Below are 55,589 nucleotides of genomic sequence, written 5' to 3' on the forward strand. Positions count from 1 at the left end.
AGTGGGGTGTCAACTATCTCTCTTGGAGATATGCCATCAAATGCGCGAAAACAGCCTAAAATTCGACCTCTCGTAGAGTGTGGCCACTCACGATAAGCGACCTGAGTCGGCGTTAAGCGTTAATCTGGCGGAATCAGTGCTGAACAGACCAACTCGACACACTCGCCAGCCGTCAGAATCGGGGCGTAGTCCATCTTCCCACCGACACCCGCCTTCAACAGGAAATCAGTGAGCCGCCAGATGTTGTGCAGCAACACTGCGAACACGAAATAGAACAGCCGTACGCGGTAATCCTTGGACGAGGTCTTCGCCAAAAAGTCGTTCTTGATGCTCTTGTATTCGTTCTCGATCTGCCAGCGGCGGCTGTAGTGGCGGCAGAACGTTTCAGCTTCCTTGGGGTCGACTGAGAGGTTCGTCGCAAAGACCGCTGTTCCCTCTCCTTTTGTTGAGGGAACGACAGAAACTGCATCGCGTGCGAGCCCTGCTCGACGTGGACAGATGCCGATTCAACAGCTACCTCCTGCCCATTTTCATCCATCGTCTCGATAGCCTCTCGCTCATCACCGTGGATGCGTTTGGGGATTAGATAGTTCACACCGAGGTTCGAGAGCGTTTGATACACCGCTTTCGAGTCAAACTCTCGGTCACACAGCACCATCTCAATCGGGACGTGCTCCTGTGCGCGTCGAACGAGTCGTCGGACTACGCGATGAATCCGATTCGGCGGATTCTGGTCCCACGAGGAACTCTCACGAACGGGTTCGATGGCGAGAATCAACGGAATATTCCAGCCGACAATTGAGAGTGTGGCGAATTTAAACGCTCTTCCATCGCCGTCCTTCGTCCCGCTGACCATCGGCATTCCTTCCACGTCACCAAAGTAGCGAACAGTCGTGATGTCAATCGCTACGGTAACTGGACGGCGAAACGAGGACTCCGATTGAATCACCGAGAGGAGTCGTTCTGTCGCCTGCTGAAATCCTTCAAGTAATCTCTCCGGGTCAAATTGTTTGACTGCGCGGAGGTGCGTGTCTCCGTGGGGACCGTATTCTTTTCCTCGACGGAATTTGAACCGAGCCGCGCCTTGCGGAGTGCCGCAACCGACCATTCCAATGAACGTCTGAAGCTCGAAGAATCGCGTATCTTCGTACGTCGCGTTGTGAGCTCTCTCAGAGTCGAACGGACCGAAGCCGTGCTCACGAGCGAGACGGGTTGTACGGCAGATTTCTTCGTTAGAAAATTCGGTAGTGTTCTCAGCCGGGTCAGTAGCCTCTTCTGATGATTGCTTGACTTCCTCTAGTGGCCGGACTTCGGGAACTGAGAGGTTCTCGTTGTGGATCTCCTTGACTAAGCAGTGTGCACTGGCAGTGACATACCCACGAACATCGTCGTCGAAGCGATTGCGCCACGTTCGAGAGATGACTGACTCATTGGGGACTCGGTCGAGACCGAATACGTCGGCAAGTTCTGGATGGTGCGTGAGAGATCGGTAGCTGTCTCCAGTGACTTCCAAATAGATGAAGAGCTTGAGCATTCCGTGGAATGAGTACGGGGCGGGATGCCACTCTGGGTAGTCGTCTTCGAGCGTTTCGATCTGGAGCTTAAGATTGGTAAGCGCATCGCAGAACGCTGTCCCCTCACGGAGGTGTTTGCGGAGTTCGAGAGCAGCGACAAATGCGTCGGTTAGTCGGCGGCCACGCTGTTCCATCAGATAGTCTTGTCAGCGGATACTCAACAACGTTGATGACTTTTTCTCCTTGGTAGTGACTCGCCACATTCAAAATTGGAGTCAAACAACTCAGCTATCGAGACACTGGAGCGTCAGGGACCGTCTGTAGATATTGGTCAGGATTTTCGTGGAAGCAATCTCCAACGACTACGGCATCGGCACCAGCGTCAAGAATTTCCTCGGTCTGTTGCTGGCTCTTGATACCTCCACCGTAGAGAAGAATTGTGTCATCAAGATATTTTGCCGCTGCTTTCACGTCTTCGGGGCCACCATACGTTCCGGAGTACTCGATGTAGAATATCGGAAATCCATAGAAGGATTCAGTTGCTAGTGCGGCACCTGCGACCTGATCAGGTGTGTATAGTGTCTCAACACCAGACTCATCGGCTGCTTTTGAGTCGAGATTTTGAACGACGTACCCCTCACCCAATATCTTATCTGAGATTTTGGCAATAGCATCGCGACCTCTAGACGCAATCAAGTCGCCTACAAGTGGAAGCCCAGCACCGAATACTTCTTGAGGCTTACTCCCGACCTCTGTGAAGAAATCCACGTGTTTTGCAACGAAGTTGTCGCGGTCTCCGTTGTAGACTGCTGGTACGGAAAGAACGTCTACAGCATCTATCGTCTCAGTAGAAACATGACTTGAGTGGCACTGTCTAGTTAAGCCAGTTTGAGGAACGAGCAGGTCGTTGAGTTAGTTTGGGATGAAGCTTTCGGCATAGGCATCAACGGCTTCCCGCTCCATCTCCCAAGTTCTAGCGGTCGAAACCGAAACTGTCTAGTGATTCACCAGAGCCGAACATACTTAGATATCGACTTCACAGTTCTTGACGATGTAAGAACAATTTCCAGAGACAGCTACTAACGCGGCTTCCGGAGCACAAATCGCTAGCAATGCAACTGCACACCCAGGTGCAACTGGTCCCGTGATAGAACATGTAAGGAGCCCTGGTGTACATCCCAAGAAACCCCCCATTATATCGGCAACACAAAACCCAGCCCTTTTCTCACATTTGGTGGCTAAAATCGAGAAGCCACCATTATTGCCAATTGTACCTTCTTCCGTGATCGCTGTTCGAGAACCGTTAATGCGGGAATAGCGGCGATCATGAACGACTATATATCTTCGTTCTGGACTTCCCGTTGACTCGTCTGGAAGTGAGTGGTCGACGTCAATACTCAGTTTACTACTCTTGGCTTTCATCAATTCTCGGATGTCTTGCTTTTCGGAGTCTGTAGGCTTCCGAGAGAATTTAACGCCAGATGTTTTCTGGGAAGTCGTGAGGTGCCCATTTGTGCCAGTCGGCCATTGACCAGCAGTTTCGATTTTAGCAATGGTAGATCGATGGAGAGCGTCTCGATTAAGTCTAATAACGGCCCTGATTATCTCATTTTTATAACGAATGATCTTGAGTTCGCCTACGCCACTTGGGACGGTAATATATTCTCCAAATTTAGTCCCATCAATAAGCTGAATGAATTTCTTCGCGTTATCTTTTTTGACGGTTGTGTTTTTCAGATATCCAAGAATGTTGGATGGGAGTTCACTAGTCAAAACAACCTCCAGTTCCTGAGTCGTGAGCTCTACCCTTTTAGTTTGTAGTTGTGACTGCGTCTCAGGTTGGCCCTTTGCAGCCGCAGTACCACTAAGACCAATCGCACTCGAAAGTGCGGCTGTGGTAGTATGTTTTAATATGTCTCTCCGATTGAACTTCGATGAGTTGGTACTCTGCGATTCTAGATCTAACCAGACGTGTCATCGGTGCGAACTTTATCCACACATCACATAACTAATGTCTATTTGATAACTGTTTTGGATCCATTTAATCTCTGTACCAAATCGGAACTTATTAATGATTTCGCATTTAATTACTGTCATCAAATGACACTCAATGAATACCTGAAAGAACGGCCGTTATTAGGTGGTATCCCTGTTGTGTTCATGATTGGGGTAGGTATGTTGGTTTGGATGAAAATCCTCCAACCTGGGAAACCGTTACTAAATATATTATTCGGGTTGGATTTTTTACTAATATTCTCAATATTTGGCACTCTCAGTTACTGTGGATACGTGGCGGCATCTGGGGCACTGTCTAGTTAGTGACCTCCTCAACCGGCGTTTGTTCAAGCGCTTGATGCGGTCGGTGAAAGTTACTAACTAGACAGTGTCACTTGAGCTATATGGCTCTTGAAACAGACACAAGTCCGGAAATTGAGCTCGGATTTGTGTGATCACATCAAGAGAATTCTCTTGTGTTACACCATCGGATCCACCGATGATGACTAAATCCGTGTGTGCAAGGATGTCCAATTTTTCGGGTAAATCCTCCGCTGGATCAACCTTCGTGATATGAGTGATTTCGTTCCAATCGATAGACATTATATTCGAGCATCAGTCTAATCCACTATGATTCCTACGATAGGCCAAGATCACCTTTTGGTTAGCTAATTCTCTCCCAACTTCCTTGGAAATAAGCCACGCAACACGTCCATCCTCCGAAGTTGTGGGCTACTGAACAGCGTTTGTGAGCGAACCCGGTAAGAAAACAGTGCGAGCGGGAACGTCCTGCGAGTGGCTGAAAGCTTGCTCACAGGGACGAATGGGCCGACGACCGAACGAGAGGCGAGATGTGGAGTGTCAGCCGGTGCGGCGGGCGGGCGCGTACCATCTCTCGTTTCGTTAGGACCGATACGCGGAAAGGTTCGACTGTGTCGTCTCGCGGTCACATTCGTGTTCGAGGAGCGCGCGCTTCAGGTCAATCCCGCCAGCGGCCGAAAAGCCACCGAGAGACTCGGAACCGACGACCCGATGGCACGGAACGACGATCGGAAGTGGATTTCGGCCGCACGCTTGCCCGACAGCAACCGCGTGGCTGTCGAGTTCAGTTGCAACGTCGCCGTAGGTTCGCGTCGCACCGTATGGAATGTCGAGTAGCACGCGCATCACGTCTCCAGTGAACGAGTCCGGGAACCGAAGGGCAACGTCGAACGCCCGTCTGTCGCCGCGTTCGTACTCGGCGAGTTGCGCACGGAGGTCGGCCCCCGGGTTCTCGACCAGTCGCGCGTCCAGTTCGACGTCGAACCCTCGCATCGTCACGTGCATTAGCCACCGTTCGCACTCGGGGACTATCTATGTATGGCGTCAAGGCGGGCGTGCTGTGGCGTCCGCGAAGTGGAACGAAAAGAAAACAGCGCGTTACGCTTCGAGACCGAGACCAGCGCGTTCGAGCGCAGAATCCACGTCGGCGTCGTCGTGGATGACGGCGCTGACGGCGCGGGTGATGGATTCGGGGTCGTCGTGCTGGAAGATAGACCGACCCATCGAGACACCGGCGGCACCGGCGTCCATCGTCCCGCGAACCATCTCGACCGTCTCACGGTCCGTGCCGCGACTGCCGCCGGCGATGACGACTGGCAGGCGTGTGGCCTCGACGACGCGACTGAACGTGTCGGCGTCGCCAGTGTAGGCCGTCTTCACCACGTCGGCACCGACCTCCTCGGCGAGTCGGACGGCGTGAGCGAGTGCTTCGGGGTCCTGTTCGTCGATGTCGGGACCGCGGGCGTAGGACATTGCGAGAACGGGAACGCCGAAATCGGCGGCGCGAGAACAGAGGGTTGCGAGTTGCGTCATCTGGTCGGGTTCGTATTCCGACCCGACGTTGATGTGGAACGAAACGGCATCGGCACCGACGCGCAGTGCATCTTCGACGGTTCCGGTGAGTCGTTTATCGCTTTCGTCGGGACCGATGACGGTCGAACCGTTTACGTGGACGATGTAGCCTTTGCCGTTTTTATTCGGGTGGACGCGGGGTGCCGTCCCCTTGTGTGTGAGGACGGCGTCCGCGCCGCCGCGTGTGATGCCGTCGATTGTCGATTCGATGTCCACGAGACCTGTGACCGGGCCGAGGGTGATTCCGTGGTCCATTGGGACGACGAGGTATCGTCCGTCTGTAGAGATGCGTTCGAGTCGTGCAGAGATGCCAACGTCAGTGTTCATGTATGAGAAAGGGTGACAGAGCAGTTATGTGCGTTCCGGATGCGGTGGGCGTTGCGACGCACCCGCACGTGCGCCTTCGTCGAGTTCGCGGGCGAGCGTTTCGATACGGTCGGCGACCGTCTCCGCGTCGTCGCCGTGCTCGTAGCCCGTAGCCACGATATCGACGAGCGCGCTCCCGACGATGATACCGTCAGCACCGCTTCGGACGATTCGTTCGGCATGGTCACCGCTACTGATTCCGAATCCGACTGCCTTGGGTACGTCGTATTCGCCGAGGCGGTCGAGCGACGAACTAGTCTGGTCGGAGACACTCGTCTGCGCGCCCGTCGTGCCGAGTCGCGCTTGGACGTAGACGTAGCCCGAGACTTGTTCCATGATGCGGTCGAGGCGCTCACCGCGGGTCGTCGGCGCGACGATGAACACGAGGTCGAGACCGAACTCGTCGCAGGCCTCGCGGAGCGGGTCGGCCTCCTCGGCGGGCAGGTCGGGGACGACGAATCCTTCGATGCCGACGGCGGCCGCTTTCTCGACGAACGGCCGGGGACCGGGGTCATCGCCGTAGCGGTAGATGAGGTTGTAGTAGGTCATACAGACCAGCGGCACCGACACGTCGAGGTCCTCGACGAACTCGAAGAACCGAGGCGGCGTCATGCCGTTTTCGAGCGAGCGAACGACGGCGTTCTGGATGGTCGGCCCTTCGGCGACGGGTTCGGAAAACGGCAGGCCGAGTTCGATGATGTCCGCGCCGCCGCGTTCGAGCGCTTCGACGTACGCCAGCGAAGACTCGTACCCCGGGTCGCCGGCGGCGAGATATGGGATGAACGCCGGGCCGTCGGCGAAGGCGTCTTCGAGCGACATTATAGTCCCCCCGTGAACTCGTCCATGTTCGGCGCGATGTCGATGTCGCGCTCGTAGGTCTCTTCGATGGCCGATTCGAGGTCCTTGTCGCCGCGGCCGGAGACGTTGACGACGACGAGCTCGCCGAGGTCGGCGTCGGCTGATTCGGTCGCGTCCGGGCCAGCAACCTGTTCGAGATAGCCGAACGCGTGAGCCGTCTCCAACGCGGGAATGATTCCCTCCAACTGTGAGAGCCGATGGAACGCGGTCAGTGCTTCGTCGTCGCCGACGTTGACAGCCGTCGCGCGGCCGGTATCGACGAGGTGTGCGAGTTCCGGGCCGACACCGGCGTAGTCGAGACCGGACGAGACCGAGTGCGACTCCATAATCTGGCCGTCGTCGTCCTGTAGGAGACGCGTTCGAGCGCCGTGGAGGATTCCCTCGCTCCCGGTCGTGAGCGACGCAGAGTTGGGGGCGACGCCGGCCTCAGAATCGACTTCGAGCGTCGAGCCACCGGCTTCGACGGCGTAGAGTCTGGTTTCGTCGTCGGGGACGAACGCGGCGAACGCGCCCATCGTGTTCGACCCGCCGCCGGCGCAGGCGATAACGGCGTCCGGAAGCCGCCCGACCTGTTCGCGGACCTGCGTCCGTGCTTCTTCGGAGATGACCGACTGGAAGTCTCGGACCATGCTCGGGAACGGGTGCGGGCCGACCACGGAACCGATGACGTAGTGAGTGTCTTCGACGTTCGTCGCCCAGTCGCGCATCGTCTCGGAGATGGCCTCTTTGAGCGTCCCGCGGCCGACGGTGACGGGGTTCACTTCCGACCCGTTGAGTTTCATTCGGAAGACGTTGGGGCGCTGTCGGTTGATGTCGCGTTCGCCCATGTAAATCTCGCAGGGCATATCGAGGTGCGCACAGGCCATCGCAGTCGCGGTGCCGTGTTGGCCCGCGCCGGTCTCGGCGACGATGCGCTCTTTGCCCATGTACTTCGCCAGGAGAACCTGTCCGAGAGCGTTGTTGAGTTTGTGTGCACCGCCGTGAACGAGGTCTTCGCGCTTGAGGTAGACCTCGCAGTCGTAGCGCTCGGAGAGCCGGCCCGCGCGCTGGAGCGGCGTCGGCCGCCCACCGAAGTCCCGCAGGCGCTCGCGGAAGTCGTCCATAAAGCCGCCTTCGTTGTTAAGGACGTACCGCTCGTACGCGTCGTTCAGTTCCTCGATAGCCGGCATGAGGGCTTCGGGAACGTACTGTCCGCCGTAATCTCCGAATGTACCGTCTACACTCATTGTGGTGTCGTCAGTGTCGCAGTGTTCTGTCGCACGTCGCCGTCCATGATGGCGGTCCCGACGAGGAGCGCATCTGCCCCAGCCTCGCGCATCCGCCGAACGTCGTCGGTCGTCTTCACGCCACTCTCTGCGACGAGAAGCACGTCATCGGGGACCTCGGGCGCGAGCGCTTCGAACGTCCCGAGGTCAACATCGAGCCGTCCGAGGTCGCGGTTGTTGACGCCGATGATGTCCGCACCTGCGGCGAGCGCCGCGGTGAGTTCGTCGCGCGTGTGTACTTCGACGAGCGGTCGAAAGCCGCGGTCGCGGGCGGCCGCAACGAGGTCCGGAAGGTCGTCGCCGACGAACCGGGCGATGAGGAGTACGAGGTCCGATTCGACCGCGTCGAGTTGTGCCTCGCGCAGGATGAAATCTTTCCGGAGCACGGGGACATCGACGGCCTCGCGGATGCGACGGAGCGATTCCACGGAGCCACCGAAATGCTTGGGTTCAGTGAGGACGGACAGCGCTGTCGCACCGCCGGCGACCATCTCACGGGCTAATTCGACCGGGTCGTCGTCGCGGACGCCGCCGGTCGTCGGACTCGTGGGCTTTACTTCGGCGATAATCGGAACCCGACCGGCGTCGGCTGTCGCGGCCACAGCCGCTGGAAACGACCGCGAATCGACCGAGAGATGTGTCTCGCCTCCCGGTCGGTCCCGTGCGGCGTCAAGAATCGCGCGCACTTCGGGCGCTAATTTGCCTCCACTAGCGTTCATTAATGTACACTGACGCACGCATTTGTACATAAGGCTTGCGTCGGCGGGGACACTCACCGTCTCTCGCGTCCGCGCGTGTGAGTCGGCGATTCGAGAGTCAGAAGCCGATAGAATGGAAGCCGGAGAGACGGAAGTCGGTGGGGCCGCGGCGAAAACCGGCCGCCGGAAAGGTCAAGCGTCCGGCGCGGTGACGCGGACGTATGGACATCTCCGGAATCTACGCCCGCGAATCTGCGACGCTCGGCCGCCCGGTGCAAATCGGCGTGGTCAGCGGGAAAGTCATCAGCGTCTCGTTTCCGGACGCGCTTCCGGCGGACGCCGAGTCGGAACACGAACACCTCGATACGATTCTCGACGCCATCGACGGCGCGGACGTAAATCTCACCGAGATACCAATCGGGTTGACCATCCCGACCGACCAGCGGAGCGTGTTGGAGGCGCTCCGAAACGTTCCGCGAGGCGACAGCATCGATACGTCGCTTCTGGTTCGGATGGCGGGATTAGACCCGGATGCAGACGATTCAGAGCGCGTCGTTCGGGAGGCGCTCGCGTCGAATCCCGTCCCCATCGTCGTGCCCGACCACCGCGTCCGAGACGGTCCGAGCGCCGCACCCGACGAGGTTGCCGCGGCGCTCCGGCAGGCAGAGGGACTCTAAGAACACGAGGTCGGGACGAGCGCTCGGTACGAGGACGAACAGTTCAAAACGGCATCGAGTCTGTCTTCTGTCGAAGCGCGAGGTAGCCGACGAGTCCGGCCAAGAGAAACAGGGTGCTCGCCAGTTGCACCGCCTGCGTCCCCGTCACGAGTTCGACGAACTGGGCAATCCCGGCCAAGAGAAAGCCGCCGCCTGCGATGTATCGCAACTGGCTCTTGACCGGGATGCGGAGCGTCACGATGCCGAGAAGCATCGCCGTGATGCCAAACGCGGCGTCGGCGGCGAGGCGGAGCGTCGGGTCTCCGGTGGCGAACGACGCGACGACGAGCGCGATGTACCCGACCAACCCCGCCTGCGTCAGTCGCTTTGTGTCGATGTCCATACTGGTTACGCGGGACGCCGACACTTGAACGCATCCCTCCACCAAGGTTCACGCGTCGTCCGAGACTGAGACCGTCAGCGACTCAAACGACGGATTTCGTTTCGTCGGTCGTCAACAAGTCCTGTGTAGCCGGTTGCGACCAATCCGGGCGGTCGTCACCAGCCGAGCAGTTCGTGGCCGACGAACTCCAGCGCATTCACGAGGTAGTGGGCGACGACGACGACGAGCAGGCTTTCGGTGAGGACGAACGCCGCCGCGAGTACGAAGCCGAGGAGTCCGGTCACGACGATGCCGAGGCGGCCCTGCGCACCGTGGCCGAGACCGAACGCCACCGACGACAGGGACGCCATGAGCCACGGCGAAACGTCGAAGCCAGCGGCGACAGCGCCGACGAGTGCGCCGCGAAAGAGGAGTTCCTCGAAGCCCGCGATGAGCGGGAGAGCGACGACGAACAACAGCACCCACCCCATCGTCGATTGCGGCGTCAGCGACGCGCGTAGCTCCTCGTCGGGAGCGAAGCCGAACTGCTTGCTGACGGACGAACCGAGACGGTTCACCGCGTAGAGGGAGACACCGAGTGCGACGCCGAGTGCGAGCTTCGTCGGAACGTCGGCGAAAGATAGCCCGAGCGCGGCAGGCGGAATCTGGGCGTACCACGCACCGAGACCGAGCAGGCCGCCCAAGAGCGCCTGCGAGATGGCGACGTTTGCGAGGAGGAGATGCGGTGGGAGGTCCGCAGACGACGCCCCGAGGTCCGGCATCGTCGGCTCGGTGGCCGACGAGTCGGCTGACTCGGTGTTGTCTGTCGGTTCCAGCGGTTCGAGTGATTGTGATTCTGCCAGTGCCGCCGACTCGTGGCGCTCCACGCTCTCCTGTGAGTTGGTGCTGTTCTGTGGAGTGCTATTGGACGTGCTGTCCCCCGGGATGCTATCGGAGCGACCTGCGTCGGTCCGAGTTTGATTCGTCCGTCTCGAATCCCCCCGCGTCGCTTCCCCGTGGTTCGGTTCGGTCTGCACCGCGTCCGTCCGGGGCGAGTCGGGCCGAGAGCCATTTTCAACGCGGTCGTCGTTTCGTTCCCGCGGACGCGGCTCCGGGGTGCTCTCTGCGTCGTTCGAGAGCGCATCAGAAGCGAGGGAATCTGAGCGCCGGGTCGGGGGCGCTCGCTCGTCGGCGTTGTCGTCGAGAGAAAGAGAGTCCACACCGTCTCTGTGGGGGATTCCACGCGAGAGGTGTGCGAGAGAAAGCAGGACGGCGAGTACGAGGCCGGTAAAGCCGGTAAACGCCGCCCAGTCAGTCATCCGGCGTTACTGCGGGCTGGGGCTGGACGGCCCGACGCCCTTGCTCTTGTTGAGCGCGGAGCCGGTGATGCTCTTGAGACGGTCCACGAGCGAATCCTTCTCGGGTTCGCCTTCGAGTGCGACGTCGAGCACCTCGCTGATGTGCGAGACGGGGATGATATCGACCATCTCCTTGTACTCGTCTTCGATCATCACGTCCTGCTCGTTGGCGGCAGGGATGATGACCGTCTCACAGCCGGCCTTCGCGGCGGCTTCGATCTTGTGGGTGACACCGCCGACGGGAAGCACGTCACCGCGCACCGACAGCGAACCGGTCATGGCGACCGACTGGTCGATGGGGATGTCCTCCAGCGCGGAGATGACGGCAGTTGCGACCGTGATAGACGCGGAGTCACCGTCAACGCCCTGCTGTCCGGTCTGGACGAACTGCACGTGCACGTCCATCTCCGAGAGGTCCTGATTGGAGAACTTCTTGATGATGGCCGAGACGTTCTGGACGGACTCCTCTGCCATCTCCTTGAGCTGGCCCGTGGCGATAACCCGTCCGGGACCCTGCGATGGCGTGACTTCGGCCATCACGGGGAGCATGATACCGGAGTCTTCGCCCATGACGGCGAGGCCGTTGACGCGGCCGGTGACGAAGCCGTCGTTGACGGAGAGTTCGTAGTCCTTGCGGCGCTGGATGTACTGGTCCGCGATCTGCTGTTCGATGGAGCGCGCGCGGCGCTTTGCTTGGAGAACGTGGTCGCGGGTCGTGAGTTCCGCGTTCTCGCCGCGGGCGATGTCGCCTGCGACGCGAACGAGACCACCGAGGTCACGGAATTCGAGGGTGAGGTGACCCTTCCGGCCGGCGCGACGGCGGGCTTCGAGGATGACTTCCTCGACTGCCTCTTCGGTGAACGCCGGCAGACGACCGTCGTTTGCCACTTCCTGCGCGACGAAACGCGCGTACTTGCGGCGCATCTCGGGAGTGTCCTCGATGGTGTCGTCCATGTACACCTCGTACCCGTACCCCTTGATACGGGAGCGGAGTGCGGGGTGCATGTTCTCCATCGCGTCGAGGTTACCCGCCGCGATCATGATGAAGTCCGTCGGGACGGGTTCGGTCTGAACCATCGCGCCAGAAGAGCGCTCGGACTGGCCTGTAATACCGAATTCGCCCTCCTGAATGGCCGTCATTAGGTGCTGTTGACTGCGAACGTCGAGCGTGTTGATTTCGTCAACGAACAGCACGCCCTTGTTGGCCTTGTGGATGGCACCCGGTTCGACGCGGTCGTGACTCGGCGTCTCCATGCCGCCGGACTGGAACGGGTCGTGGCGGACGTCGCCGAGGAGTGCACCAGCGTGGGCACCCGTAGCGTCCTGGAACGGTGCGGCCTTCTGGTCGGCGTTGTTCACGATGAGGTTTGGAATCATCGCGTCGCTTCCGCGAGAGCCGTAGCGGAACGCGAGATAGATGATACCGGCCGCGAGAATGCCGAGGAGGACTGCCCCTTCAATAAGCAGGGCGTAGCCCAACACGACCGCGATGATGATCCACATGAGGAACGAGCGCATCTGGTTGCGCTTGCGCGCCTCTTCTTTGTGGGCCTCGACAATCTGGTCGCCCTTGCCCGAGGGGACCGTGCGGACCTTCGGTTGGTTTCCGTCGTCGGGATTGTGATAGACGAGAACGTCCTGTAGCTCCTCGCGGGGGAGGAGTTCGGACATCGCTTTTGCGAGCATCGACTTCCCCGTCCCGGGGGAGCCGATCATCATGACGTGGCGGCGCTGTTTGGCCGCCTTCATGATGACGTCGCGTGCGTGCTCCTGTCCGATGACTTGGTCAACGAGCCGGTCCGGGACGGAAATCTCGTCGGTCGTGTCGATCCGGAGACCGCCGAGGAGATCGTCTTCGTCCACGTTCTCGGCCACGTCGGCGTCGATCTCGACGTCGCTCCCGAGGTCGTCGATAGTCTTCTTATCGACCTCTTCGGCCTCCTCGCGCTGGAAGTCCTGCTCGCCGTTGGTGCCCTCTGAGGGGGGCATCTCGTCGAGGGGTTCCTCCCGCTCGTGGAGGCTGTCGTCGGTGTTCGTATCGTTACTCATAGAACTGTCGTCGCTACCTCTAACGTAGGCCCTGCAACTAATATACTTTCTCCCCGTCTGCACGCGGCGTACCGTGCCGAATAATCGCGTTTCGAACGCCCTACCGCTCGAATACCGGAATTCGTGTAACTCGGCGTATTTATAAGTAATCCGGACTAACGGCCGACAAATGCGGGGGTTCTACATCGGCCGTTTCCAGCCCTACCACAACGGTCACCACCAGATGGTCGAAGAGATTGCCGCCGAGGTTGACGAACTCGTTCTCGGTATCGGGTCCGCCGGCGACTCGCACTCGCCGCGAAACCCCTTCACCGCGGGCGAACGAATCATGATGGTCAACAAAGCCGTCTCGAATTTCGACATCACGACGTACGCGGTCCCCATCGAGGACCTCGACCGGAACTCGGTGTGGGTCAGCCACGTCCAGTCGATGTCGCCGGCGTTCGAGGTGGCGTACTCGAACAACCCGCTTGTCATCCAACTGTTTACGGAGGCGGGCGTCGAGGTTCGCCAATCGCCGATGTTCAACCGCGAGGTGCTGGAGGGAACCGAAGTCCGCCAGCGCATGATCGAAGACCGCGACTGGGAGTCGCTCGTTCCCGACGAAGTGGCCGACGTGGTCCGAGAAATCGGCGGCATCGAACGACTCCAACAGGTCACCTCGTCCGACCGCTCCGAGTGCGTCGCGGGCGACGACGACGTCAACCCCTGTTGAGATGATTACGCTCGCGTCCGACTTCGGGATAGCGTACCCCGCGGCGATGAAAGGTGTCGTTCTCTCGCGGAGCGACGCCCGTCTCGTCGATGTTGCCCACGACCTCCCGCGGCAGGACGTTCGTGCCGCGGCGTTTTGGCTCCGCGAGACGCTTCCGTACTTCCCGCCGGCGGTCCACCTCGTCGTCGTTGACCCCGGTGTCGGAACCGACCGTCGAGCAATTGCGCTCCGCGTCGGCGACCATGTCTTCGTCGGTCCCGACAACGGCGTAGTACGACCCCCGGCGCGACGGATTGCGGAGAGAACGGACGGAGACGTCCGCGTCGAAGCCTACGAGATACGCGTCTCTGACCCCGCGTCTACGACGTTCCACGGCAGAGACGTGTTTGCTCCCGCGGCGGCCGACGCTCACGAAGCGGATGTAGACGCCCTCGCCGCTCTCGACCGGTTCGAACCCGTCGGGACCGACTCCCTCGCTGACCTCGTGTTCCCGACGCCGGACGTTACCGAAGACGGAAGCCAGACGACCGGCGAGGTACTCGTCGTTGACGACTTCGGCAACTGCATCACGAACGTCCCCGGCGAGTTCGTCGAGGGCCGGGAGTCGGTCGCAGTCAACGGCGAATCCGTTCCCGTCGGACACACGTTCGAGACCGTCTCGCGCGGCGAGAGACTCGTCACCGTCGGGAGTCACGGCAACGTCGAGTGCGACGTGAACCACGGCCGCGGCGACGAGGCGTTCGGTCTCTCGCCCGGCGAGACCGTCACTCTGCATATCGACTGATGGTCGCCGCTGGAATCGACCCCTTTGCGGTCATGAACGTCGTGGGGTTGCTCGCGTTCGCGGTCGCCGGGTCGCTCAAGGCGGCCGACGCCGGTCTGGACGTGTTCGGCGTCTCCGTTCTCGGCATCGTGACGGCGCTCGGCGGCGGGACGACGCGCGACCTGCTCGTCGATAAACTGCCCGCGTCGCTCGCCGGCACGTGGGACATGAGCGTCGCGCTCGTCGGCGTCGGTCTCGCCATCGTTCTCATCCGGTCGATGGCCGGCCGCGTCCGCGACCACCCGGCGTTTCTGACCTCGGACGCAATCGGGCTGTCGGCGTTCGCGGCGACCGGCGCGCTCGTCGGCGTTGACGCTGGTGTCACGCCGTTCGGCATCGTTATCCTCGCAACCATAACCGCCGTCGGCGGTGGCTCTATCGCCGACATACTCATCGGCCGCGTGCCGGTCGTCCTCCGTGACGACTTCTATGCGACGCCGGCCGTCGTCGGCGGCATCGCGTTTCTCGTCGCCCGCGGAGTGGGTGCGCCGACCGGTGTTCCGTCGGGCCTCTGTGCGACGCTCGTGTTCGCGGTTCGGATGCTGGCGCTCAGATACGAGTGGCGACTCCCGCAGGTCTGAAAACCTGAAAAACGAGGTGCAGGCTTATTCTGCGGCGATGACGTCGTCGATGCGGACGATCATCGTCGCGGCCTCGGTCGCAGACTCGATGGCTTCGCGTTTGACGGCCGCGGGGTCGAGAACGCCGTGTTCGACTGGGTCGCCGACTTCGCCCGCGCGGCCGGTAGAGATGATACCGGCGATACCTTCGTTCTCGTAGCGAGAGCGCAGGTCAACGAGCGCGTCGATGGGGTCCAGGCCAGTGTTTTCGGCGAGGGTTCGCGGAAGGGCCTCGACCGCGTCGGCGTAGGCCTCGACGGCGAGTTGCTTGCGACCCTCGATACCGGCGGCTTCGGAGCGGATGCGGTCGGCGATGGCGATTTCGGTCGCGCCCGCGCCGGGGACGACGCCGCCTTTGTCGATAGCGGCGGCGACCACGTCCACGGCGTCTTCGATAGCGCGTTCGAGTTCGTTGACGACGTGTTCGGTGCCGCCGCGGAGGAACAGCGTCACGGCCTTGGCCGCGGCACCGCCTTCGACGAACGCGAGGTCGTCGTCGCCGAAGGTTCGGATGCTGACGGATTCGACGTGTCCGAGGTCGTCGGCTTCGATATCGGCAAGAGAGCCGAGACGCTTCGCGCCGGTCGCACGGGCCAGCGCGCGGGCGTCGGTGTTCTTGACGCTCTCGAACGCGGTGATGCCCGCGTCGGCGAGGAAGCCGGCCACGCGGTCGTCGATAGATTTCGTACAGAACACGACATCGACGCCGGCGTCTTTGAGGGCCGTCGCGTAGCCGCGGAGTTCCTTGTCCTCGGCGTCGATAGCCGCGGTGAGTTGGTCAACCGACGTGATGTTGTACTCGGTGTCGGTCTCGCCCTTGCGCACGTCGAGTTTCACGTCGAGGACCGCGACGGTCGCGTCATCGACGGAACGCGGCATGTTCTCGTTGACGAGTTCCTTGTCGAGAACGACGCCTTCGACGAGTTCGGTCGCCGAGGAGGATGCCCCCGTGCGGGTGAGGACGCGGACGTTGTCGCGGTCGAACACGCCGTCGCCGTCCTCGTGAACCATCCGAACCGCCTTGACGACGTGTTTTGCGAGCACATCGGCGGTCACGTCGCCCGTCCCCTTGCCAGTCATAGAAGACTCGGCGACCTTACGGAGCAGGTCGCTGTCGAGTGCCTCGTCGAGAACCATGTCGTCGATGGCGGCCTGTGCGATGCGGGCGGCCTCGGTGTACCCCTCCACGATGACGGTCGGGTGGAGGTCGTCATCGAGGAGGTCTTCGGCGTGAGCGAGGAGCTCGCCGGTCAGGACGGCGGCGGTGGTCGTCCCGTCGCCGACTTCCTCCTCTTGGGTCTCGGCGACTTCGACGATCATCTGGGCGGCGGGGTGTTCGATGTCCATCTTTTCGAGGATGGTCGCCCCGTCGTTCGTGATGACGACCTCGCCCGAGGAATCGACGAGCATCTTGTCCATCCCGCGCGGGCCGAGTGTGGTCCGTACGGCTTCAGCGACGGCCTTCCCGGCACGGATGTTCGAGTCCTGTGCGGACCGGCCGCGGGTTCGGTTCGTTCCCTCTGCGAGGATGTATAGTGGTTGTTGCATTCGTGAAGCCATGTTGAAACCTCAAGCGATATCAACGATTGCAGTTCTATAAATAGTTTTCGGCGATGGTGAGACACCAAATCGCACGACAGAGCGACAGAGAGTAGCAATAAATGGAAAATTAGAAGTTATTGTATCCCCAACAATAATGAGGCAATTAGCGTGGTTCTCGTCGCGGCGCTCGTCGACACGGTTCGGTATCGCAGAGTCCGTCGGTTGTGGGGTCGGACTGCGGGCCGACGGCATTCGTCTGTGAGTAGTAGCATCCGTCTAGGTGGTGTTGCGACTGTTCGTGCGCGAGGGAACTGCTCCGAGACGGTGCTACTCGTCTATGTGGTCAACTGCGAGTGTGCCGTCGCCGAAAAGCGAGACGAGATACCCTGCATAGTGAAATCTGAGACTGTGAGACTTGTCACCGGAGGGGCTGAAAAGTGAATCGAGTGCCTCGGGGTTCACGCCCACGTCTGCCAGTGGCGGCAGGTCGAGTGGGCTGTGTTCAGTAGCCGTCGCAACGGCCGACGTGACCGCGACAGCAACCTCTTCGTATCGATCGACAGAGGTGGTGACTACGGACCCGGCACCCGTGTCGAGCTGGTCGTCCATACAGTTCGCAACGGCAGTGTACTATCTATGGGTGTGGGTTGACTATGTAATCCGTTCATTATAGGACGACTCGTCGCGGACGCGCTCTGCGAGGGTTCGATACGCCCGGCGCAACCGGGCCGCGACAGCCTGCCGCGAGATGTCGAGTTCGTCGCCGAGTTCGTCTAACGACGTCCGCCGGTGCTCGTCAAAATACCCTCGTTCGAGCGCGAGAAGCAACGCCTCGCGTTGGTGGCTCGTCAACTGCTCGCTCGCCGGTGTCTCGGCGCTTCCGAGCGATGAGATTCGGGCGAACTCGGTTTCGAGACCACGGTCCGTCCAGTCGCTTCTGAGGTCAGTCAGCGCGCCGTGAGACGGCACGCGAAGCCGAAGCCACCACGAATCAGCGGTTGCGAGACATTCCAGTAGGACGATGCGGGGGTCCACCAACCCCGCAAAGAGGGGACTCCGGTCGAACACCCACTCGACCGCGTAGAGAACGCCGTCGGGGACTGCCTCGATAAGCCGGAGGTCGTCGATGGACGGTACGGAATCAGCCGCTGTTTCGAACGTTCGGGCGTCTGGCCCGCGGACCCAAAGAAAAGACGCGACGGACGCAGACGTAGAAATCGATCGCTCTAGCTCGATTTCGATGTCGTACTGTTCGACGACGCGACCGAGTGGGAACCCAGACAGCGGCGTGACGACCTCGACGATGAGGCACACGGAAATATGTTGGGACGGAAGGGACAAAAGAATGCGTCTCAGGGTCCGGCCGGACGCTCTTGAAGAAATGAACGTTTGGATTTGAAATGTTTCCAAACATATTATTTTATATACAATATTTGTATAAAATTTGTTTCAAAACGGCGAACGAGTCTACAACCTATTTGATGGACACTACTGAGAGACACCACAATGCTGGAGTTGGAACACGGGTTCAGGGTTGTCGATGTGAACGCTCGTCTCGACCCCGACGAACAGTCGGTTGCGGCCCGCGGTCGAGACATTAGCCCGGAACGGTTAGAACGCGAACTACACCAAGCGGGCGTCGTGCGCGCGGTCGTCTCGCCGGGGGCACAGCCCGTCGAGCAGAGTTATCTGCGGCCGAACAACGCGGTTGCGCGGATGAGCGTTGACCGGCCGTTTCTCGCGTTCGCCCGCATCAACGGCCCACGTGACCCGAGCGCGAGCGCGTCCGCTCGCCTTCGAAATCTCACCACGTCGCGGGGTGACCACCACGCCGACCCGGACGACATCGAACAGTACGCCTACGACGACCGGTTTCACGGCTTTTGTCTCGCGCCGGCGGTCGATGGACTCCCCGACGAGGAGACACTCGACATGCTGGAGAACGTGGGACTGCCGGTGTTCGTCCACAGCGGTCAGTCGTTCGAGCCGAGCGCCGTCGCCGAGACGCTCATGGGCCGGTTCCCGGTTGTGCTGTCGAGTTTCGGCGGCTTCCCGCTCGACCGAGAGCTGATGCACGAGTCTATCGACCTGCTCGACGACCACGACAACCTCTATCTCGACACGAGTTTCGTCCGCTACCGGAGCGTCCTGGAACGGGCACTTCTCGAACATCCAGACCGCGTCCTGTTCGGCAGTGGTGCTCCGGAGACCCACCCGAACGTGGGCGTCATGGAGATACTGACGCTCGACGTGTCCGAGGACGCGCTGGCGAAAGCGTTCTCGAAGAATGCGACGCGCGTCATCTCGGCGCTCGCGCCCGGAGAACAGTAGCGCAAAAGACGCGTTGTAGCTACTCAAAGACGCGTTGTAGCGCGCAGAAGGCCGGTTACCGGACCGTTCGGCGAATACTCAACGCCAGTCGTATCGAGCGACTGCGCGGTCTGCACGCTTGGAACAACCGTGTGGGTTGCGCGCCCGAGACCGGTCTCGGGCGCGGGCGACCATCCCGTCCGATGTGCCGGTCGCAATACCGAGAATAACGTCGCGGCCGGTTCCGACCCAGCCGGAGGGCGTCACGTCGCCTTTGACGACGCCGAGTGCGGCGTCGAACCCGTCGGCGATAGCGTGTTTCGCCGTTCGTTTGACCGTCCCCGGTCTGACGCCGTAGTTCTTTACGAGCCGGTACGTCAAGGCTCGATACTTCCAGCCCCAGTCGCGCTCCGAGATACCGCCGTCGGCTTCGAACTCGCGTCGGACACACATCTCCGGTGCCCACGCGACAGTTCGGCCGAAGCCCGCGAGTCGGTGTGCGGCGTCGCGGGCACCGCCGGTTTCGAGGTACTCGTCGAACCCGTCGAGCGAATCGAGCACGTCGCGTCGGAAGGCAACGTTGCTCCCGTTGAAGTAGGTCACGTCGCGCCCCGAAACCGAGTTCTGTTCGAGCGATTCGGTCGTCATCCCGTTTCGGAGCGTCTGATGGAGCGGACCGGTGACGACATCCGCCGACTCGATTTCGTCTTCGAGCGCCGACAGCCACGACGGTTCGACAGAGAGGTCGTATCTGAGAAGGGCGACTACGTCGCCGCTCGCAACCTCGATACCGGCGTTGCGAGCGACGTTGAGGTTTCGGTCGGAGAGTTCGATGAGGGCGTCAACGTCGGCTCGTTCGCGTACCATCCCGGTCGTCCCATCGGCTGACGGACCGTTGACGACGATGATTTCGGCGTCGGGGACGTGCTCGGCCAGCGCGTCGAGGCTGGTTGCGAGCTGGTCCCGACCGTTGAGGGTCGGGAGCACTACCGAGAGGTCCATACGGGACACTTGCGATGGATGCACTTAAATATGAATCGAGGACCCTGAGAAAATCACCCGTGAGACGGCTTCACTCGGCGTCGCTCGCCCGAGTCGCCGCACGAGATGACTCGTCGGTGTCGGTGGTAACGCGTGCGTTCCAATACGACACCGAAGCGAAATCGTCGCCGAGCGGCGTTCCGCCGACCGCAAGGTCGAGCGAGCGGAAGGGCTGTGCGATTCCGTTCGGAATCTTCCGGTAGAAACCGAACGGGATGACGAAGTCGTGTTTCGCGTCCGCGAGTGCGAGACCTGCGTCGGCGAGCAGACGATTGACGCCGTCGTTCGAGTAGAGTCGGGACCCCATCGGGAGGAGCCAGTTGTAGGTGACCCGGAAGCTCTTGTCGTTGAACGTATCGAAAAAGACCTGCTCTTTCGAAACGCGTGCCATCTCAGCTAAGAACTTCGCCGGGGTGTCCGCAAGGTGGAAAAACCGCATTGCGAACACCGCGTCGAAGTGGTTGTCGGGGAAGGGAAGTCGTGCCGCGTCGCCGCGAAGGAACTCGATACGGTCGGCAACGCCTGCGCTACGAGCCTTCTCCCGCCCTTGTACCATCATCGCCCGTGAGATGTCCAGTCCAACGACGTTCGCTCCCTCCTGAGCGAGCATCACGGTGAATCGACCGGTTCCGCAGGCGATTTCGAGGATATTCTTGTCCTCAACGGGACCGAGCGCCGCGAGGACAGCCTCTTTCTCTCGCCGGTCGATGAGCCGACCGCCCTTGGAGAACCGCTTCGAGTCGTACTCCTGGGCGACCTCGTCGGCCTGGTACCACTCCTTTCCTTTCACGCTACGCATACTCGCAGGGGGGACGGTAAAACGGTACTGGATACGCCGTGCGGGAGGGGGATACGTTTTCCTCGCCCGAGCGCCAAGCGTGTCATATGCCAACGTGTCAAAATTGTGGGTCAGAGTACGAGGCGAGCGAGCTGACGCGCCACGTTGTCGAGGAGTGGCTCATCGTCCACTGCCCCGACTGTCACGCGCCGATGGGGCGATATCGCTCCAGCCAACCCGCCGTCGATACGATGCAAGAGTCGGAATGAACGGCGTGCAGTCGGGCGGTCTTCGTGCCACGCGAGTGTATTTATATGTATATAAGGTGTCTGGATTGTTTTGTCACACTTCAGGCTAACTCTTAACACATAGTAACCGACTGTCATGGGTATGAGCACCACTACTGCAGAGCCAGATACTGAAAACTTGCTCTCGGAAGCCGAGTTCCGTGAGCGCCTCCGCGAACTCCCCCCGAGTGCGAAGCTCGTCGCAAAAGTTCTCGAAAGCGATGCACCGCTTTCGCAGGGGCAACTCGCCGAGGAGTCGCTGTTGCCGGACCGCACCGTCCGCTACGCGCTCAACCGTCTCGAAGAGTCCGACCTCGTCGGCTCGCGGTACTCCTTCAAGGACGCGCGCAAGCAGGTGTACTTCCTCAACACCTAACCGCGCGGAAGCGCCGAGATGAACGCGCCGACGACCAATCGCCCGCGGGGGCGTACCCCGCAGACCAAGCCACCACTTCTGCCGAACCCGATAAACCAGTAGCGAGCGTAGCCGTCGGTATGCACGTCACGCGCGTCTCGGTTCCCGTCTCGACCCGCGCGCCGACCGGCGCGACGAACGCGTATCTCGTCTCAGTTGCTGCTCGACGAGACGGCGGTCTCCTCATCGACCCCGCCGCTCGAACCGCCGAACTCGACGCACTGGTCGAATCCGGCGTTGCACACATCGCCGTCACGCACACGCACCGCGACCACGTCGGCGCAGTCGCCGACTACGCCCGCGAGACGGGTGCGACCGTCTGGTGTCGTCGCGGCCGCGAACGTGTCTTCGCCGACGCGACCGGCGTCTCGCCTGACAGGACCTTCGTCGAGGGGACGACCATCCCAGTCGGGTCGGGCGTCGAAGTCCTCGATACGCCGGGGCACGCCCGCGACCACGCGAGTTTCGTCGTCGGCGACGACTGCATCTGCGGGGACCTCGCAGTCGCTGAGGGAAGCGTAGTCGTCGGCGCACCCGACGGAGACATGCGGGCGTATCTCGTCGCGCTCAGGCGGCTTCACGCTCGAAATCCGAATCGCCTGCTTCCCGGTCACGGTCCCGAGATAACGGACTCGCGGGCGACGCTCGCCAGGCTCGTCGCACACCGAAACGACCGCGAGGCGAGCGTCCTCGACGCCATACGCGCGGGCAACGAGACGCCTGACGCCGTGGCCGACGCCGCGTACGACAAGGATATCACGGGCGTCTACGACCTCGCCCGCGCCACAGTCGTCGCACATATCGAGAAACTCGCCGCCGAGCGGCGGGTCTGTTGGGACCCCGAAACCGAACGCGTCGTCGCGGTGTAGAACCGCGTCGCTCTTGCCGCTCGCGCCCGCACCACGAGTATGAACATCGAAGCCGAACTCGACCGCGCCCGCGACCTCGACGTGTCGGAACTGGCCGACGCCATCGAGTCCATCGGCTTCGAATGCACGCGGTGTGGGGCCTGTTGTAAGGGCTACGAGACAGACGACGGACCCGAACCGCACACCGCGACGGTCTTTCCCGACGAGGTGCGAAACCTGCAGGAAGCGACCGAGTACGAGTGGCGGGACGTCGCCAGACCGATGCCCTACGGTCTCGCCGAAGGCGACGACGGTCTCGAAGGCGAGACGTTCGAGTGGGCGCTTCAGGCAGGTTCCTGCGGCGACTGTCGGTTCTACGAGGAAGACGACGGCGGACAGGGTGCCTGTCAGGTCCACGAGGACCGACCACTCATCTGTGAGACGTACCCGTTCAGCGTCGAACTCGGCGGGACGACACAGCCGATGGGCGAGGCCGTCGATTCGGAGGGAATCGTCCGCGCACACGAGTGCGAGGGCCTCGGCCGAGATATCTCGCGGGAGGACGCAACAGAACTCGCACGGGCACTCAAGGAACGAGCGGTTCGTGAGTTAGAAGAAGCGCGCGCTGTCACCGACGCCTACGAGCCGGTCGAAGCGGATTCGGGAACTGTAGTCGTCCACGATTCAGAGGGTGCGAAACGCCCCGACGGGACGCCGATTTCGGAGTAAAATGTCACTGACGGCGGTACATCTTTAACACTCCGGCCTGACCACATATTGGAGGTCTTACGGTGGAAATTTCAGATAAACTCCTGTGTCTGTTCAATGCTGACGTTCGCACTGAGGACGACCGATACGTCGTCGAAATCCCTCGCCGCGAAGTCGAGACCGGTGCCATTGACGCCGGTGAAACGTATCGCGTCGCGCTCATCTCCCGCGAGACGGACGAGACGGTAGCGTCTGAATCGAACGGCGGAGCGACTCCATCCGCCGAACCACAACCCCCGGTCGAAGCCGGAGAGCTTCGCTACGTCGAAATCGAGGACATCGGCAAGCAAGGAGACGGTATCGCCCGCGTCGAGCGTGGCTACGTCATTATCGTCCCCGGAACCGACGTCGGTGAGCGCGTCAAAGTCGAAATCACCGAAGTCAAGTCCAACTTCGCCGTCGGCGAAGTCGTCGAAGACGACTTCTAACGCGACGCTTCTTTCGAAATCGACGCGTCTCTTTCGTCGATTTCTCCGTTTCGACCGTTCTTCTGCGCACTCTCTCATCAAATAATTTACAAAATTGGATTACTGGGAACAATCTTTTTAACCCCTGTCGAATATTCACATGATGACAACCGCACGGTCGGTTATCTGGCGCTACTACGCCTACCGGGTGACGGGTGCAACCGGATTCTACCTTCCTGTCAGCATCCTGTATCTTCGTCACGAGGGCTTCGGGTTGGCGTTCATCGGCGCGGCGCAGGCGGCGTTTCTCTTCGGGATGGTTATCGCGGAGATTCCGTCGGGGTATCTCGGTGATAGAATCGGTCGGCGGGCGAGTCTCGCGGTCGGCAACGGTCTCCGGGCGTCGGCCATGGTCGGTCTCGTTCTCGCTACGTCGCCGGTCGCCTACCTCGTCGTGAAAGTCGTCTGGGCGTTCGGCTGGGCGTTCAGGTCGGGAACGCAAAACGCGTGGCTCTACGAACTACTCAAGCAGTATTTCGACGAGTCGGAGTACGCCCGCATCGAGGGGCGCGGCAAGACAGGGTTGTTGATAACGTCCGCGGCGACCGCAATCGCGGGCGGGTATCTCTACAGCATCGACGCCGCGCTTCCCTTCGTGGTCAACGCCGCACTCGCCGCGTTCGGGATTCCGATGCTGTACACGCTTCCAGCGGTCGGCGACGGTGCAACTGACTCGGACGACTCCGTTTTCACCGTCCGCGAGGCGGTTCACATGCTTCGCGTCCAAGCGAAACGACCGGCGGTTCGATGGCTCGTCGCCTACGCCGCACTGTTCAACGGTCTCTTCGGGATGACCCGAACGTTCGAACAACCCGCACTCGACAGCCTCGGGGTCTCGGTCGTCGGGTTGGGCGTGCTGTACGCCGGGTTCAAACTGGTCTCGGCCGGTGCCGCCTCGACCGTCGGCGTACTCGAAGCGCGACTCGGTATCCGCGGGACGTTCGCGCTACTCGCCCCCGTCTTCGGTATCGTCTACGCGAGCATCGCGCTCAGCCCGGTGTTTCTCGTTCCGATGCTCGTGTGTTACCGGAGCACCCGCGTCGTCATCGCGCCGCTCCGCAACCAGTATCTCAACGACCGACTCGGCGACGTCGGGCGGGCGACCGTCCTCTCGGGCGCATCGATGGTACTCTCGACGGCGAGTGGGACCGCAAATCTCGTCGGCGGGGCAATCGCGGATTCGCTCGGGCCGGTCGCGTTCCTCCCGTGGGCAGGACTGGCCGTCGCCGGTGCCGCGGCGGTTCTCTGGATTGCAACGTCACCAGTTCGGGAACGAGACGGGTCAGTGACGGCCACCACGACACGAACCACCAGCACGGACTGACGACCTGTTCGACGCGGAACAGACCGTTCGTGCAAGTGAACGACGCACCACAGTTACGAGTGAACGAGAGAGCACGATTGCAAGTAAAGAATGGATTGAGAAGCGTTCAGAAGCTCACTGAACGTACTTCGAGATGTCGGCATCGACGCCGACGTTGCCGACTTCGCCCGCGTCCGCATAGGGGCGATTGACGACGATATCGCCCGCGGTGGACCGGCCGATACCGGGGATAGCCGTCAGTTCGTCCATCGACGCGTCGTTGAAATCGAGCGGGTACGGAACGCCGGTGACGGAGCGATAACCGTGGTCAACGACGGCGATATCGATGTTTTTCCCGAGTTCACGCTCGCCCGGAATCCCGACCAAAAGCGGGTAGGTTCCGAGTTGGCGACCGAAGGTCCGGCCGTCTTGGTGGTACTCCAAGTGGACGTTGGGGAGGACGGTTCCCGGCGGTGCGACCCGGCGGAGCATCGGGCGGTCGATCTCCTCGCGGACCTCCTGTTTGTACTGTTTGAACAGTTGCTTGTGGTCGCGGGCGATGTCCGCGCCGGTGTCCGACATGTCCGTTCCGTCGAAGGCCATGACCTGCCGGATGTTGATACGGCGGACCATCAGGCCCTCGTCGTAGACGCGCTGGAGAAACCGTTTGTTGTGCTCGAACGTCTCCTCGCGTTCACCCTTCAGGCCGTGGAGGAGGTTGATTCCGGGCAGTAGCTTTGGTAGGCGGTTCGCGGCGTCGGGACCGTGGGTCGGCGCGTCTGTCGGGTCGTCACCGGGTCGCCAGCCGGCCACCTCGTTGACGATTTTGACCGCCTCGAAACACTCGTCTGCGGAGACGTTGAGGTTGTTTTCCTCCTGTACGAGGGGGTCGGCCGATTCGAGACCGAACGCCGCGGTGTCACCCGCCGTGTTGTGTTCGGCGATGATGCGAAGCGCCTCGCGGGACTTCTCGGGCCACCCGACGATGGTAATCGGGTTCACGTTGTCGAGGTGGAGCGTGCCGAGGTCGGGCGCGACCTCGCGGATACCGCCGTAGAGTCGGCGGAGCGCGTCTGGATTCGGGGCTTCGCCGTCGCCGCCGAACGCGAGGATGTCCGCTTGCCGTCCGAGCCTGAAGTGCCGCGCACCACGGTTGTAGAGGTTCTCGACCTCTTTTACGACTGAGTCGGCGGTGCGGAACGCGGGATTCCCGTACAGTGGTTCGGTACAGAACGAACACCGGTACGCACAGCCCCGAGAGGTCTCCATCTCGCAGATGAGGTACTCCGGATGGTTGGGGTGCTGTTCGACGACGAACGCACCCTTTGCGGCCCAGCGGTCGAGTTCCTCGTTGTCGCGCATCCGGTTGCCGAAGCCTTCGAGACCGGACTCGACGAGGTCGAAGGCGGCCGCCTCGATGTCGCCTTTGGCGACGAAGTCGTAGTCGAGGTCCTTGCGCTCCATGTCCTGCCCGCCGGCGTTTTCGTCGCCGACGCCGAAGCGAATCGGCCCGCCCATGAGCGCCGTTCCCTCGGCGACCCACGCGAGTTCGCGGACCTCGTCGGGTTCGGCGGGTGTGCCACCCACGTACTTTCCGGGGACGGTCATGCCGCCGATGTAAATCATGAGGTCCGCGTCGGCCACATCACGCCACTTCTGTCGGTCCTCGCGGAGTTCGTCGATGGTGTGGTAGACGACGTTGGACTCGGGGACGCCCGCGTCAACCACCGCACCCGCGGTGAATCTGGGATACGTCGAGATGTACGGCGGCACGCCGAAGTGCGCCGGTTCGTCGACGTATCCATCGACGATAGTCACGGTGAGGTCGGCGGGGTCTGTCATCGGAGGCGGTTCGCGTTCGACGCTGAAAACCCAACCGGTCGAAGTCGCTCGCTGGTCGCTCCGAAGCAGACAGCACCGACGGCGACGCGTGCGAGCGAATCACCGGCTACCGACTCCCGCGCGTTTATGAGCGTGGGAGCGCAACGAATTGACATGCCCGCGACCCTCGAAGTCAAGTGCACCAACGAGGACTGCGAGCTCGATATGTTCGAGCTGCACTACACCTACGACATGCCCGACGACGTGACGGTGGCGGACTTCTCCTGTCCGTACTGTGAACACGCGCGGTTCCTAGAGGAGATTCAACTATGAGCGACCTCCGAAGATTCGGCGAGTCAGCCGCCAACGCCGTCCTCGAACGGGTCGGCCGCGGCGTCAGCCAGATACAAGAACGAAAGCCGCTCGCGTACGACCTCCTCGAATCCGAGGACGCCTATCTCGTCGTCTTCGACGCACCCGGTGCCCGCGCCGAAGACGTACAGGTCCGATTCCTCGACGGTGAGGTCGAGATCCGAATCGACCGCTTCCGCGACTTCCACGAAGGCTTCGAGATGCGCTTCCCCGGCCGTGGACTCACGCTCTCCGGACGCGCCACGCTCCCGTCAGACGCGGCGGTCGAAGCCGCGGATGGAACCGCGACGGTCAACAAAAACGGGACGCTCGAAGTTCGAATCCCTAAAGACGGACGCGCGAGCGACATCGCCGTCACAGAACAGAAAGACGACGAACACGAAGGCGGTCCCGCCCCGTCCGACCCGGCGTCCGAAGACGACTTCGGCGACGTGGACGACCAAGACGCCTGAGCAGTCGCGCGGTTAGCTATTTTCGTCCTCGTCGAGCGTCAGCCCATCGACCACGGAAAACGATTCGTCGCCGTCGAATCGGCACGGGTCGAACGCCGTCGGAATCGACCCGTCTCCCTCGCCGAGGACGTCCTGTGCGAGCAGGTCACCGATAGCCGGTGCCCACATGAATCCGTGGCCGTGCCAGCCGGTAGCGACGTAAACGCCGTCCGCAACGTCGCCGACGAGCGGGTTTCTGTCGGGTGTCGCGCCGCAGAGTCCGGCCCACGCCCGCCGAAGTTCAGGAGCGGTTTCGGTTCGGTGGTGGACGGTTTCGAGCGAGTCGCCGACGAACCAGTCGTCTGCGGTCGCGTCCCAACTGCTCGCGTCGGCTTCGACCACTTCGACGCCGTCGCCCGCGAGGACGCCCGTGGGGTGCGGTCGGAGATACGATTCGTCGGTCGCGTCGTAGACGATTGGACCGCGGTAGTCGCAGTCGCCGACGAGCGCCTGTACGCGGTACGGCTTGAGCGCGATTGGAACCCCGTCGTCGGCGAGGAGACGCCGCGAGGAGACGCCGGCGGCGACGACCACCGCGTCGAATTCGGTCGTCTCACCGCCGGTTGTGACGACGGTCGGCGGGTCGTGCCGGACCGCAACTTCGGTTCCGGTGCGGAACTCGACGCCCGCGGACGCACACTGTTCGACGAACAGGCCCACGTAGGCTGACGGGTCGGCCCACCCAGCGTTCTCGGCAACGCCCGCGAGCGCAACGTCGTCGGTTCGGATGGGAAACTCGGTCAGTTCGTCGTCGGAGACAAGAGAAACAGCCCGGTCGTGGATTCGCATCCGTTCGACCGACTCCGTGAGCGCGGTCGCCGCCGCGTCGTCGCCTTCGCGTGCGAGAAACACGTAGGGCGTCTCGTGAAACACGAAGTCGCCGTCGCCCGAAAGCGACCTGAATCGCGTCATCGCCCGGTCTGCGACCGCCACGTCGATGTCTTCAGCGTAGGCGTCGTAGCAGATGCCCGCGGCGCGGCCCGTCATCCCCGACCCGGGTTCGTCGCGCTCGAATAGGGTGACGTGCGTCCCGCGCGAGGCGAGGTCGAAGGCGGTCGTCACGCCGACCGCGCCCGCGCCGACGACGGCGACCCGCTCCGGTGTGTCCATGCTCGCACTGCGTCGGCGACGAACTTGAATGGCAGTTGCTCTCCAATCGGGTGAAAGACGGACCGAGTCAGCGCACATCGCAGTTGCTCAGCGTATTAGAGAGACGGAGTAGGTCGGCCGGCAGTAACCCGCGTGGAAACCACGTGGGTCGAAAGGAGCCACCCAACCGTGCCGTCACTTGTCTTCCCCACCGCCGTCATAAAACACCTCCGGTACTCGGACTGGTCGGCCGCAGTGCTCGGGGCGCGATACGGAAGCAGGAACTGAGCGTGAAAAATCGACTGGGAGCGAAGCGCTCGCAGTTACTCGGTGAACTCGGCGACACCGCGGGCGGGGTAGCCGGCGACGAGATTGACACCGACCTCACGGAGGTCGTCCACGCGGTTGCGAACGTCGGCGACCGACCCGATGAGTGCGTAGTCGCGGGCGGCTTTCAGAAGCACGTCGCGTGCGCGGCCCTCGGCGGACGAATCGGTTGGCGAATCGTCGGGAAGCGCCCGAGAGACGGGTCGTCGCCGAGAAACGTACGCGCCGACGGCGTCGAGAATCTCGTCTTCGTCGTCGGTCAGAACGGTCGGCGCGTACAGCGCGAGTTCGCCGTCGAATCCGGCGGCCCTAAGCGCGCGAACGTCCCGCCGGGTCGTCCGGGAGAGTAGTTCGTACTGCGTGCCGCCCGCCGCGAGCGCGATTCGCTCGATTCCTTCGGTGCCGACCCACGAGTCGGGCGCGCGCTCTCGTGCGGCCCGGAGTCGAGGCGCGACCGCCCGACGCGTTTCGTCGTCGGTGAGGTAGGCGGGGTGACCGGCGACGAGCACTTGCCGAACACCGGCCGGGAGCCAGTCGTACAGTGAGTCGTCGCCGAGCGGGTCGAACCCGTCGGCTCTGACCGGCGTCGTTAGCCTGACCTCTTTTTCGGCCGCGAGCGCGTCGAGAACGTCGCTGTCGGGCATCTCCTCGCGGCCTTCGTAGTCGATGGCCACGATGTCTAAGGGAACGTCCAGCGCCCGATGCACGTCGCACTCGGCGGGTTTGAGTGCTACGGCGTCCAATCCGGCGTTCGAGACCGCACGCTCGGCGGTCAGCATGCTATCACCACAAAAATTTCAGTACCGTCGCGGAACGCGATCCATCGTCTGTGCGACCATGTGACAGCGGATAGCGCGGACGAGACCAAAACCCTGTCGGTGACGGCGATGCTGACACACCGTGCGACCCTTTATATGCTACTCCGAGGGTTACATCTCTTCGACATAAATCGGCGTGGCACGACCAGTCGTGCTCGATTTCGACGGGATAGAGCCGCAGAACACCGGACTGTCTGTGTACGAAATTACGGAATCAAATTAGTTATCGAAAGCCGACCGTAACGCGCTCTGTGGGTTGTTTTCGGTCGTTCCCAATTCTCTGGATTCGAAAACGACGACCCCGATATATGGAGTCAGCGGGCGTTGGTTCAGTTGTAAGGTGAGATTACGATGACCGCAACCGGACAAATTAAGATGCTGGGGAACCGCATGAATTTCGACTACTCGCAGGGCATGACGGGCTACGTGCTCGTGCTCACTCGGCTCATCACGGGTTACTGGTTCCTCCACGCGGGATGGACCAAACTCGTCGGACCCGAAGCGTTCGACGCGAGTGGCTGGCTCGTCAACGCGACCGGTGGCTCGCCGATTCACGGCTTCCTCCTGTGGGCGGGCCAGACGCCGTGGATGGTGGAGTTTGCGAACTTCATGATTCCAGCCGGTGAGTTCCTCATCGGTCTCGGTCTCATCGTCGGCGCACTCACCCGGCTCGCCGCCTTCTTCGGCGGCGTCCTGATGGTGTTCTTCTACCTCGGGAACGCCGACTGGAGCCACGGCATCGTCAACGGCGACCTGTTTGGACTCCTGATGTTCGCCATCGTCGGTACCTTGGCCGCGGGTCGCATCTACGGTCTCGATGCCATCATCGAAAAGATGGAGTTCGTCCGCCAGCGCCCCGCGCTGAAGTACCTCCTCGGCTAATCCGGCCGGGAGCGGTCAGGGGGGATGTCGTCGGGCACGACGCGATTCTTTTTCTCGACCCGTCTGAGGAAGACACTGTTTCTGACGGCGCTTAGATGGCTTAACACGACGCTATCTGAGGGCAGAATACGGCACTACCTGACTACGTGACTACCGAACTACACTGGTTAGTGGGACCTACCGAACTACACCGGATAGTCGGCGTCGGGGTCAACCACGCGGTCAACCTCCGCCGGAGCGACCCAGTCGGTGGTGAGTTCGAGGAGTTGAACCAGCATGCGCCCGGTCGCGCCCCACACGGTGTAGCCATCGACGTGGAAGAAGTGAAGGCGAATATCGCCGTACTGCGGGTGGTCGCGGCGCTCCGACTCGTAGTTCGAGCGGTCGGTCAGGTCATCGACCGGCAGGACCGCAATCTCGGCGACCTCTCGGTGGTCGGGTTCGTACACTCGGTCGGGGACCGTTGCGACGAACGGCGTGACGGCGTACTCCGTCACGGTGAGTATATCGTCGAGACGCCCGTGGAACCCGGCCTCGTCGGGTCGAAGGCCGATTTCTTCGTTGGACTCTCGCAAGGCAGTCGCTCGCAGGTTCGCGTCACTCGGTTCGCGTCCGCCGCCGGGAAAACTCATCTGCCCGGGGTGCTCGCCGAGGTGGTCGGCCCGCTTCGTGAAGAGAATGTGCGGTCGCTCGTCGCGGTAGACGACAGGGGCGATGACGGCCGCCCGGCGTCCCGCATCGACGGTCACCGGTTCGTATCGGGAGACGCCCGCGAGGTCCATCTTCACGGTTCCTAAAGAGATGATTCGACTTAGGCCTGCCCCTCTTCGTCCAACGCCGCGTCGAGCCGCTGTCGAACCGACTCGACGTCGGTGTCGGCCCACGCTTCGAGGTCGTAGGTGACATCGAGCAGTCGAGCGATTTCGTCTACGTCGCCCGACTGTACCGCTCTCGCGGCCGCCGCTCGGAGGCGCGATTCGACCTGCGAGGCGAGTTCGTCCCGTGGAACGTCGCGCGTCGGGTAGTCGAGAATATGCGGCAGGTCTTCCGCTTTCGGCGGGAGCGTCGGGAACGCAACCGGGCCGACCGTCAAGAGTTCGGCCGGCACGTCGGACTCTGCGGCCGCCGCAGGTCCGTCGGCCGCATCCGCTTCCGCCTCGGCCACCTCGTAGGAAACAAGATAGTACGCGTCTATCGCATCCGAAATCGCGCCCGAGAGCGCACCCGTATCCGTCTCGCGGCCCTGTTTGAACGCCAGTTCGTCCAGCGCGGTTTCGAGTTCCTCGCGGGTGAGCGCTCCGAAGAGGTCAACCACGCCCGCGAGGTCGTCGTAGGTCGCTTCGGTCATCTCGTGGTCCCCTCCCGTACCGCTTCGAGGTCGGCACGGGCGGCCGCCAGTACGTCCGTGGGCGACAGCGGCGCGTCTTCCCACGCCGGGAGTCGCGTGTCTTCGTCGGGCTTCAAGATGGCCTTCGCGTACGTCTCGACCTGTTCGCGCTCGTCGTCGCGGTCGTAGTCGAAGTCGTTGAACGCCGCATCGGCGGCGTACTGTTCGACGAGACGAGCGCCCGCATCGCGGTAGCGGTCGGCGAGCGTCTCGAACTCGACGTTTCCGCCGTTCTCGACGACGGTCCTGAGGAGCGTCCGCCCGACTGATTCGCTCATATCCGAGAGTCCGGTCGGACCGCTTACGGACCGGTGGTCGTGTTCGTACTCGCCGAGGTCAACCTGCGCGCTCCGTTCGAATCCGGCGTGTTCGAACGCGTTGCCGAGCGTCCCCACTTCGAGCCCCCACGTTCGCGGCGCTCGAATCTTCAGCGCGAGGTCGGCGGTCATTGCGAACTCGCCGGCGAGGGCGTACCGGAACGAGTCGAGGTAGCTGACGATGGGGGCGCCGGTCTCGTCTCCGAGCGCGCGAACGAGCGGAGTGTAGAAGAGACGAAACAGTCGGCCGTAGAGTTTTCTGTCCTCGACGCGGGCGTAGTACCCCTTCGAGAAGTCGTGACCGCGGGCGAGCGGAAAGAGCAGTCTCGGAACGTACCGTTCGTCGTACGTCTTGGTGTCGGCGTCGTGGACGACGACGTAGTCCTCGCGGGCGGCACAGCCGAGTGCGAGCCACACGTCGCGGCCCTTCCCGCGCTCGCCGTTGATACCGTGTTCGTCGAGCAGTTCGGCAACCCGCGGACCGTTGCACCACAGCACGTCGAGCGGCAGGTCGAACTCGTCTAACCAGTCCGCGAAGGGACCGACCCGGTCGGCGGGCGCTCTGAGTGGGACGACGACCCGTGCTGGCGAAATCGACTCAAGCGTCGAGAGAACGCGGTCGGCGGCGAGACCGGCGTACTCTCGCTCGGTCATCGGGACGACCACGGCGGCGCGGTCGGTCGGTGCGTTCGGGACCGCGCCCGAGAGGTCGTGGAGCGTCGTGACCCGCTCTTGTACGTACTCCATCGTGTCGGTGGTAGGACCGGGTGAGCAAAAGTGCGGCGAGAGTCGAGGGACCTGCCGGAGTCCCGTCGGCGGGAAAGAGAGACGCCCGCGGCGGCGGTCAGTTCGGAATCCGCCCGGCCCGCTGGAGGAACACGAGCCCGGTAACGACGACCGCGAGACCGAGCGCGAAGCCGACGAACACGTCGTCGAACGAGTAGCCGACGTCGGTTAGGAAGCCGACCGCGCCCGACCCGCTCGCCTGAAAGACCATCATCCCGAACGAGTAGACCGAGTAGGCGCTCCCGCGACTCTCGTCTGGAAGCGTGTCGAGCAGGTAGGCGTCAAGCGCCGGAAAGAGGCTGTGGATGACGTAGCCGACGACGGCCGTGACAGTGACGAGCGGAAGGAGACCCGTCGTCTGCGTGAGGGCGACCACGGAGACGACGAAGGCGACGAGGACGCCGAGGATGTACGGCACTCGCGGGAGTCTATCGGCGAGACGGCCAGAGAGGAAGAAGGCTGGGACACCGGCACCGAAGACGACGGTGAGCATGTTTCGAGCCGTCGCCGCCGGGAGTCCCTTCGTCTCCATATAGAGTTCGTAGAAGTTGAACAGCCCTTGCCAGACGAACCCGGTAAACCCGAGGATGACGACGCCGGTAAGGATGACGCGCCACTCCTTGCGGACCGCGCCGAGGAGGTCGCGGTCGGCGGCACCGGCGTCCGGGAGGTCAGCAGTGCGAGCCGTGATGTAGAGCGCGAGCGTCGCAACTGCGGCCGCGACGCCGACACAAACGAAGACGAGTTGCCACGACGCCGAAACGAACCCGACACGGGCCGTCACGTCGGGACCGACCGCGAGGACGACCGTGACGAAGGGGGCGACGCCGACCGCCGCGAGTTGGCTCGCGGTACCGTGGATGCCCATGGCGCGGCCGACGCGCTCGGGGTAGAGTTCGCTCACGAGCGGGTTCGCGGCGACGAAGTACGCGCCCGAAGCGAGACCCATCGAGGCGGCACCGACCATCAGCATCTCGATTGTCGTCGCGCTGGCGGTCACCGCGGAGGCGACGACGAGCACCAGACCGGTTCCGAGAACGACTCGATGGCGCGGCACGCGAGTGAGAAGCCACCCCGTCGGGACGCGGAGACTGGCGCTTCCGAGCCACACGAGCGTCGCAACGATGCCGACGGTGGCTCGGTTCACGTCGAAAAACAGAATGAACTCTCCGAGAAGGGGCGCGAACACGACCCGCGCCAGATTGACGAGTAACACCATCCCGCAGAGGGACCCAAAGAGGCGACCGCGTGACACGCACAGAAGCGCGTACCGTGGGGTGACAACCCTTTCGAACCGGGAGGCGGTTGCCGCATCGGCGGCGGGTTTTTATGTTCGTTACACAAACGGTGGTTTATGAAGACAACGCGGAAGGGACTTCGTGACGGGGAGTTGGAGAAAGATACGTACGAACGCCTGACGTGTTCGGAATGCGGGAAATCACTGAAAAAGAAAAACGACCCAGACGAGGTGTTCTCCGTCCGAACCTGTCCGAAGTGCGGACGCGAGTGGAAAGAGCTTCGATAGTCGAATCGACGGCGCTCACTCGAAAACGGAGTCGAATACCCGCGCCCCAAGCGGGTCGAACGTCCCGGCAGCGATGTTCTCCGCGACGTGTTCTGGCGACGACGCACCGACGAGCGCCGCGGTTACGCCGGGAGCGCTCCGCGAGAAGTTGAGTGCGCGCTGTGCCGGCGTGTCGCCGGTGAGCGCCGAATCGACCGCTTCCGGAATCCCCTCCGCGAGGTCGCCCTGTGCGATGCTCGCGCTCGTAAACACGTGTAGGTCGTGTTCGTGGGCGAACCAGAGCGCGCTCGTCGCGTCGCCCCCCTCGGTTTCGTGCGCATCGACGGTGAACGCGTCCGCCATCACGACGTTGAACGGGAGTTGGACGGCTTCGAGTCCGGATTCGTCGTTGCCGACGGTGTCGGCCGCGCGCGCCGCCCGGCGGACGACTTCGGGAAGCGAGAGATACGCGTCGTGGTCGGGAGCGACGCGAAACGCCTCCCACGTGGCGACGCCGTATCGTCCGATATCGTCGGCCGCGACCCGTCGTTCGAGCACTTCGAATGCGGCTTCGATACGGTCGTAGACCGTCTCGCGGTCGGCGACGGCCAACTGGGTTTCGGGGTTGTGGAGGTAGTAACAGTCGATGTGGTCCAACCCGGTCAAATCGAGCGAGCGGTCCACCATCTCGTCGATGAAGTTCGGGGCGATAGTGTGACTGCCGTGGGCGAGTTCGTCCGGTTCGGCGAGTCCCGCGTCGAGAACGGTCTCTCGAATGTACTGTCCGGGGTTGTCCGGGCGGGTTCGGTCGAAGGGAACGAATCCGGCTTTCGAGGCGACGGCGACAGCGTCACGGTCGGTGTCGGCCTCGCGGACCGCCTCGCCGACGACGCGCTCGGACCGGCCGTGGCGGTAGTTCGAGGCGGTGTCGATGAGGTTGATTCCGTTTTCGAGCGCGAGTACGAGCGACTCGCGGTAGCGGTCGTCAACGTCGTCTGTCGGCTCGCCGAGATACGTTCCGATGCCGATACTCGAAACGACGCCGGGTCCGAAGCGTCGAAAGAACGTGCGGCCGAAACTGTCGCCGAACCGGTCGCGGTAGGCCCACGTGCCCCGTCCTGTAGCCATGGGCGGCCCTACGACTGCCGGCTGTTAAGGCTCACCGGTCGATGCCGAAGAAAAACGGTGTCGGCAAACGAGACAGTCCACCAAAGCGCCGCAGGTATCGTTGAACAGTACCGCAGGTATTGCCGGATAGCCCTCAAATATCCCCGGACAGCGCTTCGAACACGCGTTCGGTGAGTTCGTCGCGGGCGACGGTGTCCCCGTTGCCGCCGTCGGTGACGGCGTCGGGGCGGATGATTTGGCCGCCGCCCATGCGGGCGTGGCCGCCGGCGCTCGACCCGCGGTAGTTCTCCAAGGCGGCTTCGAGCGTCCGACCCATGTGGACCCGGTCGTCGCGGGAGCGACCCGAGAGATAGACGTTGCCCTCGCGTTCGCCGCAGACGACCGCCGCGGTGACACCTTCGAGTTGGATGAGTTCGTCGGCGGCCTGTGGAATCGCATCGACGTTCGAGAGCGTGCCGATGTCGGCGACGGCGAACGGGCCGCGAACGTCGCGGCCGGCAATCGCGCGAGCCTTCGCTTCGAGCACTTCACGGGAGACTTCCGGGTTGGCGATGCGGTCGAGATGGTCTTCGTTGACGCCGGGGAACAGGTAGCCTGCGGCGTCGAAGTCGGCCGACGAACATCCGGCGGTCAGGTGTTTGGTGTCGGTGAGAATGCCGTAGACGAGTCCCGTTGCGACCTGCGACGGAACGGTGTACGTCGAGTTGACTTCGCTCGCGTGCATGTCCGGTGGCACCGGCTTCGCGCCCACGTCGCGGAAGTACTCGGCAATAATGCTCGAACACGCGCCGTAGTCGGTTCGAACGTCGGTGAACGCTTCGCCAGTGCCGTCGCCGGGGTGGTGGTCTACGACCGCGTAGGGGAGGACGCCCTCCGCGCCAGCGAACCCCCGCGGCGTGTTGTGGTCTACGAGGACGACCGCCTCGGCGGCGAGGTCGCTCACGTGGTCGATTGGGTCTAAGTCGAGGTCGAGAACAGTTCGGAACGCGCGGTTTTCTTGATGTCGTATTTGGCCTGCAAATTGAATCGTCGGTGTTGTGCCCACCTGTTCGGCGAGACAGGCGACCCCGATTGCCGCGGCCATCGCATCGGGGTCCGGGTTCGGATGCATGAGGACTGCGACTTCCTCGACATCTTCGAGTGCCTCGGCGAATCGCTCGCCAAGCGTCCGTTTGAACCGGACGGCGGCGTAGAGCGCGAGCACGACGACGACGAGACCGACGACGACGGCCGCCGCAATCTGCGGGTGCGAGCTGACGAACGAGCTGATCGACTCGACCGTCGCACCCGAATCGAACTGTCCCACCGCGTCAGACATACACCAAAGGACCGGTCCCTATCGTATGAATATTCCCCCTAATCGACCGTTTTCAGTTGACAGCATGCGGGTCGTGAGGCCCGAGTAGAACGCCCCCGCGCCAGTGCTGGCTTCCAATTCCAGCACCAATACCGACTCTGAGGCTCGTTCTACTCCGGGTTCCAATTAGGCGTTAGCGGCCCGATACGCGTCGATGGCGGCGCGGTAACCGTCGCGGTACGTCGGGTAGTAAAGCGCGTAGCCGAGGGTCCGAAGGTACTCGTTCGAACACCGCTTGCTCGTCAGGATTCGACGCCGGGCCGCCTCCGAGAGGTCGTCCGCGGCCAGCCGATCTTCTTTCGTGTGCTTTTCGGGGCGCGGAACGCCGCACTCGTCGGCGAGCCAATCAGCGAACTCGTGTTTCGAGACCGGTTCGTCATCGACGACGAGAACCGTGCCGTTGCGGGCACGGTCGGTTTCGAGGAGATATCTGACGGCTCCCGCGGCGTCGTCGCGGTGGACCATGTTGAGGTAGCCCTCGGTGACCGGACCCTCAAGATAGCGGCCGAGCCGATAGCGGTCGGGACCGTAGAGACCAGCGAATCGAGCGACGGTTCCCTCGATGCCGTGGGAACTCGCGTATTCCCGGGCGATTCGCTCGGCTTCGGCGAGAACGCGCGTCTTGTCGGTCGTCGGATCGAGCGGTGTCGATTCATCGACGAAGGCTCCGTCGTGGTCGCCGTAGACGCCCGTACTCGACGTGTAGACGAGTCGTTCCGGCGGCGAGTCTCGTGCGGCGAAGTGGTCGAGAGCGGTTTGGAGTCCATCGACGTAGATTTTCCGGGCGGCGTCGGCGCCGCGGCCGCCAGAACTCGCCGCGAAGACGAGATGGTCAACGTCCGGGACCGAAGCGAGGCTGTCCGGGTCGGTTACGTCGGCGCTGACCGCTTCGGCGCCCGTCTCTGAAACGGCGACGAGACCGCTGTCGGACCGTCGGACGCCCCAAACCTCGTGGTCGTCGGCGACGAGTTGCCGGGCGAGTTCGAGACCGACGTAGCCGCACCCGAGGATGGCGACTCTCATTGCTCGTTTCGGACAGCGATGACGTGATGAATCGCGGCCAATTCGTCGAGCGTTGCCGCGCTTCGGCCCTCGATTGCTTGTTGAATCTCCTGTCCGGAGAGGTCGAGGTCAACCTCCGCGGCGAGCGTGTCCACGTCGAGGATGCCGCTCGTCATTCCCATCAGCAAGTGGTCGCGGAACTCCCACGCGATAGCGTCGGCATCCGGATTCCCGTCTTCGAGGGCGAGAACCGAGGCGGCCTGTTCGAGCGTCAGTTCCAACACGCCGTTCGAAAGAACTTCTTCGGAGACGCCAGCGGCCGCGGCCGCGGCGTCCGACCCCGCGGTATCGACCGCGCTGTAGATTTCGTCCTCGTAGGCGGCCCGAAGCTCGTCGGGCGACACGGTACCGGGTCGCGCTACGGCGTCGTACAACATACACCCGGGGTTGGGCGTCGAGGCGGCAAAACGATTGTCACTCGGCGCGAAACCCGCCGTCCACCGCGAGTCGCGCCGACCCGATACCCCCGACGCGACGTGGCGCTCACGGCTCGCGGCAGTCGGCAGGCACGGTACAGCCGGAACCGCCCTTCCACCCTTCCGAACGCTCGTCGGCATCGCCGTCGATATCGCCGACGCCGACGCCGGACGGCGGGACAGCCACGACGATGGCCGTCTCAACGTCGAACGAGATTCGGTCGCCGCGGCCGACCGTCTCGGCGAGGCCGTCGCCGTTCCAATCGAGCGCGACAGAAGAGCCATCGCGGGCGTAGGTCAGTGATTCGGTGTCGCCGCGAGCGTGCACCCTGAATTGACCAAATTCGCCCGCGACGGCGACGTCCCAAACGTTGACTGTCGCGTACCAGTACCCGGGAACCGGTGCGACCGGCATCCCAGCCGGTACGCGCTTGAACGAGCTGTTGAACCGGGATTTCAGCGTCTCGTTCACGCGGTTGGTGACGGCGTTTTCGGTGGCCGCCATCGCCGCATCGGTCGCCATTCCCGCGACGGCTTTCTGTCGGGCAGTCCGGGTCGTTTCGACGGTTCGGTTCGTGAGTCGTTGTGCCACTGTCGAGCCACCGTTTTTGCGAGCGGCCTTGAACGCCGCTTCGAGTCGGAGTTCGAGGATGTCCGCCTCGGCCGTGCCCGTGCCTGCGACTTCGGTTGCGAGGCGTCGCGCGGCGGTACCGTTTGTGATGGCGAGCGCGTCGTTCGCGGGATTGTCCCACCTGCCGAAGACGGTCTGAAGCGCGTCCTCACGCTCCGACAGCGAGGCGTTCGTTTCGTCGGCGAGAACGTTTCGGGCCGCCCGCTTCGACGGCGCGGTCGCCCGAGTGACGGCGGTTTCGAGTCTGTCTCGACGGTTCGTGAGCGATTCGTTCGTCTCGTTCGTGCCCGCGAGCACGTCGTCTGCGGCGAGAAGCGTCTGGGCCGCGGTTCGAAGCGAGACTCGATGCCGCGCGCCGAAAATCGGCGACAGAATCGTGTCGGTTGCGTCGCCGTAGGGGAGCGTAAACAGGTTGGTGTTGCGGGCGACGAGCGGGTGGTACGTTCCGTCTCGCGCGACGGTCGGCACAGCCGACCCGGAGAGACCGCCGAGCGAGAGGTACATCGGGTCCGCGTCGGGAACGAACCGGACGCCGGTTTGGTCGTCAGTTCGGTTCGGACGCGCCGTGCCGAGCGCCGACCGAGCGATTTGTTCCGCCGAGACCGCGTCCGAGAGCGACCCGACGTTTGCGTCCTGTGCCGCGTCACTGGCCGCCCCCGTCGCGGTTGCGGTTCGATTCGCTCGGCGGTCGAGTTCGGCCAGCACGCGGTCGAGATACGCGGCACGGACGGCACTGCGCGCTCGGTCCGAAACGCCGTCGTAAGCGGCCGGAGCATCGACGAGCGCGCGACGGTCGGCTCGGAGGTCGGCGGCGAGTTCGGACGCGAGATTCACCTTCCCCGCGGCGACGTCGCGCGCGGGAACCGTTTTACTGCGGTTGCGAACGCGCTGGTGGAGTTCGACGAGGTCGGTGCGAACCCACGAGCCGAAGCCCGGCGCTCGCGGCGCGGTAGTCGTCTCCGCCGACGGGGTGTCCCCCGCGGCGACATCGCGTGCGAGACCGTCGAACCCGCCGTGGGTCGAAATCACGTCTTCCGCGTCCGACGCGGCCGCGGCGAAGTTCTCGCCATCGAGCGCGCCACCGGCCGACGTCGCGGGGGCGATGGGACGCGACGGGCCGGGAACCGTGTAGGGGTCCACGACGACCGCGAGGTCAACGCGCGTCTTCGTCTTCGTGCGTCCTTGTGTCTCAATCGTCTCGTTTCCGCGTCGCCACGTCTGAACGGTCGTTTCACTGCGCGTCACGACCCGCGAACCGGTATCGACGACGATAGTGTCGGAATCGAGTGCGGGCGTGCGCGTCGGCGCCGACGTGACGGACGCGTCGGAGTCTGTCGTCTCGTCTACTAACTTCCAGTCGTCGCCGGGCGGTGTTGGCGACGTGTCGATATCCTCGATGACGCGGACGTCGGATTCGACCGAAATCGTCGCGCTGTGTGCATCCGAGACGACGCCGTCGAACGAGGGACCGTCGCCGCGGCCGTCGAGCATCGAGACGAGAGAACTGTCCGCCGCCGCGCCGACAGAGCCGTTGAGAGTGCGGTTCGATGGAACCGTCTTCGGGGGCTTGTTCGTTCCCTCGTTGGGGGCGGGAAGCGCGTTCGCAAGTTCGGGCGCGGCCGGAACACCAGTTTGCGAGAGCACGCTCTTGGCCCCCATCTGGACGGCGGAACGGCCGATCGCTCCGCGGGCATCGGCGTCTGTCGCGCCGAACGTCTGTTGTTCGGCGATGAGGACGCCAGCGTTCGTCGCCAGTTCGGCGTGGTCGTTCGAGACGACGTTTTCGATGGGTGCGCCGGCGTACTGGCTCCACCCGCGCGTCCACGCGGCGGCCCAGAGCGCGGTCGTCACCGTCGCGTCGAGCGTCCCGCCGTTCGTCGCGCTCGCGTCCAGTCGGTGCTGGAACGCTTCGGTTCGGTCGTGGAGCGCGAGCACCGGCGTCCGAACACCGACGGTGGTCGTCACCGATTCGTTTGCGACCCGGTTGCCGCCGCGTTCGACGTCGATAGAGACGTTTTCGACGGTTGCGACGAGGACGGTTCCGTTCTCGCGGGAGCGTATCGAAACCCGTTCGAGCGCCGCGCGGAGACTCGTTTCGTTCGTCGGCCGCGGAAGCGAAGCAGAAGCGTTGACGTCGCCGCGCTGGACCGAGACGGCGCGAAGTCGTTCGGTCGCGGCGAGTGCGATTCGGAGGCGAAGATAGTCGCGGAACGTCTGGTTCTCGGAGAGTACCCGGCCGACGGTCGTGTTTGCCGGGGTCGTGACCGGGTTTGCGGCGGCGTTGCGTGCCGCGTCGCCGACGGCCGTGCGGACCGCGGCGTCCGCTTGGACAGACGCACGGTCAACGGCTTCGCCGACCCGGCGGTCCGCGACGGGGTCGTGCGTCGAGAGCGCGCCGGAGAACGTCGCGCTGCCGACGAGCAGGAGCACGCCGAGCAGGGCGAAGGGGACTCGACCCCGGTCGTCGTCCGCGAGTCTCACAGTGACCACGTCCTGACGACGACGGTGATGCGACCGACCGAGACGGCTTCGGCGGCGTCCCGAGGCGAGTCGTAGTTCGACCGCATCTGAGCGGCGAGTTTCGGGGTCAACGCGGCCGCGAGGTCGGCGTTCGCGGCGCGGGTTTCTTCGCGGGCGACTTCGGGTTCGACGGAGGCGTTCAGGAGAGCGCCGGCGCGCTCGTAGCGATGGGTCATCAACGTCGAAACGGGTTCGTCGCCGCGAAGCGCGAGGCGCGTCCGGTCGGGCGGGAACAGCCCGGCGACGGTGCGACATGCGACGACGCGGGCGACCGCATCGAAGCCGTCGTCGCTGGCGGCGACCGCGTCCTCGCGCGCCGCCGGGAACCCACTCGGCACGTCGAGCGTCGCGGAGTGAACCGTCGCGGTGGTCGGGGCGTCGGAGCCGAGGCTGTCCGTGGCCCGAACCGACGCTCCGGGGAACGGTCTCCACAGAACCGCAACGGCGACGCCACGGGCCGGAAGTTCCGATTCGACGCGACTCCCGACGGCAGTTCGGAAGTCGTCGCGGGCGTGGGTGAGTCGAACGCCATCGACCGTAACCGCGCCGAGCGCCGAGCGAGCAAGCAACCCGGAGAGACTGCCGTGAGCGGTTCGGTCGAGTTCGCGGGCGTCGATAGCGTCCGGCGATTCGAGAAGCGACGGAGCCACGTTTTCGACGCCGGGTTCGAGGTCGTAGTGAACCGTCGCCGTGCTCGTCGCAAGTGACGACGCGATGCCGTCGGCATCGACCGCGTTGCCGCCAGTCACGCCGGATACGCCGGAATCAGCCGTGGCGACGATGCCGACACTCGCGCTCACGAGGAGCAGACAGAGCGTCACGTCGAGAGCGACGTCGGTCATCGCCAGACCTCCACGCGGAGCGTGCCGAACCCGACGCGACCGGGTTCGATTCGGACGCTGACGCGGGTCGAGTCGCTATCGGCGTCCGTCGGCGCGTCGGGACCGACGACCCGCCGTTCGTCATCGACCGCGACGACGACGCGACAGGAGTAGCCATCGGGACACGCCGCGGGTGCGGCCGAGAGCCGCGACAGGTTGACCGTGCCGGTATCGTCTGCGAGCGCCGATTCGACGTTGTCGAGCGTCGCGGGCGCGAGGTCGCGGTCCGTGGTCGGAAGCGACCGGTCGAGGACCGTCGCGTAACACGAGAGGGCCGCACAAACGACGAACAGCGCAGTGAGCGCGGCGACTGGCGAGGTCTGTGCCCTACACGACGACGACGGTGACATCCGTTTCCTCCCAGGTGACGTGGCGAACGACGAGCGATTCGGCGGCCGACCGCCACGTCGCCTTTCGGTGGCGCGCGGCGTCCGCGGCGGCGGCGAAGTCGGCGGGCGAGTCGAAGACTGCGGTCGGGTTCGCACCCATTGCGACCGACCCGAGCGGCGAGTCGGGCGTCGCGGGCGTAATCGGACCGAACGCGAACGTCGCGTGAGCGGTTCCGCCGTCGTTTCTGAGGCCGATACGCTTCGGGCCGAGACGCACGGAATCGGCGGTGAGCGGCTGTTCGGCCGTCGTGTCGTACTCTGCGACGGCGACACCATCGACGGTGTCGGCGACGCCGGACGCGTCGGGCGCGGGCGTAGTCGGAAGCCCGACAACCGTGCCGAGAAGCACGGTCGCGGCCACCGAGAGCGCGGTCCACGTGTACAGTGAATCGAGCGGTGCGTCGAGCATAGACCGGGATGGACCCGTTCGAGTATATAAACCTCCGCCCGCTCAGACGAGCGTGCCAGCGGCGACGAACGCGACGAGAAACGTCGTCGTCGCCGAGACGAGCGCCTTGCCGACCCGCGATGCGACGAGGTGGCGGTCGAGTCCGTACTCGACACCGACCGAGAGCGTCGTGAGAATAATCGCGGACAGGAGCACGTACGCGCCGACGGCGAAGCCGAGGTCGCCGGTCGCCATCGGCGCGGTGACGGCCGCATCGTCGAGCGTCCGCGCGGGACCCATGCCGTCGGCGAGCGCGACAGTCGCACCCGCGACGAGCGGACCGAAGATGGCCGCGGTGTTCGAGAGCGTCTCCGTAACCGACGCGAGTTCGCGGCGCGCTTCGGCGTCGAGACGCGAGAGCGCGGCGAGTTGGTCGGCCATCGAAACGATAGCGCGACCCGCGGGGCGACCCTCGCTGGCGGCGAGACCGAGAAGCGTTGCGACACCGGCCACTCGTGGACTCGGGACCGAGTCGAGGACGCCGTACTCGCCGCGGAACGATTCGACGACGCCGACGCGGAGCCGACGCTGGACGCCGACGGCATCTTCGAACAGTTCGCCGGTCGCACCCGGAACCGACGTTGCGGCACGGGCAAGCGCGGATTCGACGGCTTCGCCCTCACCGACGGCGCGGCCGACGAGATAGAGCACGTCCGAGAGACCGTCTTCGACCGCCCGGACGCGGTCCCGGAGTTCCATGACCGGGCGCGCGGCGACGAAAAGCGAGAGGCCGACGCCGAGACCGACTGCGGCGAGCGGTGCCGCCCACGACGCGACGAGCGCGTTGACGGCGACGAAGCCCGCGAGTCCGGCACCCACGCCGACGGAGACCGCAACCAGTCGGTTGTCGTCAACGGCCGGGTGGGAGGCGTCCACGGAAAGCGGCGCAAAGGCGACCGGGCGGCGGACGAGCACCCATCCGACCGCGCCGAGAAGACAGGCCGGAAGCACGATATCGTAGAGAAAGACGACGTGTGTCGCGTCGATGCCGACGCCGGCGACGCGCGCGGCGGGAAGTGCGCCGACGAGCGCGAGCGGGAGCAGGACGCCGAAGGCGTAGACGGCGGTAATCGGGCCGCGAACCGAGCCGACGAAATCCGCGAGGCGGTCCTGTGTTCCCTCGCGGACGACCTCGTGTGCGCGGTCAAGCGTTCGGTCTCGTTCGCCGTCCGGAACGTCTGCGGCCGTCTGGAGGAGCGCCGTCGCCCGGTCGAGCGCCGGGAACCACTCGCGCCACGCGTCGGCGAACTCGCCGAGACCGGTCGTCGGTGTTCCGCGAGCGCGTGTCGTGTGTGCGGCGAGTGAGTTCGAAAGCGCGTCGTCGTCGGTGCGAGCGGCGAATCCGGCCGCCCGCTCGACCGACGGCTCGATACGCATCCGGAGGGCGATGCGGCCGACCAGTTCCGGAGCGTTCCCGAGCGCCCGCGTTCGGCGAAGCGTCGCCAGCCAAACCGGGAGCGTGTGTACTGCGTGGGCGGCACCGAGCGCGCCCGCGAGCGAGACGAAAACGACAGAGAGCGTCGGCAATCGGGCGACGAGCGCGAGTAGTCCGGCGAAGAGCCCTGCCGGAACCGTCGCACCGTAGCCCGCGCTGACGACGGTTTCGGCGTCGAGGTCGCATCTGAGGAACGCGAGAGAGCGCCGCAACTCGTCGCTCGGTTCGACATCCGCGGGGGCGAACCGCGCAAGGGCCGTCGCGGCCGAGTGGGCGAACGACCTCACCATTCGGAGTCACGCTCCGTGCGAGCCGCGGCGAGGTCGGCGGGCCTTGTCCGGTCGGTTTCGGCGAGCGAGTCGAGACGAGCGGTTCGAGATTCGAGCGCGGCGAGTACGTCCGCGTACGATTCGCCCGGACGCGCGAGAGATTCGACTGCGAGGCTATCGCCTCGTGCGACCGCCCCCGTCGAAACGAGCGCGTCGCCGTCGTGACTGAACAGCGTCTCGAACCCGGTGTCGTCGCCGGCGTCACCGGTCGAGCGGACTTCCTCGACGCGGGCAACGCGGTGTTCGTTCGCGTGCTCGCACGTGATGACGAGGTCGGTTGCCGCGAACGACGCCGCCGGAACGTCGAGGTCGGAGACGACGCGTTCCCGGACGTCCGCGGCACCGTCGCCGTGAATCGTGCCGAGAACGGCGTTCGCGTTCGCGCCGACGCGCATCGCCTCGTAGAGAACTGCGGCCTCCTCGCCGCGGACTTCACCGAGTGCCAGCGCGCCGTCACCCAGTCGAAGCGCCGCGTGAAGCGCCTCCTGTGGTGTCGGCTCCGGACCCCCAGTCGTGTCGGTCCGAAGCGTTTGCACGTCGCGGTCGGCGGAACGAAGGCTCGACGCCGGGAGTTCCGGCGTGTCTTCGATGAGGACCGTTCGAACGTCGCTCGGGAGTTCCCACAGAAGCGACCCGAGGAACGTCGTCTTGCCCGCGCCGCGCGACCCAGCGACAAGCATCGACGCGCCGCGTTCGGCCGCGAGCGAACAGAGCGCCGCCGCGTCAGCGGAGAGCGTTCCGTTTGCGACGAGCGCGGGGAGCGTCAGCGGCGTCTCGTCGTGCCGGCGGAAGGCGAAACCGAGTCCGTCGCTCGCCGGCGCGGTCACCCCCGCGACACGAACGCTCACGCCGCCAGCATCGACAACCGTGTCGAGCGTCGGGTCGGCGCGGGAGAACGACGCGCCGCTCACCCGTCGCAACCGAGAGGCGAGCGATTCGGCACCGCCGGGTGCGAGACGGACGTTCGTCAGCATCGAGGTTCCATCGACGACGACGCGAATCGGGTTCTCGTCGGCGGGCGTCGAGACGTACACGTCGGAGACACTGGGGTCCGAAAACAGGTCGTCAAGGACGCCGTGGCCCGACGTGTGCTTTTTCAGAATCGTCGTGAGCGTCTCGACCGGTGCGTCGGAGTCGGCGACGTGGCGAACGGCACGACCCGGTGCGCGCGCACCGGCTTCGACCGTCCCGCGAGCGAGCGCGTCGTGCGCGTCGGCGAGCGTTTTCGCCGCCCGTTGGTCGAGTCTCGATTCCGGCGGTTCGAGGTGGTAGACGGGGCCGCGTGGCGTCTCGTAGCGGCGAGCGACAGCACCGGTGTCGAGGTCGGTCGTGCCGACGAGTCGCCCCTCTGCCGGCGAGCGCGGGTCGATGCGCGAGCGAGCGAGGGTTGGTCCGACGACCGCTCGGAATGCGTCGTCGTAGTCGGTCGTTCGAGAAACACCCTCCGAGAGACCCGCCTCAACCGCGGCGCGACGGACCGGACCGGCGCGACCGTCGGCCTCGTGGGCGGCGGCGAGCGGGTCCCGACGGGCGCGCTCGGCGAGTCGGTCGTCGTGGAATCGGACGCGTTCTGCGAAGCGACCGGCGGCGACGAGCAAGCCGGTTGCAGCGTCGTCGTAGCGGCGTTCGAGACCGTCGGTTCGGACCACGACGCCGTCGGCATCGCGCGTTTCCAGCGCCTCGATAACCGTCGCGCGACAGCCCGGCGAGCGTGCCAACGAACCGTGATTCGGACAGGCCGACGCATCGACAGCGAGCGTCACCGTCTCGTCGTGCGGTCTGTCGGTCGGCGTCGTGAATTCGGTTGTGCACTCACAACCGTCGGCCGAATTGGTCGCTGTCGGTCGGCCGCGAGTCGCGTCGGCGAGGCGGTCACCGAGCGCATCCGGAAGCGCCGAAGCGAGCGTCTCAGAGAGGGAATCGAGGGGCATGCGACGGGATGGCCGCGTTCGAGTATTTGAACCTACGCCACCGTCGAGTCGGTTCGAGCTGGTTCGATAACAATCACGGCACCGCCGGTATCGGATGCGAGCGTCAGCTTGAGACGGTGTCGTCCCGGTCCAAGGACGAGACGGTCACCGACGACTCGGACTCGCGGGCCACCCACCCGGCGGACGACGGTTCCCCCCGACGTGACAGTGGCCGCGAGTTCGACGCCGTCACCGCCGCGAATCGCAAGCCGAGAGACCCCCGCCGCACGCCACGACCCCGAGGGGACGACGAGCGTGACGTGACGTTGTGCGCCCGCGACACCGGCCGGTGTCGGGTCCTCGGCGTTCGAGAGCGCGGTCGCCGCGTGTGCGAGTTCGTCGGCCATCGAACCAACTTTGACGGTCGTCGCATCCGCTCTCGCCGCGTCCGCCGCGGGAAAGGCAACGCCGGCGATGGCGACGGCGAGGAGACAAGAGAGGACGATTCGAATCACAGCACGTCGCGGAGGCGGGCGGCCAAGCCATCGGTGTCGGCGTCGGCGTTGGCGTCGGTGTCGAGGCGAGTCCGGTCGTCGCGCGTCGCCTCGTTCGGCGCGTCGTCTCGGGAGTGGGTGGCAACCGCCTCCGCGAACGCGTCGTCGGTCTCGTCGATGAGCGCCGCTTCCAGCGATTCGGCTTTGGCGAGTGCGGCGTTCGCGCGTCGCTCTACGTCTTCGTTGACCGTGCGGACGCCGCCGAGGTAGCCGCGAATCGCCTGCGTCGCGGCGTCAACCTCGTCGATGCGGTCGGTCAGCGTCTCGACGGTCGATTCGAGGTCGGCGACGCGCGCTTCGACGGCCGCGAGGTCTTCGAGGTTCGAGAGGTCGGTGTCGGTGCCCGTGAGCGTGCGTTCGACGGCGTCGAGCCGCGAGACGAGTTCGGCGGTTCGGTCCGTCGCGGCGGGGGCGTTCCCGTCCGTGTCGAGTCCGACTGGGTCGTTCGTCATGGCCCGGGGTGGTCCCATCATTCGATATAAATCTCGGGGGGATCGCCGACCAGAAATGTAAGCGAGTATATAAATAAACGACTTGCTCGGGGCTTGGTGGGGAACGTTCAAGAGAGGGCCGAGAGTGGATTAGAATATGAAGACCGTCCTGATTGGTGTGGGCCAAGCGGGTGGAAAGCTCACCGCCGCCCTCCAGTCGTTCGACCAACAGATGGGGTTCGGTGCCGTCCTCGACGCTGTCGGGGTGAACACCGCGAAGGCCGACCTACAGTCGCTTCCGTTCGAGACGGTGCTCATCGGACAGGACCGCGTGAACGGACACGGCGTCGGCGGTGACAACGAACTCGGAGCCGAAGTGATGCAGTCGGACCAAACCGAGGTCATGTCGGCGCTGGACGGGCGTGTCACGGCCGAAGCGGAGTCTATCTTCGTCGTCGCCGGTCTCGGCGGCGGCTCCGGCTCCGGCGGCGCGCCGGTACTCGCAAAGGCGTTGAAACGCGTGTACAACGTCCCGGTTTACGTACTCGGTATTCTTCCCGGTCAAAACGAAGGCGCGATGTATCAGGTGAACGCCGGTCGCTCGCTCAAGACCATCGCCCGCGAGTCCGACGCCGTCCTCCTCGTCGATAACGACTCGTTCCGCGCCTCCGGCGAGTCGATGAGCGAAGGCTTCGACGCCATCAACCAAGCAATCGCCCGACGCGTCGGTCTCCTCCTCGCGGCCGGTGAGGCGGTCGAAGGCGTCGGCGAAAGTGTCGTTGACACGTCCGAGGTTATCAACACCCTCCGCTCTGGGGGAATCGCCGCGCTCGGCTACGCCAGCGCCGAAGCGTCGCCCGACGCGGAAGACAACATCAATGCCGTCATGAGCACGACGCGCCGCGCAGTGCTGACTGGAACGAGCCTTCCGGACGCCAACACCGCCGACTCGGCGCTCGTCGTCATCGCCGGTGAACCGGATACGATTCCGCGCAAAGGCGTCGAGCGCGCGCGCCGCTGGGTCGAAGAGGAGACCGGCAGTCTACAGGTCCGCGGCGGTGACTTCCCGCTCGACAGTGGCCGACTCGCGTCGCTCGTCCTCCTCGGCGGCGTCGAGCGGTCCGAACGCGTCGAGGCGTTCATGGAGCGCGCCCGCGAGGCAATCGAACAAGCCGAGACAGAACAGCGCTCGGACCCGAACGAGATGTGGCACAACGACGAACTGGACGACCTTCTGTAACTTCGCTCCGTCGTCTCCGATTCGGTCGCGCTCGGTTTTTCCCGTCGATAAAAAGAGACCGCCAGTCGTCGCCCTCGCGGTCGGGTTCAGTGAAGATTATTGCTGGATGAGGCTCGCACCGTCGAGTTCGGTGCGGGCGTAATCGACGTCCATGAGGTCGAGAATCGTCGGCGTGATATCGTAGAGGTCTGCGTCCTCGATGACGGCGTTGGAGTCGTCGATGTAGAGCGTCGCGTTGTCGAAGCTGTGCATACCGTTTCGCGGGCCGGTGCCGAACACGTCGTCGTGGCCCTTGAAGCCGGATTTGAGGTCGAAGCCGTGGTTCGGGATGACGACGAGGTCTGGCGCGATGTCGTCGTGGTCGCCGCGGAAGGCGTCTTCCTTGACGACGACGCGCTCTGCGACTTTCTTGCCATCGGGACCTTCGAGCGCTTCGAGTTCGGTTTTCAGTTCGTCGCGGACCGCCTCGTAGTCGTCTTGCGAGACCGACCCGCGCGGTTCGCGGCCTTCGAGGTTGATGAAGAACCGACCGGGGATGAGCGAGTACGCCTTCGATTCGGACTTGATGTCAGAAAGCGAGTCGTGGTCGTCGGACTCATACGAGAGCCAGCCGTTCTCTTCGAGCCACGCGTTACAGTGAACCTCGTAATCGAGCGAGGTGAAGCCGTGGTCGGACGCGACGACCATCGTCACGTCGTCCGGGAGCGCGTCGTGAATCCGTCCGAGGTAGTCATCGACGGTGCGATAGAACTCGAAGAAGGCCTCTTTGTTCTCTCCGTCGCGCTCGTAATCTTTGAACAGGAAGTGGTTGACGCGGTCGGTCGTCATGAAGACGCCGAAAAACAGGTCCCAATCGTCCTCTTGGAGGTAGCGTTCGAACGCGTTGTAGCGCTTGTCGAGGGTCTCTTGGGCGTTTTCGATGAACGCCGTCTTGTCGTCGTCGTGACCGAGTTTGGCGTTCACGTCGATTTTGTAGCCCATCTCGGAGAGCGTGTCGCGGAAGTCGTCGGGGTAGGCGGCCTTCTCGACGCCGGGCGAGAGGAACCCGGAGACCATGCGCTGGACGTTCCGTTGCGGCGGGAACGTCACGGGAACGTTCATCACGGTCGCCTTGCGGCCGGCGTCGGTCACGCGGTCCCAAACGCGAGTCGCTTGGACGTCACGACCCATCGGAACGTACGTGTCGTACGACCCGACTTCGCGGTCTTGGAAGCCGTAGACACCGGTCTCGCCGGGGTTGACGCCGGTCGTCAGTGCCGGCCAGCAGGCGCTCGATTCCGGTGGAACGATGCTGTCGATAGCACCGGCCGACCCTTCGTCGGCGAGTGCTGCGAAGTTCGGGAACTCCTCGGGATGCTCAGAGAGGAGACTAAATGGCACCCCGTCGATGCCGATGAAGGCGACGCGGGGGTGGTCCTTGCCGCGGAGTCGGTCGAACAAACCCATACCTCACGGTATCCAGGAGAACCATAAGAAGGTTCGTCTCTGTGCCGGTGTTTGCGCCGACATACGACGGTGACGCGCGTGCGACCGAGTAAGCGGCGAGTTTCACCGGACAGTCGGAACCGTCTCAAGCCCGTGGTTGTCTCGGTAGCGTGAGTGGGCGGTCGTTCGCCACCAGCGACCGACCGCTGACCCGGAGTTCGCTCGCGGCGATGAACACGAGTCCCCACGCGACGAGTGCAACCGCCCACAACACGCCCACGGCCGACGCCTGCGCCGGAAACGCGAGCGAAACCGAACCGAAGTAGACGGCGAGTCCGGCGGTCAGCCACGCGACAAAGCGGTGGCCGGGTGCGCCCGCAGACGCGACGAGACCCATGAGCAAGAGTCCGATAGACATCGCCGTCATCTCCATGTAGTGTCCGGCGAGCGCGTGGGAATCGCCGGTACTCTGGAGTCCAATCTGATTCGCCGCGAACGCGAGAACGGGAATCGCCGCGACGGCGACGAGCCCGAACAGCGCCGGACTGTACTCCTCACCGAGGGAGACGATTTTCCGTCCCGCCGGGTGGAACACCAACAGCAAGCCCGTGAGCACGAAGAACGGAATCACCTCTTCGACGGGACCGCCGCCGACGACGGTGCCGAGAAGGACGAGCGTCGTCACGGCAAACGACACCTGCATGAGCGCGACGCGCTTCGTTGGTCGGTATAACTGGCTGGCGACGCCGAGGAGGATTATCCAGACGTTCGCCGCGATAACCATCAAGTGGAGGCGATGCTCTCCGAGCGCGTTCCCACCGGACCCCCAACCAATGACAGGGTACGTGAGGAGTTCGGCGATTGCCATCGCGGCCAAGCCGAGCGTCACGAGCGCGAGCAGGTAGAACGTGTACGACCGTGCGCGCTTGAACGTCGTCGGCACGTCTTCAGACGATTCTTCACTACGTTGTGTGGTGTCATTTGACATGGTTCGATTCTAGAATACAACGGACCCGAGATTAACTGTTATTCGCTGTTTCTGGACCGTTTCAACGTGTCGATAGAACTTCATCAAAGAGACACATCGACGATTCTCTCGGGACCAGATAGCTGGGTGTCCGGGTCACCGTAGCGGGCGAAGAACACGGGGCGAAGGAGCGAAGTGCCGCGCGAGGTAACGAACACCCGTGAAGGAGTTCGAGCGAAAACAACTCTTGGAGCGCGTCAACAGGGAGGGTGCGACGGTCGGCGCACAGATTCCCGAGCGCATTGACGTCCAAGGAGAGGAGATAGACCTCCAGCAGTTCGTCTTCGAAATCAAGCGCCGAGAGACGATTCCGCCGGGCGAGCGCGAGCGCGTTGACCAAGCGAAGCGTAATCTTCGGCGGGAGCGCCTCGACCGACTCCAGCGTATCGAGGACAACGAGGTGAGCTACGAGAAAGGAACGGAACTCGTCACGGCTATCATCGGCATCGACCGGGCGCTCAACGCCCTCGAACAACTGCGGCCGGAAGACCTCGAACAGGAGTCGAAACTCCAGAACGCGGCCGATCAAAAGCGGTGGATGAAATTCCTGAAGAAGGCGCTCGGCCGCGAGGGCGGCGCGAGCAAGCGAGGTGGCCGGTGAGCCGAAACGACGAGGTTGCGGCGCTCCTCGAAGAGTTCGCAGACCTCCTCGATGCGAACGGCGTGGCGTACAAACCGTCGAGCTATCGCCGCGCCGCGGAGAACGTCCGCGAGCATCCGAACCCGATCGAGTCGCTCGCCGCGGAGGGCGAAGACACCGTCAAGACGGTCAACCGCGTCGGCGACGCAATCGCCTCGAAAATCGTCGAGTACATCGAAACCGGGCACATCGAGGAGTTAGACGCCCTCCGCGAGGAATTGCCCGTCGATATGGCCGGCCTGACGAGCGTCGAAGGCGTCGGCCCGAAGACGGTCGGCACGCTCTACGAGGAACTCGGAATCACCGACCTCGACGAACTGGAGACCGCCGCACGCGAGGGACGGATTCAGGAGGTCAAGGGCTTCGGCGCGAAGACGGAGGCGAACATCCTCGATGGCATCGAGTTCGCGCGCCAAGCGACCGGTCGGCAACTGCTCGGAAACGCCCGGCCCGTCGCCGACGACCTGCGCTCGTATCTCGCCGACCTCGACGGCGTCGGCAGAGTCGAACCCGCTGGGTCGATGCGGCGGTGGCGCGAGACGGTCGGCGACATCGACGTGCTCGCCGAGAGCGACGACGCCGAATCGGTCATCGACCACTTCCTCGCGTGGGACCACCTCGGCGACACCATCGAAGCGGGCGAACAGAAGGCGAGCGCCCGAGTGAACGCGATGCGGGTTGACCTCCGCGTCATCGACCCGTCGGAGTACGGCGCGGCGCTCCAGTATTTCACCGGAAGTAAGGACCACAACGTCCATCTCCGCAACATCGCCATCGACCGCGGTCTCAAGATGAACGAGTACGGGATGTTCGACATCTCCGACGTGGACGACCCCGACGGCGGTCCCCACGTCGGTGAGCGCATCGCCGGCGAGACCGAGGAATCGATGTACGAGGCATTGGGTCTCCCGCACGTCCCGCCCGAGATGCGCGAAGATACCGGCGAGATAGAACGCGCCGCCGACGGATCGCTCCCGGCCCTCGTCGAAGACGGCGAGATTCGAGGCGACCTACACACCCACACGAACTGGTCCGACGGCGACAACACCATCGCGGAGATGGTCGCCGCGGCCGAAGCACGCGGCTACGACTATCACGTCGTCACAGACCACGCGACCGGTCCCGGCATGGTCGGCGGCGTCGGCGTCGAAGACGACCGCCTGCTCGAACAAATCGACGAGGTGCGTGCCGTTGCCGACGAAAGCGACATCGCGGTCTTCACCGGTGTCGAGGCGAATATCGACGCCGACGGAGACCTCTCTGTCGCCGACGACGTGCTCGACCAACTCGACGTAGTCGTCGCCTCGCCCCACAGCGGTCTCGGCCAAGACCGCGAGACGGCGACCGACCGACTCATCCGCGCGATAGAACACCCCGCGACCGACGTGCTCGGCCACCCCACCGGTCGGCTCATCAACCAGCGACCCGGTTTGCCGGTCGATTACGAGCGACTGGCCGAGGCCGCCGTCGAACACAGCGTCGCACTCGAACTCAACGCCAGCCCATACCGTCTCGATTTGAACGGCGAGGCGCTCCGAACCGCCGTCGAGGCGGGCGCGACCATCGCCATCGACACCGACGCGCACCGACCGGCGGAACTCGACTACGTCCGATACGGCGTCCACACTGCGCGACGAGGCTGGGTCGAGACTGCTGACGTGTTGAACACGCGGGGTGTCGCGGCGTTCACCGACTTCCTCCATTGACCGACGACATCGGCGCAGACCACCCCGGAACGGTCGCCTCGGGCATCGACCAGCCCGAACCGGGCGAGACGACCCTCCTATTAGACGTGATGCTCGGGACGCTCGCCACGAACCTCCGGATGTGCGGGTACGACACGGTCTACGCCCTCGACGACGACGGGTCAGACCCCGGTGATGAGGAACTGCTCGAACGGGCGGCCCGCGACGGGCGCGTGCTCCTCACACGCGATGTGGCGCTCGCGTCGCAGGCCCCGCGAAGCGTCCTGCTCGCAGCACGGACGCCAATCGACCAACTCCGCGAACTCGAATCCGTGGGGTTCGACGTCTCGCTCGACGAAACGCCCACGCGGTGCGGCGTCTGTAACGGCCCGGTCGAAACAGTCGATGCCGACGCGTCGGTCCCCGACTACGCCCCGCGCCCGGACGAGACGGCGCTCTGGCGGTGTCAGGATTGCGGACAGGTGTTCTGGCGAGGGAGTCACTGGCGGGACGTCGAATCGAGAGTAAACGACTTCTGAAGGCCTGACGGCCGCGTCAGCACTCGAATCGAGAGACGGGGAAACAGAAAACACGGAAAACGGACAACCCGGACAATCGGTTCTGCCTCGCTCGCCGCTCACTCCTCACTCGCGGCGACGGGGGAACCACTCGTCGCAGGCTTCCATATCCTGCATCATCTCGTCGTGGGCCGCGCAGTACGGTTTGAGACCGTCGGACGTGCGAACGTACTCGAAGTACGTGCAGTTGCCACAGTAGCGGTCACCGACCGTCGTGGCGTCGGGGCGGTCCGCGTCGGGGTGGTCTGCGGCGTTCGCCGGTGAGCGAGTCGAAGTCGGCTCAATAGTGTCGGGTCGCGTGGACTGCGACGCGCCAGCGGACTGGGACGATTGGGTTGGTTCGACATCCAACGGCGTGATCTCTTGGGCCGATGCGCCACCGTCTGTCGCGCTGGCCGCGCCTGCGGTGCCTGCCGCGCTCGTCGAACTGGACGTGGAGGACGTGGACTGCGTCTGATTCGTCTGCGTCTCGATGTCACCGTCGGGCGTGCCGCCGAGGAAGCCGATTCCGCCGAGGCCACCACCGCTAGACTTGTCAACCTCGACGAAGCGCGTTTCGCCCTTTTTGGTCACCTGCACGGTTGCGGTGCCGCCGGGGTCGTTTCGCGTCTTGAAGTTGGCGACGCCGACGAACAGACACCAGAACGTCGTGACTGTGCCGAAGAAGTAGACGGCGACGGTCTCCAAGGTGAGGTCGCGCAGACCGGCACCGCAAGACGAGCCAATCCAGTGACACGGGTACGCGTGGGAGAACAACG

The 55,589-nt window shown here is 63.7% G+C and carries 56 protein-coding genes and 2 pseudogenes (1 of these 58 only partly in view); 19 read left to right on the plus strand and 39 right to left on the minus strand.

Translation table 11 applies throughout. The features are described from left to right. Positions 1 to 119: 119 nt before the first annotated feature. The 9 genes and pseudogenes from C440_RS15525 to trpC all read right to left on the minus strand — a co-directional run bounded on the left by C440_RS15525 (position 120) and on the right by trpC (position 8,610). A pseudogene (locus tag C440_RS15525) lies at positions 120 to 1,708 on the minus strand (transposase). A 94-nt stretch (positions 1,709 to 1,802) separates the two neighbouring features. Continuing rightward, a pseudogene (locus C440_RS15530) lies at positions 1,803 to 2,378 on the minus strand (heptaprenylglyceryl phosphate synthase); the annotation flags it as partial. Between the two features lie 159 nt (positions 2,379 to 2,537). Continuing rightward, entirely contained in the window at positions 2,538 to 3,287 is a 750-nt protein-coding gene (locus C440_RS17445) for a hypothetical protein (protein WP_152417884.1), read from the minus strand. Between the two features lie 603 nt (positions 3,288 to 3,890). Continuing rightward, positions 3,891 to 4,112 (minus strand): geranylgeranylglyceryl/heptaprenylglyceryl phosphate synthase, encoded by a 222-nt coding sequence (locus C440_RS17185; protein WP_008321603.1) that lies wholly within the window; start codon positions 4,110 to 4,112, stop codon positions 3,891 to 3,893. 300 nt (positions 4,113 to 4,412) lie between these two features. Further along, positions 4,413 to 4,835, minus strand: a complete 423-nt coding sequence (locus tag C440_RS15540; RefSeq protein ID WP_008321604.1) for a methylated-DNA--[protein]-cysteine S-methyltransferase — start codon at positions 4,833 to 4,835, stop codon at positions 4,413 to 4,415. A 93-nt stretch (positions 4,836 to 4,928) separates the two neighbouring features. Further along, positions 4,929 to 5,729: a 2-amino-3,7-dideoxy-D-threo-hept-6-ulosonate synthase gene (locus tag C440_RS15545; protein WP_008321605.1), complete on the minus strand. Its 801-nt coding sequence runs from the start codon at positions 5,727 to 5,729 to the stop codon at positions 4,929 to 4,931. A 24-nt stretch (positions 5,730 to 5,753) separates the two neighbouring features. After that, on the minus strand, positions 5,754 to 6,587 hold the full coding sequence (trpA, locus tag C440_RS15550) for a tryptophan synthase subunit alpha (protein ID WP_008321606.1): 834 nt from the start codon (positions 6,585 to 6,587) through the stop codon (positions 5,754 to 5,756). Next, a complete protein-coding gene (gene trpB / locus C440_RS15555; RefSeq protein ID WP_008321607.1) occupies positions 6,587 to 7,852 on the minus strand; it encodes a tryptophan synthase subunit beta in 1,266 nt (421 codons plus the stop codon). Before trpB ends, trpA begins: the two co-directional genes overlap by 1 nt. Further along, positions 7,849 to 8,610: an indole-3-glycerol phosphate synthase gene (gene trpC, locus C440_RS15560; RefSeq protein WP_008321608.1), complete on the minus strand. Its 762-nt coding sequence runs from the start codon at positions 8,608 to 8,610 to the stop codon at positions 7,849 to 7,851. The genes trpB and trpC overlap by 4 nt, the downstream gene beginning before the upstream one ends. A gap of 200 nt (positions 8,611 to 8,810) precedes the next feature. Between trpC and C440_RS15565 the strand changes: the two genes are divergently transcribed. Then, positions 8,811 to 9,266, plus strand: coding sequence for an MGMT family protein (locus tag C440_RS15565; protein WP_008321609.1), 456 nt, complete (start codon positions 8,811 to 8,813; stop codon positions 9,264 to 9,266). A gap of 43 nt (positions 9,267 to 9,309) precedes the next feature. Here the strand turns inward: C440_RS15565 and C440_RS15570 are convergent, their stop codons facing one another. From C440_RS15570 to lonB, 3 genes are all read right to left on the minus strand, one after another. Beyond that, a complete protein-coding gene (locus C440_RS15570; RefSeq protein ID WP_008321610.1) occupies positions 9,310 to 9,648 on the minus strand; it encodes a hypothetical protein in 339 nt (112 codons plus the stop codon). A gap of 155 nt (positions 9,649 to 9,803) precedes the next feature. After that, the gene (locus tag C440_RS15575; protein WP_008321611.1) at positions 9,804 to 10,946 is read right to left on the minus strand and encodes a CPBP family intramembrane glutamic endopeptidase; all 1,143 of its coding nucleotides are present in this window, start codon (positions 10,944 to 10,946) and stop codon (positions 9,804 to 9,806) included. A 6-nt stretch (positions 10,947 to 10,952) separates the two neighbouring features. After that, entirely contained in the window at positions 10,953 to 13,034 is a 2,082-nt protein-coding gene (lonB, locus tag C440_RS15580) for an ATP-dependent protease LonB (RefSeq protein WP_008321612.1), read from the minus strand. A 169-nt stretch (positions 13,035 to 13,203) separates the two neighbouring features. Here lonB and C440_RS15585 point away from each other — a divergent pair, with 169 nt between their 5' ends. Genes C440_RS15585 through C440_RS15595 form a run of 3 tightly spaced genes read left to right on the plus strand, consistent with a single transcriptional unit; the run spans position 13,204 to position 15,153 of the window. Continuing rightward, positions 13,204 to 13,749, plus strand: a complete 546-nt coding sequence (locus C440_RS15585) for a nicotinamide-nucleotide adenylyltransferase (RefSeq protein WP_008321613.1) — start codon at positions 13,204 to 13,206, stop codon at positions 13,747 to 13,749. A 1-nt stretch (position 13,750) separates the two neighbouring features. Beyond that, positions 13,751 to 14,533, plus strand: a complete 783-nt coding sequence (locus C440_RS15590) for an SAM hydrolase/SAM-dependent halogenase family protein (protein WP_008321614.1) — start codon at positions 13,751 to 13,753, stop codon at positions 14,531 to 14,533. Continuing rightward, positions 14,533 to 15,153 (plus strand): trimeric intracellular cation channel family protein, encoded by a 621-nt coding sequence (locus tag C440_RS15595; RefSeq protein WP_008321615.1) that lies wholly within the window; start codon positions 14,533 to 14,535, stop codon positions 15,151 to 15,153. The genes C440_RS15590 and C440_RS15595 overlap by 1 nt, the downstream gene beginning before the upstream one ends. A 24-nt stretch (positions 15,154 to 15,177) precedes the next feature. Here C440_RS15595 and thsA read toward each other — a convergent pair whose 3' ends face one another. The 3 genes from thsA to C440_RS15610 form a co-directional block, all read right to left on the minus strand. Then, positions 15,178 to 16,740 (minus strand): thermosome subunit alpha, encoded by a 1,563-nt coding sequence (thsA, locus tag C440_RS15600; RefSeq protein ID WP_008321616.1) that lies wholly within the window; start codon positions 16,738 to 16,740, stop codon positions 15,178 to 15,180. Positions 16,741 to 17,061: 321 nt separating this feature from the next. Beyond that, positions 17,062 to 17,343, minus strand: coding sequence for a HalOD1 output domain-containing protein (locus tag C440_RS15605; protein WP_008321617.1), 282 nt, complete (start codon positions 17,341 to 17,343; stop codon positions 17,062 to 17,064). Positions 17,344 to 17,385: 42 nt separating this feature from the next. Then, a complete protein-coding gene (locus C440_RS15610; RefSeq protein ID WP_008321618.1) occupies positions 17,386 to 18,048 on the minus strand; it encodes a helix-turn-helix domain-containing protein in 663 nt (220 codons plus the stop codon). 192 nt (positions 18,049 to 18,240) lie between these two features. Between C440_RS15610 and C440_RS15615 the strand changes: the two genes are divergently transcribed. Continuing rightward, positions 18,241 to 19,065, plus strand: coding sequence for an amidohydrolase family protein (locus C440_RS15615; protein ID WP_008321619.1), 825 nt, complete (start codon positions 18,241 to 18,243; stop codon positions 19,063 to 19,065). 78 nt (positions 19,066 to 19,143) lie between these two features. Here C440_RS15615 and C440_RS15620 read toward each other — a convergent pair whose 3' ends face one another. After that, the gene (locus C440_RS15620) at positions 19,144 to 20,046 is read right to left on the minus strand and encodes a glycosyltransferase family 2 protein (protein ID WP_008321620.1); all 903 of its coding nucleotides are present in this window, start codon (positions 20,044 to 20,046) and stop codon (positions 19,144 to 19,146) included. A gap of 70 nt (positions 20,047 to 20,116) precedes the next feature. Beyond that, positions 20,117 to 20,875 (minus strand): class I SAM-dependent methyltransferase, encoded by a 759-nt coding sequence (locus C440_RS15625; RefSeq protein ID WP_049915912.1) that lies wholly within the window; start codon positions 20,873 to 20,875, stop codon positions 20,117 to 20,119. 95 nt (positions 20,876 to 20,970) lie between these two features. Here C440_RS15625 and C440_RS17860 point away from each other — a divergent pair, with 95 nt between their 5' ends. From C440_RS17860 to C440_RS15650, 6 genes are all read left to right on the plus strand, one after another. Continuing rightward, on the plus strand, positions 20,971 to 21,132 hold the full coding sequence (locus tag C440_RS17860; protein ID WP_169317800.1) for a hypothetical protein: 162 nt from the start codon (positions 20,971 to 20,973) through the stop codon (positions 21,130 to 21,132). Positions 21,133 to 21,253: 121 nt separating this feature from the next. Continuing rightward, positions 21,254 to 21,526 carry a winged helix-turn-helix domain-containing protein gene (locus tag C440_RS15630; protein ID WP_049915913.1) on the plus strand — a complete coding sequence of 91 codons (273 nt, stop codon included), beginning with the start codon at positions 21,254 to 21,256 and terminating at the stop codon, positions 21,524 to 21,526. 119 nt (positions 21,527 to 21,645) lie between these two features. Then, positions 21,646 to 22,434, plus strand: coding sequence for an MBL fold metallo-hydrolase (locus C440_RS15635; protein WP_008321623.1), 789 nt, complete (start codon positions 21,646 to 21,648; stop codon positions 22,432 to 22,434). A gap of 39 nt (positions 22,435 to 22,473) precedes the next feature. After that, positions 22,474 to 23,142, plus strand: coding sequence for a YkgJ family cysteine cluster protein (locus C440_RS15640; RefSeq protein ID WP_008321624.1), 669 nt, complete (start codon positions 22,474 to 22,476; stop codon positions 23,140 to 23,142). Between the two features lie 62 nt (positions 23,143 to 23,204). Beyond that, positions 23,205 to 23,609, plus strand: a complete 405-nt coding sequence (locus tag C440_RS15645) for a TRAM domain-containing protein (RefSeq protein ID WP_008321625.1) — start codon at positions 23,205 to 23,207, stop codon at positions 23,607 to 23,609. A 142-nt stretch (positions 23,610 to 23,751) separates the two neighbouring features. After that, a complete protein-coding gene (locus tag C440_RS15650; RefSeq protein ID WP_152417885.1) occupies positions 23,752 to 24,972 on the plus strand; it encodes an MFS transporter in 1,221 nt (406 codons plus the stop codon). A 114-nt stretch (positions 24,973 to 25,086) separates the two neighbouring features. Here C440_RS15650 and C440_RS15655 read toward each other — a convergent pair whose 3' ends face one another. Then, positions 25,087 to 26,793 (minus strand): radical SAM protein, encoded by a 1,707-nt coding sequence (locus tag C440_RS15655; protein WP_008321627.1) that lies wholly within the window; start codon positions 26,791 to 26,793, stop codon positions 25,087 to 25,089. 153 nt (positions 26,794 to 26,946) lie between these two features. Here C440_RS15655 and C440_RS17865 point away from each other — a divergent pair, with 153 nt between their 5' ends. Together C440_RS17865 and C440_RS15660 are read left to right on the plus strand one after the other, a co-directional pair. Continuing rightward, complete coding sequence (locus tag C440_RS17865; protein WP_008321628.1) at positions 26,947 to 27,105, plus strand: DUF7559 family protein; 159 nt, start codon at positions 26,947 to 26,949, stop codon at positions 27,103 to 27,105. Next, positions 27,102 to 27,596, plus strand: a complete 495-nt coding sequence (locus C440_RS15660) for an Hsp20/alpha crystallin family protein (protein ID WP_008321629.1) — start codon at positions 27,102 to 27,104, stop codon at positions 27,594 to 27,596. Before C440_RS17865 ends, C440_RS15660 begins: the two co-directional genes overlap by 4 nt. Positions 27,597 to 27,608: 12 nt before the next feature. Here the strand turns inward: C440_RS15660 and C440_RS15665 are convergent, their stop codons facing one another. Both C440_RS15665 and C440_RS15670 read right to left on the minus strand, forming a co-directional pair. Continuing rightward, complete coding sequence (locus C440_RS15665; RefSeq protein WP_008321630.1) at positions 27,609 to 28,745, minus strand: NAD(P)/FAD-dependent oxidoreductase; 1,137 nt, start codon at positions 28,743 to 28,745, stop codon at positions 27,609 to 27,611. A gap of 302 nt (positions 28,746 to 29,047) precedes the next feature. Beyond that, positions 29,048 to 29,830, minus strand: coding sequence for a DUF7388 family protein (locus tag C440_RS15670; protein WP_008321631.1), 783 nt, complete (start codon positions 29,828 to 29,830; stop codon positions 29,048 to 29,050). Positions 29,831 to 30,220: 390 nt separating this feature from the next. On the opposite strand from C440_RS15670, the gene C440_RS15675 reads away from it, so the two are divergent. Further along, positions 30,221 to 30,751 (plus strand): DoxX family protein, encoded by a 531-nt coding sequence (locus C440_RS15675; RefSeq protein WP_049915916.1) that lies wholly within the window; start codon positions 30,221 to 30,223, stop codon positions 30,749 to 30,751. A gap of 185 nt (positions 30,752 to 30,936) precedes the next feature. On the opposite strand, the gene C440_RS15680 is transcribed toward C440_RS15675, so the two are convergent. The 4 genes from C440_RS15680 to C440_RS15695 form a co-directional block, all read right to left on the minus strand. After that, positions 30,937 to 31,533: an NUDIX hydrolase gene (locus C440_RS15680; RefSeq protein WP_008321633.1), complete on the minus strand. Its 597-nt coding sequence runs from the start codon at positions 31,531 to 31,533 to the stop codon at positions 30,937 to 30,939. Positions 31,534 to 31,562: 29 nt separating this feature from the next. Beyond that, on the minus strand, positions 31,563 to 32,099 hold the full coding sequence (locus tag C440_RS15685) for a DUF7109 family protein (protein WP_008321634.1): 537 nt from the start codon (positions 32,097 to 32,099) through the stop codon (positions 31,563 to 31,565). Next, positions 32,096 to 33,202, minus strand: coding sequence for a glycosyltransferase family protein (locus tag C440_RS15690; RefSeq protein ID WP_008321635.1), 1,107 nt, complete (start codon positions 33,200 to 33,202; stop codon positions 32,096 to 32,098). Before C440_RS15690 ends, C440_RS15685 begins: the two co-directional genes overlap by 4 nt. A gap of 97 nt (positions 33,203 to 33,299) precedes the next feature. Then, the gene (locus tag C440_RS15695) at positions 33,300 to 34,460 is read right to left on the minus strand and encodes an MFS transporter (protein WP_008321636.1); all 1,161 of its coding nucleotides are present in this window, start codon (positions 34,458 to 34,460) and stop codon (positions 33,300 to 33,302) included. Between the two features lie 135 nt (positions 34,461 to 34,595). On the opposite strand from C440_RS15695, the gene C440_RS17870 reads away from it, so the two are divergent. Further along, positions 34,596 to 34,766 carry an HVO_0758 family zinc finger protein gene (locus C440_RS17870; RefSeq protein ID WP_008321637.1) on the plus strand — a complete coding sequence of 57 codons (171 nt, stop codon included), beginning with the start codon at positions 34,596 to 34,598 and terminating at the stop codon, positions 34,764 to 34,766. A gap of 15 nt (positions 34,767 to 34,781) precedes the next feature. On the opposite strand, the gene C440_RS15700 is transcribed toward C440_RS17870, so the two are convergent. From C440_RS15700 to C440_RS15755, 12 genes are all read right to left on the minus strand, one after another. Next, positions 34,782 to 35,873 (minus strand): aldo/keto reductase, encoded by a 1,092-nt coding sequence (locus C440_RS15700; RefSeq protein WP_008321638.1) that lies wholly within the window; start codon positions 35,871 to 35,873, stop codon positions 34,782 to 34,784. A gap of 133 nt (positions 35,874 to 36,006) precedes the next feature. Further along, the gene (locus tag C440_RS15705; RefSeq protein ID WP_008321639.1) at positions 36,007 to 37,191 is read right to left on the minus strand and encodes a DHH family phosphoesterase; all 1,185 of its coding nucleotides are present in this window, start codon (positions 37,189 to 37,191) and stop codon (positions 36,007 to 36,009) included. Positions 37,192 to 37,356: 165 nt separating this feature from the next. Then, positions 37,357 to 38,253: an SDR family oxidoreductase gene (locus C440_RS15710; RefSeq protein ID WP_008321640.1), complete on the minus strand. Its 897-nt coding sequence runs from the start codon at positions 38,251 to 38,253 to the stop codon at positions 37,357 to 37,359. After that, positions 38,250 to 38,669 (minus strand): DUF5791 family protein, encoded by a 420-nt coding sequence (locus C440_RS15715; protein ID WP_008321641.1) that lies wholly within the window; start codon positions 38,667 to 38,669, stop codon positions 38,250 to 38,252. Before C440_RS15715 ends, C440_RS15710 begins: the two co-directional genes overlap by 4 nt. Before the next feature lie 106 nt (positions 38,670 to 38,775). After that, on the minus strand, positions 38,776 to 41,829 hold the full coding sequence (locus C440_RS15720) for a DUF7286 family protein (RefSeq protein ID WP_049915917.1): 3,054 nt from the start codon (positions 41,827 to 41,829) through the stop codon (positions 38,776 to 38,778). Continuing rightward, on the minus strand, positions 41,817 to 42,701 hold the full coding sequence (locus C440_RS15725) for a DUF7284 family protein (RefSeq protein WP_008321643.1): 885 nt from the start codon (positions 42,699 to 42,701) through the stop codon (positions 41,817 to 41,819). The genes C440_RS15720 and C440_RS15725 overlap by 13 nt, the downstream gene beginning before the upstream one ends. Next, positions 42,698 to 43,090, minus strand: a complete 393-nt coding sequence (locus C440_RS15730; protein ID WP_008321644.1) for a DUF7285 family protein — start codon at positions 43,088 to 43,090, stop codon at positions 42,698 to 42,700. Before C440_RS15730 ends, C440_RS15725 begins: the two co-directional genes overlap by 4 nt. Continuing rightward, positions 43,068 to 43,538: a DUF7283 family protein gene (locus tag C440_RS15735; protein ID WP_008321645.1), complete on the minus strand. Its 471-nt coding sequence runs from the start codon at positions 43,536 to 43,538 to the stop codon at positions 43,068 to 43,070. The genes C440_RS15730 and C440_RS15735 overlap by 23 nt, the downstream gene beginning before the upstream one ends. Before the next feature lie 42 nt (positions 43,539 to 43,580). After that, entirely contained in the window at positions 43,581 to 45,302 is a 1,722-nt protein-coding gene (locus tag C440_RS15740; protein ID WP_008321646.1) for a hypothetical protein, read from the minus strand. Continuing rightward, on the minus strand, positions 45,296 to 47,272 hold the full coding sequence (locus C440_RS15745; protein WP_008321647.1) for an ATPase, T2SS/T4P/T4SS family: 1,977 nt from the start codon (positions 47,270 to 47,272) through the stop codon (positions 45,296 to 45,298). The genes C440_RS15740 and C440_RS15745 overlap by 7 nt, the downstream gene beginning before the upstream one ends. Positions 47,273 to 47,304: 32 nt before the next feature. Then, positions 47,305 to 47,766, minus strand: coding sequence for a DUF7311 family protein (locus tag C440_RS15750; RefSeq protein ID WP_008321648.1), 462 nt, complete (start codon positions 47,764 to 47,766; stop codon positions 47,305 to 47,307). Next, positions 47,763 to 48,257: a DUF7310 family coiled-coil domain-containing protein gene (locus tag C440_RS15755; protein ID WP_008321649.1), complete on the minus strand. Its 495-nt coding sequence runs from the start codon at positions 48,255 to 48,257 to the stop codon at positions 47,763 to 47,765. The genes C440_RS15750 and C440_RS15755 overlap by 4 nt, the downstream gene beginning before the upstream one ends. 136 nt (positions 48,258 to 48,393) lie before the next feature. On the opposite strand from C440_RS15755, the gene C440_RS15760 reads away from it, so the two are divergent. Next, the gene (locus C440_RS15760) at positions 48,394 to 49,476 is read left to right on the plus strand and encodes a tubulin/FtsZ family protein (protein ID WP_008321650.1); all 1,083 of its coding nucleotides are present in this window, start codon (positions 48,394 to 48,396) and stop codon (positions 49,474 to 49,476) included. 96 nt (positions 49,477 to 49,572) lie between these two features. On the opposite strand, the gene C440_RS15765 is transcribed toward C440_RS15760, so the two are convergent. Together C440_RS15765 and C440_RS15770 are read right to left on the minus strand one after the other, a co-directional pair. Further along, positions 49,573 to 50,922, minus strand: a complete 1,350-nt coding sequence (locus tag C440_RS15765) for an alkaline phosphatase family protein (protein WP_008321651.1) — start codon at positions 50,920 to 50,922, stop codon at positions 49,573 to 49,575. 124 nt (positions 50,923 to 51,046) lie between these two features. After that, positions 51,047 to 51,889: a hypothetical protein gene (locus tag C440_RS15770; RefSeq protein ID WP_008321652.1), complete on the minus strand. Its 843-nt coding sequence runs from the start codon at positions 51,887 to 51,889 to the stop codon at positions 51,047 to 51,049. Positions 51,890 to 52,088: 199 nt separating this feature from the next. Here C440_RS15770 and C440_RS15775 point away from each other — a divergent pair, with 199 nt between their 5' ends. Genes C440_RS15775 through C440_RS15785 form a run of 3 tightly spaced genes read left to right on the plus strand, consistent with a single transcriptional unit; the run spans position 52,089 to position 54,792 of the window. After that, on the plus strand, positions 52,089 to 52,529 hold the full coding sequence (locus tag C440_RS15775) for a DUF5788 family protein (RefSeq protein ID WP_008321653.1): 441 nt from the start codon (positions 52,089 to 52,091) through the stop codon (positions 52,527 to 52,529). Then, positions 52,526 to 54,274: a DNA polymerase/3'-5' exonuclease PolX gene (polX, locus tag C440_RS15780; RefSeq protein WP_008321654.1), complete on the plus strand. Its 1,749-nt coding sequence runs from the start codon at positions 52,526 to 52,528 to the stop codon at positions 54,272 to 54,274. The genes C440_RS15775 and polX overlap by 4 nt, the downstream gene beginning before the upstream one ends. Continuing rightward, a complete protein-coding gene (locus C440_RS15785) occupies positions 54,271 to 54,792 on the plus strand; it encodes a Mut7-C RNAse domain-containing protein (protein WP_008321655.1) in 522 nt (173 codons plus the stop codon). The genes polX and C440_RS15785 overlap by 4 nt, the downstream gene beginning before the upstream one ends. 105 nt (positions 54,793 to 54,897) lie before the next feature. On the opposite strand, the gene C440_RS15790 is transcribed toward C440_RS15785, so the two are convergent. Then, positions 54,898 to 55,589, minus strand: the 3' portion of a protein-coding gene (locus tag C440_RS15790) for a DUF7139 domain-containing protein (protein WP_008321656.1). Its footprint extends 301 nt past the window's final position; only the last 692 of its 993 coding nucleotides appear in the window; its start codon lies off the right edge, out of view; it ends in the stop codon at positions 54,898 to 54,900.

The sequence above is a fragment of the Haloferax mucosum ATCC BAA-1512 genome (assembly GCF_000337815.1).
In the GTDB taxonomy this organism is placed as follows: Archaea; Halobacteriota; Halobacteria; order Halobacteriales; family Haloferacaceae; genus Haloferax; species Haloferax mucosum.

What these genes read in the sequence shown, in the direction of transcription:
- C440_RS15605 (WP_008321617.1), bottom strand. Translation starts at nt 17,343, where the DNA reads ATGGACGACCAGCTCGACACGGGTGCCGGGTCCGTAGTCACCACCTCT.
- C440_RS15695 (WP_008321636.1), bottom strand. Translation starts at nt 34,460, where the DNA reads ATGGTGTTACTCGTCAATCTGGCGCGGGTCGTGTTCGCGCCCCTTCTC.
- C440_RS15665 (WP_008321630.1), bottom strand. Translation starts at nt 28,745, where the DNA reads ATGGACACACCGGAGCGGGTCGCCGTCGTCGGCGCGGGCGCGGTCGGC.
- C440_RS15655 (WP_008321627.1), bottom strand. Translation starts at nt 26,793, where the DNA reads ATGACAGACCCCGCCGACCTCACCGTGACTATCGTCGATGGATACGTC.
- C440_RS15755 (WP_008321649.1), bottom strand. Translation starts at nt 48,257, where the DNA reads ATGACGAACGACCCAGTCGGACTCGACACGGACGGGAACGCCCCCGCC.
- C440_RS15660 (WP_008321629.1), top strand. Translation starts at nt 27,102, where the DNA reads ATGAGCGACCTCCGAAGATTCGGCGAGTCAGCCGCCAACGCCGTCCTC.
- C440_RS15760 (WP_008321650.1), top strand. Translation starts at nt 48,394, where the DNA reads ATGAAGACCGTCCTGATTGGTGTGGGCCAAGCGGGTGGAAAGCTCACC.
- C440_RS17865 (WP_008321628.1), top strand. Translation starts at nt 26,947, where the DNA reads ATGCCCGCGACCCTCGAAGTCAAGTGCACCAACGAGGACTGCGAGCTC.
- C440_RS15575 (WP_008321611.1), bottom strand. Translation starts at nt 10,946, where the DNA reads ATGACTGACTGGGCGGCGTTTACCGGCTTTACCGGCCTCGTACTCGCC.
- C440_RS15765 (WP_008321651.1), bottom strand. Translation starts at nt 50,922, where the DNA reads ATGGGTTTGTTCGACCGACTCCGCGGCAAGGACCACCCCCGCGTCGCC.
- C440_RS17860 (WP_169317800.1), top strand. Translation starts at nt 20,971, where the DNA reads ATGCCAACGTGTCAAAATTGTGGGTCAGAGTACGAGGCGAGCGAGCTG.
- C440_RS17870 (WP_008321637.1), top strand. Translation starts at nt 34,596, where the DNA reads ATGAAGACAACGCGGAAGGGACTTCGTGACGGGGAGTTGGAGAAAGAT.
- C440_RS15635 (WP_008321623.1), top strand. Translation starts at nt 21,646, where the DNA reads ATGCACGTCACGCGCGTCTCGGTTCCCGTCTCGACCCGCGCGCCGACC.
- C440_RS15675 (WP_049915916.1), top strand. Translation starts at nt 30,221, where the DNA reads ATGACCGCAACCGGACAAATTAAGATGCTGGGGAACCGCATGAATTTC.
- C440_RS15640 (WP_008321624.1), top strand. Translation starts at nt 22,474, where the DNA reads ATGAACATCGAAGCCGAACTCGACCGCGCCCGCGACCTCGACGTGTCG.
- trpC (WP_008321608.1), bottom strand. Translation starts at nt 8,610, where the DNA reads ATGAACGCTAGTGGAGGCAAATTAGCGCCCGAAGTGCGCGCGATTCTT.
- C440_RS15590 (WP_008321614.1), top strand. Translation starts at nt 13,751, where the DNA reads ATGATTACGCTCGCGTCCGACTTCGGGATAGCGTACCCCGCGGCGATG.
- C440_RS15670 (WP_008321631.1), bottom strand. Translation starts at nt 29,830, where the DNA reads ATGCTGACCGCCGAGCGTGCGGTCTCGAACGCCGGATTGGACGCCGTA.
- C440_RS15680 (WP_008321633.1), bottom strand. Translation starts at nt 31,533, where the DNA reads ATGGACCTCGCGGGCGTCTCCCGATACGAACCGGTGACCGTCGATGCG.
- C440_RS15565 (WP_008321609.1), top strand. Translation starts at nt 8,811, where the DNA reads ATGGACATCTCCGGAATCTACGCCCGCGAATCTGCGACGCTCGGCCGC.
- C440_RS15715 (WP_008321641.1), bottom strand. Translation starts at nt 38,669, where the DNA reads ATGTTGTACGACGCCGTAGCGCGACCCGGTACCGTGTCGCCCGACGAG.
- C440_RS15770 (WP_008321652.1), bottom strand. Translation starts at nt 51,889, where the DNA reads ATGTCAAATGACACCACACAACGTAGTGAAGAATCGTCTGAAGACGTG.
- C440_RS15620 (WP_008321620.1), bottom strand. Translation starts at nt 20,046, where the DNA reads ATGGACCTCTCGGTAGTGCTCCCGACCCTCAACGGTCGGGACCAGCTC.
- trpB (WP_008321607.1), bottom strand. Translation starts at nt 7,852, where the DNA reads ATGAGTGTAGACGGTACATTCGGAGATTACGGCGGACAGTACGTTCCC.
- trpA (WP_008321606.1), bottom strand. Translation starts at nt 6,587, where the DNA reads ATGTCGCTCGAAGACGCCTTCGCCGACGGCCCGGCGTTCATCCCATAT.
- C440_RS15570 (WP_008321610.1), bottom strand. Translation starts at nt 9,648, where the DNA reads ATGGACATCGACACAAAGCGACTGACGCAGGCGGGGTTGGTCGGGTAC.
- C440_RS15540 (WP_008321604.1), bottom strand. Translation starts at nt 4,835, where the DNA reads ATGCACGTGACGATGCGAGGGTTCGACGTCGAACTGGACGCGCGACTG.
- C440_RS15615 (WP_008321619.1), top strand. Translation starts at nt 18,241, where the DNA reads ATGCTGGAGTTGGAACACGGGTTCAGGGTTGTCGATGTGAACGCTCGT.
- lonB (WP_008321612.1), bottom strand. Translation starts at nt 13,034, where the DNA reads ATGAGTAACGATACGAACACCGACGACAGCCTCCACGAGCGGGAGGAA.
- C440_RS15700 (WP_008321638.1), bottom strand. Translation starts at nt 35,873, where the DNA reads ATGGCTACAGGACGGGGCACGTGGGCCTACCGCGACCGGTTCGGCGAC.
- C440_RS15595 (WP_008321615.1), top strand. Translation starts at nt 14,533, where the DNA reads ATGGTCGCCGCTGGAATCGACCCCTTTGCGGTCATGAACGTCGTGGGG.
- C440_RS15545 (WP_008321605.1), bottom strand. Translation starts at nt 5,729, where the DNA reads ATGAACACTGACGTTGGCATCTCTGCACGACTCGAACGCATCTCTACA.
- thsA (WP_008321616.1), bottom strand. Translation starts at nt 16,740, where the DNA reads ATGCAACAACCACTATACATCCTCGCAGAGGGAACGAACCGAACCCGC.
- C440_RS15685 (WP_008321634.1), bottom strand. Translation starts at nt 32,099, where the DNA reads ATGACCGAAGCGACCTACGACGACCTCGCGGGCGTGGTTGACCTCTTC.
- C440_RS15630 (WP_049915913.1), top strand. Translation starts at nt 21,254, where the DNA reads ATGAGCACCACTACTGCAGAGCCAGATACTGAAAACTTGCTCTCGGAA.
- C440_RS15740 (WP_008321646.1), bottom strand. Translation starts at nt 45,302, where the DNA reads ATGGTGAGGTCGTTCGCCCACTCGGCCGCGACGGCCCTTGCGCGGTTC.
- C440_RS15650 (WP_152417885.1), top strand. Translation starts at nt 23,752, where the DNA reads ATGACAACCGCACGGTCGGTTATCTGGCGCTACTACGCCTACCGGGTG.
- C440_RS17185 (WP_008321603.1), bottom strand. Translation starts at nt 4,112, where the DNA reads ATGTCTATCGATTGGAACGAAATCACTCATATCACGAAGGTTGATCCA.
- C440_RS15585 (WP_008321613.1), top strand. Translation starts at nt 13,204, where the DNA reads ATGCGGGGGTTCTACATCGGCCGTTTCCAGCCCTACCACAACGGTCAC.
- C440_RS15690 (WP_008321635.1), bottom strand. Translation starts at nt 33,202, where the DNA reads ATGGAGTACGTACAAGAGCGGGTCACGACGCTCCACGACCTCTCGGGC.
- C440_RS15735 (WP_008321645.1), bottom strand. Translation starts at nt 43,538, where the DNA reads ATGCTCGACGCACCGCTCGATTCACTGTACACGTGGACCGCGCTCTCG.
- C440_RS15725 (WP_008321643.1), bottom strand. Translation starts at nt 42,701, where the DNA reads ATGACCGACGTCGCTCTCGACGTGACGCTCTGTCTGCTCCTCGTGAGC.
- C440_RS15730 (WP_008321644.1), bottom strand. Translation starts at nt 43,090, where the DNA reads ATGTCACCGTCGTCGTCGTGTAGGGCACAGACCTCGCCAGTCGCCGCG.
- C440_RS15710 (WP_008321640.1), bottom strand. Translation starts at nt 38,253, where the DNA reads ATGAGAGTCGCCATCCTCGGGTGCGGCTACGTCGGTCTCGAACTCGCC.
- C440_RS15705 (WP_008321639.1), bottom strand. Translation starts at nt 37,191, where the DNA reads ATGTCTGACGCGGTGGGACAGTTCGATTCGGGTGCGACGGTCGAGTCG.
- C440_RS15745 (WP_008321647.1), bottom strand. Translation starts at nt 47,272, where the DNA reads ATGCCCCTCGATTCCCTCTCTGAGACGCTCGCTTCGGCGCTTCCGGAT.